The 56,480-nt window shown below is 60.1% G+C and carries 52 protein-coding genes, 1 tRNA gene and 1 pseudogene (2 of these 54 running past the window's edge); 30 read left to right on the top strand and 24 right to left on the bottom strand.

From position 1 onward, the window contains the following. The 3 genes from mnmA to M5C01_RS14535 form a co-directional block, all read right to left on the bottom strand. Positions 1 to 917, bottom strand: partial view of a tRNA 2-thiouridine(34) synthase MnmA gene (gene mnmA / locus M5C01_RS14545; RefSeq protein ID WP_152739826.1) — the 5' portion only. Its footprint begins 217 nt before the window's first position; the window shows 917 of its 1,134 coding nt (coding positions 1–917); the start codon lies at positions 915 to 917; the stop codon falls past the left edge of the window. Positions 918 to 977: 60 nt separating this feature from the next. After that, a complete protein-coding gene (locus M5C01_RS14540; RefSeq protein ID WP_152739827.1) occupies positions 978 to 1,424 on the bottom strand; it encodes an NUDIX hydrolase in 447 nt (148 codons plus the stop codon). A gap of 210 nt (positions 1,425 to 1,634) precedes the next feature. Beyond that, the gene (locus M5C01_RS14535; RefSeq protein WP_152739828.1) at positions 1,635 to 3,860 is read right to left on the bottom strand and encodes an NADP-dependent isocitrate dehydrogenase; all 2,226 of its coding nucleotides are present in this window, start codon (positions 3,858 to 3,860) and stop codon (positions 1,635 to 1,637) included. 496 nt (positions 3,861 to 4,356) lie between these two features. Between M5C01_RS14535 and icd the strand changes: the two genes are divergently transcribed. Next, positions 4,357 to 5,613 (top strand): NADP-dependent isocitrate dehydrogenase, encoded by a 1,257-nt coding sequence (icd, locus tag M5C01_RS14530; protein WP_103494147.1) that lies wholly within the window; start codon positions 4,357 to 4,359, stop codon positions 5,611 to 5,613. Positions 5,614 to 5,689: 76 nt separating this feature from the next. Here the strand turns inward: icd and cspD are convergent, their stop codons facing one another. Continuing rightward, positions 5,690 to 5,971, bottom strand: a complete 282-nt coding sequence (gene cspD / locus M5C01_RS14525) for a cold shock domain-containing protein CspD (RefSeq protein WP_305123111.1) — start codon at positions 5,969 to 5,971, stop codon at positions 5,690 to 5,692. Between the two features lie 220 nt (positions 5,972 to 6,191). Here cspD and clpS point away from each other — a divergent pair, with 220 nt between their 5' ends. Both clpS and clpA read left to right on the top strand, forming a co-directional pair. After that, entirely contained in the window at positions 6,192 to 6,554 is a 363-nt protein-coding gene (gene clpS / locus M5C01_RS14520; protein WP_040069302.1) for an ATP-dependent Clp protease adapter ClpS, read from the top strand. Between the two features lie 28 nt (positions 6,555 to 6,582). After that, a complete protein-coding gene (clpA, locus tag M5C01_RS14515; protein WP_103494146.1) occupies positions 6,583 to 8,853 on the top strand; it encodes an ATP-dependent Clp protease ATP-binding subunit ClpA in 2,271 nt (756 codons plus the stop codon). Positions 8,854 to 9,034: 181 nt separating this feature from the next. Here clpA and infA read toward each other — a convergent pair whose 3' ends face one another. From infA to trxB, 4 genes are all read right to left on the bottom strand, one after another. Further along, positions 9,035 to 9,253 (bottom strand): translation initiation factor IF-1, encoded by a 219-nt coding sequence (gene infA / locus M5C01_RS14510; protein WP_002553999.1) that lies wholly within the window; start codon positions 9,251 to 9,253, stop codon positions 9,035 to 9,037. Between the two features lie 146 nt (positions 9,254 to 9,399). Further along, positions 9,400 to 10,107, bottom strand: coding sequence for an arginyltransferase (locus tag M5C01_RS14505; RefSeq protein ID WP_103498215.1), 708 nt, complete (start codon positions 10,105 to 10,107; stop codon positions 9,400 to 9,402). A 102-nt stretch (positions 10,108 to 10,209) separates the two neighbouring features. After that, on the bottom strand, positions 10,210 to 10,890 hold the full coding sequence (gene aat, locus M5C01_RS14500; protein ID WP_152739830.1) for a leucyl/phenylalanyl-tRNA--protein transferase: 681 nt from the start codon (positions 10,888 to 10,890) through the stop codon (positions 10,210 to 10,212). Then, positions 10,890 to 11,840 (bottom strand): thioredoxin-disulfide reductase, encoded by a 951-nt coding sequence (gene trxB / locus M5C01_RS14495; protein WP_103498217.1) that lies wholly within the window; start codon positions 11,838 to 11,840, stop codon positions 10,890 to 10,892. Before trxB ends, aat begins: the two co-directional genes overlap by 1 nt. Before the next feature lie 157 nt (positions 11,841 to 11,997). Here trxB and M5C01_RS14490 point away from each other — a divergent pair, with 157 nt between their 5' ends. From M5C01_RS14490 to cysG, 6 genes are read left to right on the top strand one after another with little or no spacing between them, the layout of a single operon-like run. Beyond that, positions 11,998 to 14,409, top strand: a complete 2,412-nt coding sequence (locus M5C01_RS14490) for a DNA translocase FtsK (RefSeq protein ID WP_152739831.1) — start codon at positions 11,998 to 12,000, stop codon at positions 14,407 to 14,409. A gap of 57 nt (positions 14,410 to 14,466) precedes the next feature. Continuing rightward, entirely contained in the window at positions 14,467 to 15,090 is a 624-nt protein-coding gene (gene lolA / locus M5C01_RS14485) for an outer membrane lipoprotein chaperone LolA (RefSeq protein WP_103498219.1), read from the top strand. 19 nt (positions 15,091 to 15,109) lie between these two features. After that, positions 15,110 to 16,435, top strand: a complete 1,326-nt coding sequence (locus M5C01_RS14480; protein WP_100940094.1) for a replication-associated recombination protein A — start codon at positions 15,110 to 15,112, stop codon at positions 16,433 to 16,435. After that, positions 16,432 to 16,806: a fluoride efflux transporter CrcB gene (gene crcB / locus M5C01_RS14475; RefSeq protein WP_100940095.1), complete on the top strand. Its 375-nt coding sequence runs from the start codon at positions 16,432 to 16,434 to the stop codon at positions 16,804 to 16,806. Before M5C01_RS14480 ends, crcB begins: the two co-directional genes overlap by 4 nt. 15 nt (positions 16,807 to 16,821) lie before the next feature. Further along, positions 16,822 to 18,102: a serine--tRNA ligase gene (serS, locus tag M5C01_RS14470; RefSeq protein ID WP_103498220.1), complete on the top strand. Its 1,281-nt coding sequence runs from the start codon at positions 16,822 to 16,824 to the stop codon at positions 18,100 to 18,102. After that, positions 18,103 to 19,497 (top strand): siroheme synthase CysG, encoded by a 1,395-nt coding sequence (gene cysG, locus M5C01_RS14465; protein ID WP_152739832.1) that lies wholly within the window; start codon positions 18,103 to 18,105, stop codon positions 19,495 to 19,497. A 182-nt stretch (positions 19,498 to 19,679) separates the two neighbouring features. Here the strand turns inward: cysG and M5C01_RS14460 are convergent, their stop codons facing one another. The 7 genes from M5C01_RS14460 to M5C01_RS14430 form a co-directional block, all read right to left on the bottom strand. Beyond that, positions 19,680 to 20,681, bottom strand: a complete 1,002-nt coding sequence (locus tag M5C01_RS14460; RefSeq protein ID WP_152739833.1) for a glutathione S-transferase family protein — start codon at positions 20,679 to 20,681, stop codon at positions 19,680 to 19,682. A gap of 88 nt (positions 20,682 to 20,769) precedes the next feature. Further along, positions 20,770 to 21,771 carry a glycosyl transferase family protein gene (locus M5C01_RS14455; protein ID WP_152739834.1) on the bottom strand — a complete coding sequence of 334 codons (1,002 nt, stop codon included), beginning with the start codon at positions 21,769 to 21,771 and terminating at the stop codon, positions 20,770 to 20,772. After that, complete coding sequence (locus tag M5C01_RS14450) at positions 21,768 to 22,103, bottom strand: TusE/DsrC/DsvC family sulfur relay protein (protein ID WP_103498224.1); 336 nt, start codon at positions 22,101 to 22,103, stop codon at positions 21,768 to 21,770. The genes M5C01_RS14455 and M5C01_RS14450 overlap by 4 nt, the downstream gene beginning before the upstream one ends. Continuing rightward, complete coding sequence (tusB, locus tag M5C01_RS14445; RefSeq protein ID WP_103498225.1) at positions 22,100 to 22,399, bottom strand: sulfurtransferase complex subunit TusB; 300 nt, start codon at positions 22,397 to 22,399, stop codon at positions 22,100 to 22,102. Before tusB ends, M5C01_RS14450 begins: the two co-directional genes overlap by 4 nt. Beyond that, positions 22,399 to 22,761 carry a sulfurtransferase complex subunit TusC gene (gene tusC / locus M5C01_RS14440; RefSeq protein ID WP_103498226.1) on the bottom strand — a complete coding sequence of 121 codons (363 nt, stop codon included), beginning with the start codon at positions 22,759 to 22,761 and terminating at the stop codon, positions 22,399 to 22,401. The genes tusB and tusC overlap by 1 nt, the downstream gene beginning before the upstream one ends. Before the next feature lies 1 nt (position 22,762). Further along, the gene (gene tusD, locus M5C01_RS14435) at positions 22,763 to 23,155 is read right to left on the bottom strand and encodes a sulfurtransferase complex subunit TusD (protein ID WP_103498227.1); all 393 of its coding nucleotides are present in this window, start codon (positions 23,153 to 23,155) and stop codon (positions 22,763 to 22,765) included. A 111-nt stretch (positions 23,156 to 23,266) separates the two neighbouring features. Next, positions 23,267 to 23,935 (bottom strand): Bax inhibitor-1/YccA family protein, encoded by a 669-nt coding sequence (locus tag M5C01_RS14430; protein ID WP_103498228.1) that lies wholly within the window; start codon positions 23,933 to 23,935, stop codon positions 23,267 to 23,269. 122 nt (positions 23,936 to 24,057) lie between these two features. Between M5C01_RS14430 and M5C01_RS14425 the strand changes: the two genes are divergently transcribed. The 3 genes from M5C01_RS14425 to M5C01_RS14415 all read left to right on the top strand — a co-directional run bounded on the left by M5C01_RS14425 (position 24,058) and on the right by M5C01_RS14415 (position 25,631). Further along, positions 24,058 to 24,145, top strand: a tRNA-Ser gene (locus tag M5C01_RS14425). A 300-nt stretch (positions 24,146 to 24,445) separates the two neighbouring features. Beyond that, on the top strand, positions 24,446 to 25,126 hold the full coding sequence (locus tag M5C01_RS14420) for a hypothetical protein (protein ID WP_152739835.1): 681 nt from the start codon (positions 24,446 to 24,448) through the stop codon (positions 25,124 to 25,126). A 220-nt stretch (positions 25,127 to 25,346) separates the two neighbouring features. After that, positions 25,347 to 25,631: an RES family NAD+ phosphorylase gene (locus M5C01_RS14415; protein ID WP_349292396.1), complete on the top strand. Its 285-nt coding sequence runs from the start codon at positions 25,347 to 25,349 to the stop codon at positions 25,629 to 25,631. A 351-nt stretch (positions 25,632 to 25,982) separates the two neighbouring features. On the opposite strand, the pseudogene M5C01_RS14410 reads toward M5C01_RS14415, so the two are convergent. Next, positions 25,983 to 26,243 (bottom strand): annotated as a pseudogene (locus M5C01_RS14410) (transposase); the annotation flags it as partial. A 426-nt stretch (positions 26,244 to 26,669) separates the two neighbouring features. On the opposite strand from M5C01_RS14410, the gene M5C01_RS14405 reads away from it, so the two are divergent. The 9 genes from M5C01_RS14405 to M5C01_RS14365 all read left to right on the top strand — a co-directional run bounded on the left by M5C01_RS14405 (position 26,670) and on the right by M5C01_RS14365 (position 35,966). After that, the gene (locus M5C01_RS14405) at positions 26,670 to 27,383 is read left to right on the top strand and encodes a GntR family transcriptional regulator (RefSeq protein WP_177103715.1); all 714 of its coding nucleotides are present in this window, start codon (positions 26,670 to 26,672) and stop codon (positions 27,381 to 27,383) included. Continuing rightward, complete coding sequence (locus M5C01_RS14400; RefSeq protein WP_152739837.1) at positions 27,380 to 28,291, top strand: dihydrodipicolinate synthase family protein; 912 nt, start codon at positions 27,380 to 27,382, stop codon at positions 28,289 to 28,291. Before M5C01_RS14405 ends, M5C01_RS14400 begins: the two co-directional genes overlap by 4 nt. After that, positions 28,284 to 29,801 (top strand): aldehyde dehydrogenase, encoded by a 1,518-nt coding sequence (locus tag M5C01_RS14395; protein ID WP_152739838.1) that lies wholly within the window; start codon positions 28,284 to 28,286, stop codon positions 29,799 to 29,801. The genes M5C01_RS14400 and M5C01_RS14395 overlap by 8 nt, the downstream gene beginning before the upstream one ends. Then, positions 29,798 to 31,144, top strand: a complete 1,347-nt coding sequence (locus M5C01_RS14390) for an FAD-binding oxidoreductase (protein WP_152739839.1) — start codon at positions 29,798 to 29,800, stop codon at positions 31,142 to 31,144. Before M5C01_RS14395 ends, M5C01_RS14390 begins: the two co-directional genes overlap by 4 nt. Positions 31,145 to 31,216: 72 nt before the next feature. Further along, entirely contained in the window at positions 31,217 to 32,065 is an 849-nt protein-coding gene (locus M5C01_RS14385) for a glycine betaine ABC transporter substrate-binding protein (protein WP_152739840.1), read from the top strand. Between the two features lie 78 nt (positions 32,066 to 32,143). Then, entirely contained in the window at positions 32,144 to 33,262 is a 1,119-nt protein-coding gene (locus M5C01_RS14380; protein WP_152739841.1) for a glycine betaine/L-proline ABC transporter ATP-binding protein, read from the top strand. Continuing rightward, complete coding sequence (locus M5C01_RS14375; protein ID WP_152739842.1) at positions 33,259 to 34,107, top strand: ABC transporter permease subunit; 849 nt, start codon at positions 33,259 to 33,261, stop codon at positions 34,105 to 34,107. Before M5C01_RS14380 ends, M5C01_RS14375 begins: the two co-directional genes overlap by 4 nt. After that, positions 34,104 to 34,955, top strand: coding sequence for an ABC transporter permease subunit (locus tag M5C01_RS14370; RefSeq protein ID WP_152739843.1), 852 nt, complete (start codon positions 34,104 to 34,106; stop codon positions 34,953 to 34,955). The genes M5C01_RS14375 and M5C01_RS14370 overlap by 4 nt, the downstream gene beginning before the upstream one ends. A gap of 12 nt (positions 34,956 to 34,967) precedes the next feature. Next, complete coding sequence (locus tag M5C01_RS14365; protein WP_152739844.1) at positions 34,968 to 35,966, top strand: 4-hydroxyproline epimerase; 999 nt, start codon at positions 34,968 to 34,970, stop codon at positions 35,964 to 35,966. A 72-nt stretch (positions 35,967 to 36,038) separates the two neighbouring features. On the opposite strand, the gene M5C01_RS14360 is transcribed toward M5C01_RS14365, so the two are convergent. Together M5C01_RS14360 and M5C01_RS14355 are read right to left on the bottom strand one after the other, a co-directional pair. Next, positions 36,039 to 36,998, bottom strand: coding sequence for a sugar phosphate isomerase/epimerase (locus tag M5C01_RS14360; protein ID WP_152739845.1), 960 nt, complete (start codon positions 36,996 to 36,998; stop codon positions 36,039 to 36,041). After that, complete coding sequence (locus M5C01_RS14355) at positions 36,995 to 38,023, bottom strand: Gfo/Idh/MocA family oxidoreductase (RefSeq protein WP_152739846.1); 1,029 nt, start codon at positions 38,021 to 38,023, stop codon at positions 36,995 to 36,997. Before M5C01_RS14355 ends, M5C01_RS14360 begins: the two co-directional genes overlap by 4 nt. 197 nt (positions 38,024 to 38,220) lie before the next feature. On the opposite strand from M5C01_RS14355, the gene M5C01_RS14350 reads away from it, so the two are divergent. Beyond that, on the top strand, positions 38,221 to 39,246 hold the full coding sequence (locus M5C01_RS14350; RefSeq protein ID WP_152739847.1) for a LacI family DNA-binding transcriptional regulator: 1,026 nt from the start codon (positions 38,221 to 38,223) through the stop codon (positions 39,244 to 39,246). 73 nt (positions 39,247 to 39,319) lie between these two features. On the opposite strand, the gene M5C01_RS14345 is transcribed toward M5C01_RS14350, so the two are convergent. Next, entirely contained in the window at positions 39,320 to 40,138 is an 819-nt protein-coding gene (locus M5C01_RS14345) for an SDR family oxidoreductase (RefSeq protein WP_152739848.1), read from the bottom strand. Between the two features lie 140 nt (positions 40,139 to 40,278). On the opposite strand from M5C01_RS14345, the gene iolG reads away from it, so the two are divergent. From iolG to M5C01_RS14325, 4 genes are all read left to right on the top strand, one after another. Beyond that, on the top strand, positions 40,279 to 41,289 hold the full coding sequence (gene iolG / locus M5C01_RS14340; protein WP_152739849.1) for an inositol 2-dehydrogenase: 1,011 nt from the start codon (positions 40,279 to 40,281) through the stop codon (positions 41,287 to 41,289). A gap of 110 nt (positions 41,290 to 41,399) precedes the next feature. Then, positions 41,400 to 42,452, top strand: a complete 1,053-nt coding sequence (locus tag M5C01_RS14335; protein ID WP_177103708.1) for a sugar ABC transporter substrate-binding protein — start codon at positions 41,400 to 41,402, stop codon at positions 42,450 to 42,452. Between the two features lie 21 nt (positions 42,453 to 42,473). Continuing rightward, the gene (locus tag M5C01_RS14330) at positions 42,474 to 43,973 is read left to right on the top strand and encodes a sugar ABC transporter ATP-binding protein (protein WP_152739851.1); all 1,500 of its coding nucleotides are present in this window, start codon (positions 42,474 to 42,476) and stop codon (positions 43,971 to 43,973) included. Positions 43,974 to 43,981: 8 nt separating this feature from the next. Further along, a complete protein-coding gene (locus tag M5C01_RS14325; protein WP_178129872.1) occupies positions 43,982 to 45,016 on the top strand; it encodes an ABC transporter permease in 1,035 nt (344 codons plus the stop codon). 99 nt (positions 45,017 to 45,115) lie between these two features. On the opposite strand, the gene M5C01_RS14320 is transcribed toward M5C01_RS14325, so the two are convergent. From M5C01_RS14320 to M5C01_RS14305, 4 genes are all read right to left on the bottom strand, one after another. Further along, on the bottom strand, positions 45,116 to 45,985 hold the full coding sequence (locus M5C01_RS14320) for a MurR/RpiR family transcriptional regulator (RefSeq protein WP_177103706.1): 870 nt from the start codon (positions 45,983 to 45,985) through the stop codon (positions 45,116 to 45,118). Between the two features lie 159 nt (positions 45,986 to 46,144). Further along, complete coding sequence (locus M5C01_RS14315; protein ID WP_152739853.1) at positions 46,145 to 47,134, bottom strand: hydroxyacid dehydrogenase; 990 nt, start codon at positions 47,132 to 47,134, stop codon at positions 46,145 to 46,147. Beyond that, positions 47,134 to 47,946: an aldolase/citrate lyase family protein gene (locus tag M5C01_RS14310; RefSeq protein ID WP_152739854.1), complete on the bottom strand. Its 813-nt coding sequence runs from the start codon at positions 47,944 to 47,946 to the stop codon at positions 47,134 to 47,136. Before M5C01_RS14310 ends, M5C01_RS14315 begins: the two co-directional genes overlap by 1 nt. A gap of 12 nt (positions 47,947 to 47,958) precedes the next feature. After that, positions 47,959 to 49,389, bottom strand: coding sequence for an NAD-dependent succinate-semialdehyde dehydrogenase (locus M5C01_RS14305; protein ID WP_152739855.1), 1,431 nt, complete (start codon positions 49,387 to 49,389; stop codon positions 47,959 to 47,961). Positions 49,390 to 49,650: 261 nt separating this feature from the next. On the opposite strand from M5C01_RS14305, the gene iolD reads away from it, so the two are divergent. From iolD to M5C01_RS14290, 3 genes are all read left to right on the top strand, one after another. After that, positions 49,651 to 51,522 carry a 3D-(3,5/4)-trihydroxycyclohexane-1,2-dione acylhydrolase (decyclizing) gene (gene iolD / locus M5C01_RS14300; protein ID WP_152739856.1) on the top strand — a complete coding sequence of 624 codons (1,872 nt, stop codon included), beginning with the start codon at positions 49,651 to 49,653 and terminating at the stop codon, positions 51,520 to 51,522. 1 nt (position 51,523) lies between these two features. After that, the gene (gene iolE / locus M5C01_RS14295) at positions 51,524 to 52,417 is read left to right on the top strand and encodes a myo-inosose-2 dehydratase (RefSeq protein ID WP_152739857.1); all 894 of its coding nucleotides are present in this window, start codon (positions 51,524 to 51,526) and stop codon (positions 52,415 to 52,417) included. A gap of 170 nt (positions 52,418 to 52,587) precedes the next feature. Continuing rightward, positions 52,588 to 53,949 (top strand): carbohydrate porin, encoded by a 1,362-nt coding sequence (locus tag M5C01_RS14290; protein WP_152739983.1) that lies wholly within the window; start codon positions 52,588 to 52,590, stop codon positions 53,947 to 53,949. Positions 53,950 to 54,044: 95 nt separating this feature from the next. Here the strand turns inward: M5C01_RS14290 and M5C01_RS14285 are convergent, their stop codons facing one another. Next, positions 54,045 to 54,989, bottom strand: coding sequence for a LysR family transcriptional regulator (locus M5C01_RS14285; protein WP_178129873.1), 945 nt, complete (start codon positions 54,987 to 54,989; stop codon positions 54,045 to 54,047). A 133-nt stretch (positions 54,990 to 55,122) separates the two neighbouring features. Here M5C01_RS14285 and M5C01_RS14280 point away from each other — a divergent pair, with 133 nt between their 5' ends. Further along, positions 55,123 to 56,480, top strand: the 5' portion of a protein-coding gene (locus M5C01_RS14280) for a CoA-acylating methylmalonate-semialdehyde dehydrogenase (protein WP_152739859.1). 142 nt of this gene lie beyond the right edge of the window; the window shows 1,358 of its 1,500 coding nt (coding positions 1–1,358); it begins with the start codon at positions 55,123 to 55,125; its stop codon lies off the right edge, out of view.

Below are 56,480 nucleotides of genomic sequence, written 5' to 3'. Positions count from 1 at the left end.
CTCAGGTCCACCGGGTTGACCCAGTAGATCTCGGAAGCGAGCAGGGCGCGGGAAAACAGCCATGGGTGCTCGTTGCCCTGGCCGACGATCAGTTCGTTGTGCTCCAGGTCCTTGAGCAGCACGTACCACGGCTCGTCGCCGGCGTCCTTCAGGCCGCCGATGCCCAGGCCCTGGCGCTGGCCGATGGTGTGGTACATCAGGCCGTGGTGACGACCGATGACTTCGCCTTCGGTGGTCTTGATCTCACCCGGCTGGGCCGGCAGGTACTGCTTGAGGAAGTCGCTGAAGCGCCGTTCGCCGATAAAGCAGATACCGGTGGAGTCCTTCTTCTTCGCCGTGGTCAGTTCGTGTTTCTCGGCAATGGCGCGCACTGCGGGCTTTTCCAGTTCGCCGACCGGGAACAGGGTCTTGGCGATCTGTTCGCCGCCGACGGCGTGGAGGAAGTAGCTCTGGTCCTTGTTCGGGTCCAGGCCCTTGAGCAGTTCGGTGCGGCCGTCGATGTCGCGGCGACGTACGTAATGGCCGGTGGCAATCAGGTCGGCACCCAGCATCAGGGCGTAGTCGAGGAACGCCTTGAACTTGATTTCGCGGTTGCAGAGGATGTCCGGGTTCGGCGTGCGTCCGGCCTTGTATTCGGCCAGGAAGTGTTCGAACACGTTGTCCCAGTATTCGGCGGCGAAGTTGGCGGTGTGCAGCTTGATGCCGATCTTGTCGCACACGGCCTGGGCGTCCGCCAGGTCGTCCATGGCGGTGCAGTACTCCGTTCCGTCGTCTTCTTCCCAGTTCTTCATGAACAGGCCTTCCACCTGGTAACCCTGCTCCATCAGCAGTACGGCGGAAACGGAAGAGTCTACGCCGCCGGACATGCCGACGATGACGCGCAGGTTTTCTGGGGCGGTGGCAGCTGGATCACGCATAGGGATTCAATGAGTGTCTTCGAAAAAGGACGCGATTCTAACAGGCCCGGGCCCGCAAGGCTAAAGAGAAGGGCGGATCAGCTCGAGACTGTGCAGCGGACCGGCCAGATAATCGTCCAGGCAGCGGATGATCAGCTCGCTGCGCCATTGCGGGCGCAGGGCCAGCAATTCGTCGCGGGTCAGCCAGCGTGGGCCGATGATGCCGTGGTCCAGTTGATAGTCCGGGCGGTGCTTGAGCGCTTTGCCGGCAAAGCAGACGCGCTGGTAGGTCACGCCGTTGCTCGGGGCGGTATACAGGTAGATGCCGACGACGCCGGTCAGTTCCACCTCCCAGCCGGTTTCCTCGAGTGTTTCGCGGATGGCGGCCTCACTGAGGCTTTCATTCGGGTCCAGGTGACCGGCGGGCTGGTTGAGGACCGTTGCTGCTTCGTAGCACTCTTCGGTGAAGAGAAAGCGACCGTTGTCTTCGACGACAGTGGCGACGGTGATGTGGGGTTGCCATTCCATAGGGAGTGCTCCGTTCGGGGTGATGGTCATCATAAGGCGAGCGCGGTCCCTGTAGGCGCATGGCTTGCCAGCGAAGCTTTTAGCGATCTTGAGGGCCCCTTCGCTGGCAAGCCATGCTCCTACAGGGTGGTGGTGTGCTGGCGATGTTGTTTCATGTCCACAAACACAAACCCCGGCACTCGGCCGGGGTTTGTGATGTTTCCTGAACGCTTACACCAGTGCGGCAATCGCCGCGTTGAGGGTTGCGCTCGGACGCATGGCCTTGCTGATCAGCTCGGCGTCGGCGTGGTAGTAGCCGCCGATGTCCACTGGCTTGCCCTGTACGGCGTTGAGTTCGGCAACGATGGTCGCCTCGTTCTCGGCCAGGGTCTTGGCCAGCTGGGTGAACTGGCCTTGCAGCGCAGTGTCTTCGCTCTGGGCGGCCAGGGCCTGGGCCCAGTACAGCGCCAGGTAGAAGTGGCTGCCGCGGTTGTCGATGTTGCCGACTTTACGCGATGGCGACTTGTTGTTGTCGAGGAACTGGCCAGTAGCCTGGTCCAGGGTCTTCGACAGCACCAGGGCTTTCGGGTTGTTGTAGGTCACGCCCAGGTGTTCCAGGGACGCGGCCAGGGCCAGGAATTCACCCAGGGAGTCCCAGCGCAGGAAGTTCTCTTCCACCAGTTGCTGCACGTGTTTCGGTGCCGAACCGCCGGCGCCGGTTTCGAACAGGCCACCGCCGTTCATCAGCGGCACGATCGACAGCATCTTGGCGCTGGTGCCCAGTTCCATGATCGGGAACAGGTCGGTCAGGTAGTCGCGCAGCACGTTACCGGTCACCGAGATGGTGTCCTTGCCGGCGCGGGTGCGGTCCAGGGTGAACTTCATCGCGTCGACTGGCGACATGATCTGGATATCCAGGCCGGTGGTGTCGTGGTCCTTCAGGTAGGTCTGGACCTTCTCGATGACCACGCCGTCGTGGGCGCGCATTGGGTCCAGCCAGAAAATCGCTGGAGTGCTGCTGGCGCGGGCACGGTTGACGGCCAGTTTGACCCAGTCCTGGATCGGCGCGTCCTTGGTCTGGCACATACGGAAGATGTCGCCGGCTTCCACGGTCTGTTCCAGCAGGGTACGACCGGTGCTGTCGGAAACCCGAACCACGCCGTCGGTCTTGATCTGGAAGGTCTTGTCGTGGGAACCGTACTCTTCGGCTTTCTTCGCCATCAGGCCGACGTTCGGCACGCTGCCCATGGTGGTTGGGTCGAAGGCGCCGTGTTGCTTGCAGTCTTCGATCACCGCCTGGTAGATGGTGGCGTAGCAGCGATCCGGGATCACCGCCTTGGTGTCGTGCAGCTGGCCGTCGGTGCCCCACATCTTGCCGGAGTCACGGATCATCGCTGGCATCGAGGCGTCGACGATGACGTCGCTCGGCACGTGCAGGTTGGTGATGCCTTTGTCGGAGTTGACCATGGCCAACGACGGACGGGCAGCGTAGACCGCCTGGATGTCGGCTTCGATCTGCGCCTGCTGCTCGGCCGGCAGGGCCTTGATGCGGGCGTACAGGTCGCCGATGCCGTTGTTCAGGTTGAAGCCGATCTGCTCCAGCACGTCAGCGTGCTTGGCCAGGGCGTCTTTATAGAACTCGGCAACGATCTGGCCGAACATGATCGGGTCGGAGACCTTCATCATGGTGGCTTTCAGGTGAACCGACAGCAGCACGCCTTGTTGCTTGGCGTCTTCGATTTCAGCGGCGATGAAGCTGCGCAGGGCGTTCTTGCTCAGCACGGCGCAGTCGAGGATCTCACCGGCTTGTACGCTGGTTTTCTCTTTCAGGACGCTGGCAGTGCCGTCCTGGGCGATCAGCTCGATCTTGACGCTGCCGGCAGCGTCGATCAGTGCGGCTTTTTCGCTGCCGTAGAAGTCACCGGTGCTCATGTGAGCGACGTGGGACTTGGAGTCGGCAGCCCAGGCGCCCATCTTGTGCGGGTGCTTGCGGGCATAGTTCTTGACCGACAGCGGCGCGCGGCGGTCGGAGTTGCCTTCGCGCAGGACCGGGTTCACGGCGCTGCCCTTGATCTTGTCGTAACGGGCGCGAGCGTCTTTCTCGGCGTCGGTGCTGACGGTTTCCGGGTAGTCCGGGATGTTGAAACCCTGGGCTTGCAGTTCCTTGATCGCGGCCTGCAGTTGTGGGACCGAGGCGCTGATGTTCGGCAGCTTGATGATGTTGGCTTCGGGGGTGATGGCCAGCTCGCCCAGCTCGGCGAGGTGGTCCGGCACGGCCTTGGCGCCCAGTTGTTCAGGGAAGCTTGCGAGAATGCGGCCGGCCAGCGAGATATCGCGGGTTTCCACGGCGATATCAGCCGAAGCGGTAAAGGCCTCTACGATAGGCAGCAGTGAATAGGTGGCGAGGGCAGGGGCTTCGTCGGTGAAGGTGTAGATGATCTTCGAACGGTTGGGCATATTCGGATTAACTCTCTTCTTTGCTAAAGCATGCGCAGAAACTCGAGATGCGCCGGGTAAGCGCGTTCGTTCAAAAGTCATCCATGAGCCGAATGTCGAGGTTTCTTCGCGCGCGGTGATGTTGGGTGCATCAGTCGAGCGTCAAGCGGTCGGATTGCGATAACAACCCGGCTTTTTCAGGCGGAAAGTCTCGTTGTAGAGAGGTCGGCCGTCGTGACTCCATGGTCAGCGGCGCGATTATACATAGGTTGCTGGCAAAACGCCGATGCTTCATAAGCGACTACACTCGTCCATTGGTCTAAAGGTCGCAGGGCACCCTGCGGCGAGGTGTCGCAAGCAGTGCTCGACTTTGGCGCTTTTACCTTTGCTTTCAAGCTTGTAGGCCGCGAAATCGAGGTTTTTCGCGGCAGATGAGTCGGGTGTGAGGTTCCCACGGGCAAGCACCTGGGGTACGCTCGAACGCAGCCAGATGTTCAATCCATAGATGGAGTTCAACATGGGATACAAGAAGATTCAGGTTCCGGCCGTCGGCGAAAAAATCACCGTCAATCCAGACCATTCTCTCAATGTTCCTGACAACCCGATCATCCCCTTCATCGAAGGCGATGGTATTGGCGTCGATATCAGCCCGGTGATGATCAAGGTCGTCGATGCGGCGGTACACAAGGCCTACGGCGGCAAGCGCAAGATTTCCTGGATGGAAGTCTTTGCCGGCGAGAAGGCCACCCAGGTCTATGACCAGGACACCTGGCTGCCCCAGGAAACCCTGGACGCGGTCAAGGATTATGTTGTCTCCATCAAGGGCCCGCTGACCACGCCGGTGGGCGGCGGCATCCGTTCGCTGAACGTAGCCCTGCGTCAGCAGCTCGACCTGTATGTCTGCCTGCGTCCGGTGCGCTGGTTCGAAGGCGTGCCCAGTCCGGTGAAGAAGCCCGGCGACGTTGACATGACGATCTTCCGTGAGAACTCCGAAGACATCTATGCCGGTATCGAATGGAAGGCCGGTTCGCCGGAAGCGATCAAGGTCATCAAGTTCCTGAAGGAAGAAATGGGTGTCACCAAGATCCGTTTCGACCAGGACTGCGGGATCGGCATCAAGCCGGTGTCCAAAGAGGGCACCAAGCGACTGGCGCGCAAGGCCCTGCAATATGTCGTCGACAACGATCGCAAGTCGCTGACCATCGTGCATAAAGGCAACATCATGAAGTTCACCGAAGGTGCCTTCAAGGAGTGGGCCTATGAAGTGGCGGCCGAGGAGTTCGGCGCGACCCTGCTCGACGGCGGCCCGTGGATGCAGTTCAAGAACCCGAAAACCGGCCGCAACGTGGTGGTCAAGGACGCCATCGCCGATGCCATGCTCCAGCAGATCCTGCTGCGTCCGGCGGAGTATGACGTGATCGCGACCCTGAACCTGAACGGCGACTATCTGTCCGACGCCCTGGCCGCCGAAGTGGGCGGTATCGGTATCGCGCCGGGGGCCAACCTGTCCGACACCGTGGCAATGTTCGAAGCGACCCACGGTACCGCGCCCAAGTACGCGGGCAAGGACCAGGTCAATCCCGGATCGCTGATCCTGTCCGCGGAAATGATGCTGCGGCACATGGGCTGGATCGAAGCGGCCGACCTGATCATCAAGGGCACCAATGGCGCCATCGGCGCGAAAACCGTGACCTATGATTTCGAGCGTCTGATGGACGGTGCGACGCTGGTGTCGTCTTCCGGCTTTGGCGATGCGCTGATCAAGCACATGTAGGCTGACCGACGGTAAACGAAAACGCCCGGCCCAAGTGATTGGACCGGGCGTTTCTCTATCTGAAAGCGTGTGGCTTTCAGGCTCTGGCGGTTACGGCGGGGGCTTGTGTCGCAGCATTCTGCGGTTTGGCAACAGGTGCGGCAGCGGTGACCAGTTGCCGGATGTTGACCGCATGCAGCCCCTTGGGACCCTGGATGATCTCAAAGCTTACTGCCTGGCCAGCCTTAAGGGTTTTGTAGCCATCCATCTGGATGGCCGAGTAATGGGCGAACAGGTCTTCACTCTTGCCTTCTTCAATGATGAAGCCGTAGCCCTTGGCATTGTTGAACCACTTGACTTTACCACTCAGCATGCTCATATCCCTCTGCAAACGACCCCATCACTGGAGTATCATCCAGTTCATCCTTCACTGCGTGAACCAGAAAAACGGTTGACGGTATGGACCTTATTACCCAATGTGGGCTCTATTGGTTGTAACACCGTTTTGCCGATAGTCAAGGTGACGCGACGGCCAGTGTTGAAATCTGTCCGAAGTGCCCCCATCACTGCAATTGCTCAACTGACGAACCTTTCTTTCCATGCATGCAATCAGCCAGATTCGACTAACATTCAATCAGGATCGCCCGGATTCCCACGACGACGATTCCGCGGGTATTGCTGTACAGGAATCCAAGCCCGCGTTGCAGGCGCCACCGATGTACAAGGTGGTTTTGTTCAATGATGACTACACACCGATGGATTTCGTCGTCGAAGTGCTCGAGGTGTTTTTTAACCTGAATCGCGAGCTGGCGACCAAGGTCATGCTGGCCGTCCACACAGAAGGACGGGCAGTATGTGGAGTGTTTACCCGCGACATCGCCGAGACCAAGGCCATGCAGGTCAATCAGTACGCCAGGGAAAGCCAGCATCCGCTACTCTGTGAAATCGAGAAGGACGGTTAATGCCGACCACTTGGGTATGAGGTGAACTATGTTAAACCGCGAACTCGAAGTCACCCTCAATCTTGCCTTCAAGGAGGCTCGCTCGAAGCGTCATGAATTCATGACCGTCGAGCACCTGCTGCTGGCCCTTTTGGATAATGAGGCTGCCGCCACCGTCCTGCGTGCCTGTGGCGCCAATCTCGATAAACTCAAGCACGATCTGCAGGAGTTCATCGACTCCACCACGCCGCTGATCCCCGTCCATGATGAGGATCGCGAAACCCAGCCGACTCTGGGCTTTCAGCGTGTCCTGCAACGTGCTGTCTTCCATGTGCAGAGTTCCGGTAAACGTGAAGTGACGGGCGCCAACGTGCTGGTCGCGATCTTCAGCGAGCAGGAAAGCCAGGCGGTCTTCCTGCTCAAGCAGCAAAGCGTTGCACGTATCGATGTCGTCAACTACATCGCCCATGGCATCTCCAAGGTGCCCGGGCACGGCGATCACTCCGAAGGCGAGCAAGATATGCAGGACGAAGAGGGCGGTGAGTCTTCATCTTCAGGCAATCCACTGGACGCTTATGCCAGCAATCTGAACGAACTGGCGCGCCAGGGTCGTATCGATCCGCTGGTCGGGCGTGAGTTGGAAGTCGAGCGCGTGGCGCAGATCCTGGCGCGCCGGCGCAAGAACAACCCGCTGCTGGTGGGCGAGGCGGGCGTGGGCAAGACGGCCATCGCCGAAGGCCTGGCCAAGCGCATCGTCGACAACCAGGTGCCGGACCTGCTGGCCAACAGCGTGGTCTACTCCCTTGACCTCGGTGCACTGCTGGCCGGTACCAAATACCGCGGCGATTTCGAGAAGCGCTTCAAGGCGTTGCTCGGCGAGTTGAAAAAACGTCCGCAGGCGATCCTGTTCATCGACGAAATCCACACCATCATCGGTGCGGGTGCCGCTTCCGGCGGCGTCATGGATGCCTCGAACCTGCTCAAGCCGTTGCTCTCCTCGGGTGATATCCGCTGCATCGGTTCGACCACCTTCCAGGAATTTCGTGGCATCTTCGAGAAGGACCGGGCTTTGGCGCGGCGCTTCCAGAAGGTCGACGTGTCCGAGCCTTCGGTGGAAGACACCATCGGTATCCTGCGCGGCCTGAAAGGGCGTTTCGAGCAGCACCACAATATCGAGTACAGCGACGAGGCCTTGCGCGCCGCCGCCGAACTGGCGTCGCGTTATATCAATGATCGGCACATGCCGGACAAGGCCATCGACGTGATCGACGAGGCCGGTGCCTATCAGCGCCTGCAACCGATCGAGAAACGGGTCAAACGCATCGAGGTGCCTCAGGTCGAGGACATCGTGGCGAAGATCGCGCGGATTCCGCCAAAACACGTCACCAGCTCCGACAAGGAACTGCTGCGTAACCTGGAGCGCGACCTGAAACTGACCGTGTTCGGTCAGGATGCGGCCATCGATTCGCTGTCGACCGCCATCAAGCTGTCCCGTGCCGGCTTGAAGTCGCCGGACAAACCGGTCGGTTCGTTCCTGTTCGCCGGTCCCACCGGCGTCGGCAAGACCGAAGCGGCGCGGCAGTTGGCCAAGGCGATGGGGATCGAACTGGTGCGTTTCGACATGTCCGAGTACATGGAGCGCCACACCGTTTCGCGTCTGATCGGTGCGCCTCCGGGTTATGTCGGTTTCGACCAGGGCGGCCTGCTGACCGAGGCCATCACCAAACAACCGCATTGCGTGCTGCTGCTCGATGAAATCGAGAAGGCCCACCCGGAAGTCTTCAACCTGCTGCTGCAGGTGATGGACCACGGGACCCTGACCGACAACAACGGGCGCAAGGCGGACTTCCGCAATGTGATCGTGATCATGACCACCAACGCCGGTGCCGAAACCGCGGCACGTGCGTCGATTGGCTTCACGCATCAGGACCACTCGTCCGATGCGATGGAAGTGATCAAGAAGAGCTTCACGCCGGAGTTCCGCAACCGTCTGGACACCATTATCCAGTTTGGTCGCCTCAGCCATGAGGTGATCAAGAGCGTGGTGGACAAGTTCCTTACCGAGCTTCAGGCGCAGCTGGAAGACAAGCGTGTGCAACTGGAAGTCACCGATGCGGCGCGCAACTGGCTGGCGGAAGGTGGTTACGACGCGGCGATGGGCGCACGCCCGATGGCGCGTCTGATCCAGGACAAGATCAAGCGGCCGTTGGCCGAGGAGATCCTGTTCGGCGAGTTGTCCGACCATGGCGGTGTGGTGCACATCGATCTGAAGGATGGCGAGCTGACCTTCGAGTTCGAAACCACGGCTGAAATGGCTTGATGTAGGTCCTGTAAACACAACAAAGGCGCCTTCTGGCGCCTTTGTTGTATCTGTGATTTTGAAAACACTGCGTCTCCTGTGGGGGCGGCAAGCCGGCTCCCACAAAAGAGGGGCGTCACTCCCTGAAATGCACACAAACAAAAACGCCCGGCAAGTGCCGGGCGTTTTTGTATCGACTTGCTTAGCGGGCGCGGTAGGTGATGCGCCCTTTGCTCAAGTCGTAGGGCGTCAGCTCGACGCGCACTTTGTCACCGGTGAGAATACGAATGTAGTTCTTGCGCATCTTTCCGGAGATATGCGCGGTTACGACGTGCCCATTTTCCAATTCCACGCGAAACATGGTATTCGGCAGGGTGTCGACGACAGTGCCTTCCATTTCGAAGCTGTCTTCTTTCGACATGCAGTAAAGCCCTCGGTGTCCAGTGAATGGCCCGGTGCAACTGCGCCAGGCAAAAGCGGCGTGCATTGTGCCCGAAAAAGGGGGTTCACGCCAAGGGGTTAGTACCGGCCTGGAAAATACAGTTCGATTCCGGTGGGGGCGACGAGCTAACTGAGCGTCACCCAGCGCTGGTTGATCAGCAGTTCGATCGGTCGATATTGGGTCTTGTAGTTCATCTTCTTGCAGTTCTTGATCCAATAGCCGAGGTAGACCGCCTCCAGCCCCAGCCGCCGGGCTTCGCCGATCTGCCAGAGGATAGCGTAGCGCCCCAGGCTGCGACGCTCCTCAGCGGGCTCATAGAAGGTGTAGACCGCTGATAGTCCGTTGGGCAGCAGGTCGGTGACGGCCACGGCCAGCAGGCGCCCCTCCAGGCGGAATTCATAGAAACGTGAGAACGGCAGGTCGCGCACCAGAAAAGTGGAAAACTGGTCACGACTGGGTGGGAACATGTCGCCATCGGCGTGCCGTTGTTCGATGTAGCGTTGGTACAGGTCGAAGTATTCCTCGCTGAACCCCGGCTTGACGGCCCTGACCTTGAGCTCGGCGTTGCGTTTGAAGATACGTTTCTGCTGGCGATCGGGCAGGAACTGCGCCACGGGAATCCGCGCCGGCACGCAGGCGTTGCAGTTCTGGCAATGGGGCCGGTACAGGTGGTCGCCGCTACGACGGAAACCCATTTCCGACAGGTCTGCGTAGACATGCACGTCCATGGGCTGGCTAGGGTCGAGGAACAGCGTGGTCGCCTGCTCTTCGGGCAGATAGCTGCAAGAGTGGGGTTGAGTGGCATAGAACTTCAAGCGCGCCAGCTCGGTCATGATCGACCCTCGGAATAAGCTTTCAATTGCGTTGAATCAAGTGTAAGCCAGCCTGGGAAAAGACGCCTAGGTGCTGTGTGAAGGTTACCTGATCGTAGTGGGTCAGGGCAGCCAGGTCGCGCTGTTGGGCTGGTCCAGATGTTCGCCCAGGTAGCGGGCGAAGTCCTCCCGGGGAATGGCCCGGGCGCCAAGGCTGTGCAGGTGATCGGTGGGCATCTGGCAGTCGATCAGGACGAACCCCGAGGCCTTGAGGTGCCGGACCAGGGTGGCGAAACCGAATTTCGAGGCGTTGTCGGCACGACTGAACATGGACTCGCCGAAAAACAGCTGGCCCATTGCCAGGCCGTAGAGGCCGCCCACCAACTCATCGTTATCCCAGACCTCCACCGAGTGGGCAAAACCGCGCTCATGCAATTGCAGATAGGCGGTTTGCATGGCCTCAGTGATCCAGGTGCCGTCGGCATAGGCCCGTGGGGCGGCGCAGGCGCGGATCACGGCGGCGAAATCCCGGTCGAAGGTGACCTGGTAGCGTTGCTGGCGCAACAGCTTGTTCAGGCTGCGGGAGACATGCAATTCATCGGGAAACAGCACGGTGCGCGGGTCCGGCGACCACCAGAGGATCGGCTGGCCTTCGGAAAACCAGGGAAAACAGCCATGGCGATAGGCCTGGATCAGTCGATCGGCGGACAGGTCGCCGCCGGCGGCCAGCAGGCCATTGGGTTCGCGCATGGCCTTGGCCAGGGGCGGGAAGGTCAGGGAGTTGCGTTGTAACCAGGTCAGCATCAGTTATCGTCCAGGAATTTCTCGGCATCCAGCGCCGCCATGCAGCCGGCGCCGGCCGAGGTGACGGCCTGGCGATAGACATGGTCGGCGACATCGCCGGCGGCGAATACCCCGGGGATTTCCGTTGCCGTGGCATTGCCCTCGCTGCCGCCCTGTACCCGCAAATAGCCGTTGTGCATGCTCAACTGGCCCTCGAACAGATCGGTATTGGGCTTATGGCCGATGGCGATAAACACCCCGGTCAGCGCCAGTTCGCGGGTTTCGTCGGTGTCGCTGTGGCGCAGGCGGGCGCCGGTGACGCCGCTGGCATCGCCGAGCACTTCATCGAGGTTCTCGTTCCAGTGCAGGCGGATATTGCCGTTGGCGGCTTTCTCGAACAGCTTGTCCTGGAGGATCTTCTCCGCACGCAGCTTGTCCCGACGGTGCACCAGGTGCACTTCCTTGGCGATATTGGCCAGGTACAGGGCTTCCTCCACCGCGGTATTGCCGCCGCCGACCACCGCCACCACCTGGTTGCGGTAGAAGAACCCGTCGCAGGTCGCGCAGGCCGAGACGCCCTTGCCGGCAAAGGCCTCCTCGGATGGCAGGCCAAGGTACTGCGCCGAGGCGCCGGTGGCGATAATCAAGGCGTCGCAGGTATAGATACCGCTGTCGCCCTCGAGGATAAACGGGCGCTGCTGCAACTTGGCGGTGTGAATGTGGTCATAGACGATCTCGGTGTCGAAACGCTCGGCGTGTTTCTGCATGCGCTCCATCAGCACCGGGCCGGTCAGGCCTTCGACGTCGCCGGGCCAGTTGTCGACTTCGGTGGTGGTGGTCAATTGACCACCGGCTTGCAGGCCGGTAATGACCAAAGGCTTGAGGTTGGCGCGGGCGGCATAAACCGCCGCACTGTAACCGGCAGGGCCGGAACCCAGGATGATCAGGCGTGAATGCTTGGTTGCGCTCATAAAACACCTCATAAGCCTTTGTCACAAAAGAGAATGCGTGCTCAAATTGAACCGCGTGAAAAGTGCTGTCGGTTATGCTACACCCATGCGGTGACAGCGTGGCATCGGGCGGACAAATCCGTACAATGCCGGTTATGTAATGAAGCAGTGAATCATTTTGAAGAAATCCACCGCCACACCCTCTAAAGCAGTCGTTCCGCTCTGGCGGCAGCAGCTGCATTATCGCCTCAAGGAAGGTGCGCTGATTGCTATCGGCGCGTTGTGCCTGTTCCTGATGATGGCCTTGCTGACCTATGGCAAGGACGATCCCGGCTGGAGCCACAACAGCAAGATCGATAACGTGCAGAACTTCGGCGGTCCCGCCGGTTCCTACAGCGCCGACATCCTGTTCATGGTGCTGGGTTATTTCGCCTATGTATTCCCCTTGTTGCTGGCGATCAAGACCTACCAGATCTTCCGCCAGCGCCACGAACCCTGGCAATGGAGCGGCTGGCTGTTTTCCTGGCGGCTGATCGGCCTGGTGTTCCTGGTGCTGTCCGGGGCCGCGCTGGCCCATATCCATTTCCACCAGCCCTTCGGCCTGCCGGCAGGGGCGGGCGGCGCCCTGGGCGAAAGCCTCGGCAACCTGGCGAAAAACGCCCTGAATATCCAGGGCAGCACGCTGCTGTTCATCGCCTTGTTCCTGTTCGGCCTGACGGTGTTCACCGACCTGTCCTGGTTCAAGGTCATGGACGTCACCGGCAAGATCACCCTGGACCTGTTCGAACTGTTCCAGGGCGCGATGAATCGCTGGTGGTCGTCCCGGGTCGAACGCAAGCAGCTGGTGGCGCAACTGCGTGAGGTCGATGACCGCGTTCACGAAGTGGTGGCACCGAGCGTTCCCGACAAACGCGAGCAGGCCAAGGTCAAGGAGCGCCTGATCGAACGCGAGCAGGCCCTCAGTAAGCACATGTCCGAGCGCGAGAAGCAGATCCCGCCGGTGATTGCCCCGGCGCCGGTCAAACCGGTGCAGCAGAGCAAGCGCGTGGAGAAAGAGAAGCAGGCGCCGTTGTTTGTCGACAGCGCGGTGGAAGGCACCTTGCCGCCGATCTCGATCCTCGACCCGGCGGAAAAGAAGCAGCTCAACTACTCGCCGGAATCCCTGGCGGCCGTCGGCCATCTGCTGGAAATCAAGCTCAAGGAATTCGGCGTCGAAGTCTCGGTGGATTCCATCCATCCGGGGCCGGTGATTACCCGTTACGAAATCCAGCCGGCGGCGGGGGTCAAGGTCAGCCGGATCTCCAACCTGGCCAAGGACCTGGCGCGTTCGCTCGCGGTTACCAGCGTGCGGGTGGTGGAAGTCATCCCGGGCAAGACCACCGTGGGTATCGAGATCCCCAACGAGGACCGCCAGATCGTGCGTTTCTCCGAAGTGCTCTCGACCCCGGAATACGACGACGCGAAATCCCCGGTCACCCTGGCCCTGGGCCACGATATCGGCGGCAAGCCGGTCATCACCGACCTGGCGAAGATGCCGCATCTGCTGGTGGCCGGTACCACCGGTTCCGGTAAGTCGGTGGGTGTGAACGCGATGATTCTGTCGATCCTGTTCAAGTCCGGCCCGGAAGACGCCAAGCTGATCATGATCGACCCGAAAATGCTCGAGTTGTCGATCTACGAAGGCATTCCACACCTGCTTTGCCCAGTGGTCACCGACATGAAGGACGCCGCCAACGCCCTGCGCTGGAGCGTCGCCGAGATGGAGCGGCGCTACAAGCTGATGGCCAAGATGGGCGTGCGTAACCTGTCGGGCTTCAACCACAAGGTCAAGGAAGCCCAGGACGCCGGCACGCCGCTGAGCGACCCGCTGTACAACCGCGAAAGCATCCACGACGAAGCGCCGCTGCTGACCAAGCTGCCGACCATTGTCGTGGTGGTCGACGAATTCGCCGACATGATGATGATCGTCGGCAAGAAGGTCGAAGAACTGATCGCCCGTATCGCCCAGAAAGCACGGGCCGCCGGTATCCACCTGATCCTCGCGACCCAGCGGCCGTCGGTGGACGTGATCACCGGCCTGATCAAGGCCAACATCCCGACGCGCATGGCGTTCCAGGTGTCGAGCAAGATCGACTCGCGGACCATCATCGACCAGGGCGGCGCCGAGCAATTGCTCGGTCACGGTGACATGCTCTACATGCCGCCAGGCACCAGCCTGCCGATTCGTGTGCATGGCGCCTTTGTCTCCGACGATGAGGTTCACCGGGTGGTCGAGGCGTGGAAACTGCGCGGCGCACCGGAATACAACGACGACATCCTCAATGGCGTTGAAGAGGCCGGCAGCGGCTTCGACGGCGGCAGCGGTGGTGGCGACAGCGACGACGCTGAAACCGACGCGCTCTACGACGAAGCCGTACAGTTCGTGCTGGAAAGCCGCCGAGCCTCGATTTCCGCGGTCCAGCGCAAGCTGAAGATCGGCTACAACCGCGCCGCCCGCATGATCGAGTCCATGGAAATGGCCGGGGTCGTGACCGCCATGAACACCAACGGCTCGCGTGAAGTACTCGCCCCCGGGCCGTCGCGCGACTGATCCGTGCCGCGTGGAGTCACGCGGCGCGCCCTTTCAACGAGTTCAATGAGGATTCCCATGCGTTTTATCCGCATGCTGTTGCTGCCGGTTCTGGCCTTGACCACGCTGTCGGCCCACGCCGATCCGAAGGACGTGGCGCGTTTGACCCAATTGCTCGAAAAGTCCCAGACCCTGACCGCGCGTTTCTCGCAGTTGACCCTGGACGGCGGCGGTACCCAGTTGCAGGAAACCGCCGGCGAGATGACCCTCCAGCGCCCGGGCCTGTTCTACTGGCACACCGATGCGCCGCAGGAGCAGACCATGATCTCCGACGGCCAGAAGGTCACCCTCTGGGACCCGGACCTGGAACAGGTCACCATCAAGAAGCTCGACCTGCGCCTGACCCAGACCCCGGCCCTGCTGCTCTCCGGTGATGTCTCCAAGATCAGCGAAAGCTTCGATATCAGTGCCAAGGAAGCCGGCGGCGTGATCGACTTCGTCCTCAAGCCGAAAACCAAGGACACCCTGTTCGACAGTCTGCGCCTGTCGTTCCGCAACGGCCTGATCAATGACATGCAACTGGTCGACAGCGTCGGCCAGCGCACCAACCTGCTGTTCACCGGGGTCAAGGCCAATGAACCCATCGACGCCGCCAAGTTCAAGTTCGTCATCCCCAAGGGTGCGGACGTGATCCAGGAATAAGAGGTTTCAGACGCCCGCCATGGACCTGTTCAGCCGTGCCCCGATTGCCCAGCCCCTGGCCGCCCGTTTACGCGCGACCAACCTGGATGAGTACGTCGGCCAGGAGCACCTGCTGGCTCGTGGCAAGCCGTTGCGCGAAGCCCTGGAGCAGGGCGCGCTGCATTCGATGATCTTCTGGGGCCCGCCGGGGGTGGGCAAGACCACCCTGGCGCGGCTGCTGGCGGAAGTCTCGGACGCCCACTTCGAAACCGTTTCTGCGGTGCTGGCCGGGGTCAAGGAGATCCGCCAGGCGGTGGAAATCGCCAAGCAGCAGGCCGGGCAGTACGGCAAGCGCACCATCCTGTTCGTCGACGAAGTGCACCGCTTCAACAAGTCCCAGCAGGACGCTTTCCTGCCCTATGTGGAAGACGGCACCCTGATCTTTATCGGCGCCACCACCGAAAACCCCTCGTTTGAACTGAACAACGCCTTGCTCTCCCGGGCGCGGGTCTATGTGCTGAAAAGCCTCGACGAAGCGGCCCTGAACAAGCTGGTGCAGCGGGCCTTGAGCGAAGAGCGAGGCCTCGGCAAGCGCCAGCTGAGCCTGGGCGAGGAAGGCTTCAAGATGCTGCTGTCGGCGGCCGACGGCGATGGTCGGCGGTTGCTCAACCTGCTGGAAAACGCCTCGGACCTGGCTGAAGACGGCGAGGAAATCGGCGTCGAATTGCTGCAAAGCTTGCTGGGGGATACCCGCCGGCGTTTCGACAAGGGCGGCGAGGCGTTCTACGACCAGATTTCCGCCTTGCACAAGTCGGTGCGCGGCTCCAATCCCGATGGCGCCCTGTACTGGTTCGCGCGCATGCTCGACGGCGGCTGCGACCCGCTGTACCTGGCCCGCCGGGTGGTGCGCATGGCCAGCGAGGATATCGGCAACGCCGATCCACGGGCCCTGAGCCTGTGCCTGGCGGCCTGGGATGTGCAGGAGCGACTCGGCAGCCCCGAAGGCGAATTGGCGGTGGCCCAGGCCATTACCTACCTGGCTTGCGCGCCGAAAAGCAACGCCGTCTACATGGGCTTCAAGGCCGCCATGCGCAGCGCCGCCGAACATGGCTCGCTGGAAGTGCCGCTGCACCTGCGCAACGCACCGACCAAGCTGATGAAGCAGTTGGGCTACGGCGACGAATACCGCTACGCCCATGACGAACCCGACGCCTATGCGGCGGGCGAGGACTATTTCCCCGAGGAACTGGAGCCCCAGCCCTTCTACCAGCCAGTGCCACGGGGGCTGGAATTGAAGATCGGCGAAAAGCTCAACCACCTCGCGGCCCTTGACCGCAACAGCCCGAAACAACGGAGAAAGCCTTGATCCGCACCGTCCTTGCCGTCTCCTTCGCCGGGATTATCGGCACCCTGGTGCGCTTCGCCACCGGCAACCTGATCAACGCCAATTGGCCGCGGCACTTCTATACCGCGACATTGGCCGTTAATATCGTGGGCTGCCTGGTGATTGGCGTGCTCTACGGTCTGTTTTTGCTGCGTCCCGAGGTGCCGATTGAGATCCGCGCCGGCTTGATCGTGGGATTTGTCGGCGGCCTGACCACATTTTCATCCTTTTCACTGGATACGGTGCGCCTGCTGGAAAGCGGGCAGGTACTGATTGCCCTGGGCTATGCGGCCCTCAGCGTATTCGGCGGGCTGCTCGCGACCTGGGCCGGCCTGTCCTTGACCAAACTCTGATAACGAGAAACCGACATGCTCGATTCCAAACTGTTACGTAGCAACCTTCAGGACGTAGCGGATCGCCTGGCCTCCCGTGGCTTCAGCCTCGATGTCGCCCGCATCGAAGCGCTGGAAAACCAGCGCAAGGTGGTGCAGACCCGCACCGAACAATTGCAGGCCGAGCGCAATGCGGTTTCCAAGAGTATCGGTCAGGCCAAGCAGCGCGGCGAAGACATCGCGCCGTTGATGGCCAGTGTTGAAACCATGGGCTCCGAGCTGAGTGAAGGCAAGGTTGCGCTGGATGCGATCCAGGCGGATCTGGATGCGATCCTGCTGAGCCTGCCGAACCTGCCTCACGAGTCCGTGCCGGTCGGTGCGGACGAAGAAGGCAACGTCGAAGTGCGCCGTTGGGGCACGCCGACCGCTTTCGACTTCCCGATCCAGGACCACGTTGCCCTGGGCGAGAAGTTCGGCTGGCTGGATTTCGAAACCGCCGCCAAGCTGTCCGGTGCCCGTTTCGCCTTGCTGCGGGGCCCGATTGCCCGCCTGCACCGCGCCCTGGCGCAATTCATGATCAACCTGCACATCACCGAACACGGCTACGAAGAGGCCTACACGCCTTATCTGGTCCAGGCGCCGGCCCTGCAGGGTACCGGCCAGCTGCCGAAGTTCGAGGAAGACCTGTTCAAGATCAGCCGCGAAGGCGAAGCCGACCTGTACCTGATCCCGACCGCCGAAGTGTCGTTGACCAATATCGTTTCCGGCGAAATCGTCGATCCGAAACTGCTGCCGCTGAAGTTCGTCGCCCACACCCCGTGCTTCCGCAGTGAAGCCGGTGCGTCGGGCCGTGACACCCGCGGCATGATCCGCCAGCACCAGTTCGACAAGGTCGAGATGGTCCAGATCGTCGAGCCGTCGACTTCCATGCAAGCCCTGGAAGGCCTGACCGCCAACGCCGAGAAGGTCCTGCAACTGCTGGAGCTGCCGTACCGCGTTCTGGCGCTGTGCACCGGCGACATGGGTTTCAGCGCCGTGAAGACCTACGACCTGGAAGTCTGGGTGCCGAGCCAAGACAAATACCGTGAAATCTCGTCGTGCTCCAACTGCGGCGACTTCCAGGCCCGTCGCATGCAGGCGCGTTTCCGTAACCCGGAAACCGGCAAGCCCGAGCTGGTCCACACCCTGAACGGTTCCGGCCTGGCCGTGGGCCGTACGCTGGTGGCGGTGCTGGAAAATTACCAGCAGGCCGACGGTTCGATTCGTGTGCCGGAAGTGCTCAAGCCCTACATGGGCGGCATCGAGGTCATCGGCTAAATGGAATTTCTGCCGCTGTTCCACAACCTGCGTGGCCGCCTTGTGCTGGTGGTCGGCGGGGGGGAGATTGCCTTGCGCAAATCCCGCCTGCTGGCCGATGCCGGTGCGGTGCTGCGGGTTGTCGCGCCCGAGGTCGAGGGTCAACTGGGCGAGCTGGTCAGTGGCAGCGGCGGCGAGTTGCTGTTGCGCGGTTACCTTGAGTCCGACCTCGACGGTTGCGGGCTGATCATAGCCGCCACCGACGACGAGCCACTCAATGCCCAGGTCTCGGCGGATGCCCATCGGCGCTGCGTGCCGGTCAATGTGGTGGATGCGCCGGCGTTGTGCAGCGTGATCTTCCCGGCGATTGTCGACCGTTCGCCGTTGATTATCGCGGTGTCCAGCGGTGGCGATGCGCCGGTGCTGGCGCGCCTGATCCGGGCCAGGCTGGAAACCTGGATTCCTTCGACCTACGGCCAGTTGGCCGGTTTGGCGGCGCGTTTCCGCAGCCAGGTCAAAGGCCTGTTTCCGGCTGTGCAGCAGCGCCGGGCGTTCTGGGAAGAAGTGTTCCAGGGCCCGATTGCCGACCGGCAACTGGCCGGGCAGGGTGCTGAAGCCGAGCGCTTGCTGCTGGAGAAGATCAACGGTGCGCCGCCGAATGCGCCGGGTGAGGTGTATCTGGTGGGCGCGGGACCGGGTGATCCAGACCTGCTGACCTTCCGTGCCCTGCGTCTGATGCAACAGGCGGATGTGGTGCTGTATGACCGCCTGGTGGCGCCGGCGATTCTGGAACTGTGCCGCCGCGATGCGGACCGGATCTATGTCGGCAAGCGTCGCGCCGATCATGCCGTGCCCCAGGATCAGATCAACCAGCAACTGGTTGATCTGGCGAAGCAAGGCAAGCGTGTGCTGCGGTTGAAGGGCGGCGATCCGTTTATCTTCGGCCGTGGCGGCGAAGAGATCGAAGAGCTGGCGGCCCAGGGGATTCCGTTCCAGGTGGTGCCGGGGATCACGGCGGCCAGCGGCTGTTCGGCTTATGCCGGGATTCCGCTGACCCATCGCGATTACGCGCAGTCGGTGCGGTTTGTCACCGGGCACTTGAAGGATGGCTCCACGGACCTGCCCTGGGCGGATCTGGTGGCACCGGCGCAGACGTTGGTGTTCTACATGGGGTTGGTCGGGTTGCCGGTGATCTGTGAGCAGTTGATTGCCCATGGTCGTTCGGCGCAGACCCCGGCGGCGTTGATCCAGCAGGGCACTACATCGAATCAGCGGGTGTTTACCGGGACCTTGGCGAATCTGCCGCAGTTGGTGGCGGAGCATGAAGTGCATGCGCCGACGCTGGTGATTGTCGGGGAAGTGGTGCAGTTGCGTGAGAAACTGGCCTGGTTCGAAGGCGCGCAATCCCAGGTTTGATGCAAATCCCTACTGTGGGATCTGGGCCTGACGATATCTAAAGTGCGGTGTCGAGCACAATTTTGTGCACGACATCAACCTGTAGGAGCAGGGCTTGCCCGCGAAGAAGTCCTTGAGATCGCTAAAAGCTTCGCGGCGGTGCGGCGTCCGGACAAGCCACGCTCCTACAGTTTTGCGGTGTGTTAGAGGTCGCGCCAGACACCACGTCCAGCCAGTTTTTCCCGATCATGGCTTCCCATGAAATCCTGCTCCGGTCCCTTGGGCACAATCCCGGTCGGATTGATGGTCCGGTGACTGGCGTAGTAATGCCCCTTGATATGGGCAAAATCCACCGTCTCGGCGACGCCCGGCCATTGATATAGCTCTCGCAGCCAGTTCGACAGGCTCGGATAATCGGCAATCCGCCGCAGATTGCACTTGAAGTGTCCGTAGTACACCGCGTCAAAACGAATCAGCGTGGTGAACAGCCGTACATCCGCTTCCGTCAGGTACTCCCCCGCCATATAACGGTTTTCCGCCAGATGCCGTTCCAACTGCTCCAACTCACCGAACACATCATCAAAGGCTGCTTCATAAGCTCCCTGTGACGTGGCAAACCCGGCGCGATAGACACCGTTGTTCACCGCCGGATAGATGCGTTCGTTCCAGCTGTCGATCTGCGGGTGCAAGGCTTGGGGATAGAAATCCAGCTGATTGCCGGTCAGTTCATTGAACGCGCTGTTGAACATCCGGATGATTTCCGACGATTCATTGCTGACGATGCGCTGCAATTGCTTGTCCCATAGCACCGGCACGGTCACGCGGCCGGTGTAGTCGGCGGTATCGGCGGTGTAGCGCTGGTGCATGAAGGTGTGGTTATCCAGCGCATCGCCGCTGGAGCCGTAGGCCTTGTCGAAGGTCCAGCCGTTTTCCAGCATCAACCAGCTGACCACCGATACATCGATCAGGCTTTCCAGGCCCTTGAGCTTGCGCAGGATCAGGGTGCGGTGGGCCCAGGGACAGGCCAGGGAGACATAAAGGTGATAACGCCCGGCTTCGGCCTTGAACCCGCCTTCGCCGCTGGGACCGGGCCTGCCGTCGGCGGTCAGCCAGTTGCGGCGTTGCGCCTGTTCGCGCTGGAACGCGCCGTCTTTGCTGCTTTCGTACCACTGGTCATGCCAGCGGCCGTCGATCAAAAGGCCCATCGGAAACTCCTCGGCAAGTGTGCAATGGAGTTCAGTCTAAAGGCCTTTGTTCGAAAAAATAGCGCAAACCCTGGGGGTTAATCATCGATCAGATCGATCTATCCCGTGCATCCCAGTAGCGCCGGGCCTGTTCGAAGGCCTGTTCGCGGGGCGTGCCGAGGCCGCGCAGGGCCAGGGCCATGGTCGAGATCAGGGCCAGTTGCGGGTAGCTGTCCTCGACGTCGCCGCGCCAGAGCGCCTTGAGGTGTTCGGGTTCCAGGGTCGCCGGTTTCACATGGCGTTGCTCGGACAGCGCCGGCCATTCCTCGTCCCAGCTTTCGCCGCCGGTGGTGCCGTAGAGATGGCTGCTGCTGTCCGGGTTGACCTCGATTTCGCCGCCGTCGCCCTTGATCACGATCACCGTGTCGCCCAGCAAGCCGCTGGCGTCGCGGTGCACTGCCTGGTAGCCGGGATGGAAGATGCTTTGCAGGCCACAGCGCGCGCCCAGCGGGTTGAGCAATCGCGCCAGGGAATGGATCGGCGAACGCAGGCCGAGGATGTTGCGCAGGTCGATCATCCGCTGCAAAGGCGCGGCCCAGTCGCCCAGGGGCATAAAGGCGATATTGCCCTGGCCGATCGCCTGCTCGACGGCCGGCCAGTCGCGGCACAATGGAATCTGCAGCGTCTCGAGCAATTGTTCGGTGTAGAGACGGCCCGCAGTATGGGCGCCGCCGCCGTGCATGAATATCTTGATGCCGTTCTGTGCCAGACACTTGGCGGCCAGCAGGTACCAGGGCAGGTGACGCTTCTTGCCGGCGTAGCTCGGCCAGTCCAGGTCGATCGCCAGCTTGGGCGCTTGCAAACGCTCGCGCAGGGCTTCAGTGAAACCGGCCAGTTCCTCCGGGCTTTCTTCCTTGTGGCGCAACAGCATCAGGAAGGCACCGAGCTGGGTGTCCTCGACCTTGCCGTCCAGCAGCATGCCCATGGCCTCGCGGGCTTCTTCGCGGGTCAGGTTGCGGGCGCCGCGCTTGCCCTTGCCGAGGATGCGGACAAACTGGGCAAACGGGTGCTCGGCGGGCGTTTCGATGATCAACGGCGTGTACTCGGTCATAAGCAGTTCGTCGGTTTGGGCAGGCCCGCCAGCTTGGCGGCGAGTTTGGCGGGGGTGCCTTTGAACAAACGGTTGAGGTGCAGGCTGTTGCCTTTCTCGGCGCCCAGCTTCAAGGCGGTGTACTTGATCAGCGGGCGGGTCGCGGGGGAGAGCTCGAACTCGCGGTAGAAGCCGCGCAGCAATTCGAGGATTTCCCAGTGCTCGGGGCTCAGTTCGAGTTCTTCCCGCGTGGCCAGGGCGGCCGCGACTTCCGGCGACCAGTCGCCCAGTTCGACCAGGTAGCCGTCCTTGTCCAGGGCGATGGCCTGTCCGTTCACCGTCAACGTGTTCATAGCCAGGTATTGACCTTGTCGTAACGGATCGACAGTTCGACAAATGCCGGGTAGTCGACGCTGGTGGCCCAGGTCGGGCACTCCAGGCCGCGGGCTTGCAGGTCTTCGTCAAGGAGGAACAGGCGCAGGTCATCAGCGCGTTCTTCCAGGGCTTCAAGCGGCAGGCTGCGCGGTTGCACGGCATGCACCGCGTCGCCACAGAGCAGCAGCGCATCCTCGCTGCCCAGCAGGCGCAGGCAACTGCCCAGGCGACTGTCGGTAAAAGGGGAGTGGGACAACACATGCAAGGTCGACATCAGAGGGTGATCACCTGGTCATAACGGTTAACAAGTGCACTGAGCTGTTCAGCGGTGAGCACCTCAAGGTCTTCGCCGGCGACCTGGGTCGGAAAAATCCCGCGGTCGGCCAGGCTGTCGGCGCAGGCGTACAGCTCGTCGATGCCGAACAGCGACAGCGCCTGGAGGTTGGCGGTCAGGTCTTTCTGTTGCAGGGCCTTGGCGTTCTGCTCGGGCATCAACTGGAAGACACCGTCGTCCATGAACAGCAGGCCGATGGGCAGATCGAACGCACCGCCGGCCAGCACGATATCCAGTGCTTCACGGGCGGCCGGGCCGGACCAGGGCGCCTGGCGGCTGATAATCAACAGGGACTTGGGCATTTCAAGGCCCTCCAAAGCAGATCAAGCGGTCGGCGGTTTGCACCGCATCGTGCAACTGGCCCAGGCCGGACAAGGCCCAGGGCGCGCTCAGATTGACCGCCGAGCGTTGATAGCGCTGGGCTTCTTCGTCGTTCAGCACGCCACGGCGCAAGGCCGCGGCGATGCAGACCACGCCGTCAAGTTGGTGTTCGTTGACGAAATTCGCCCATTGCCGGGGCAGGTCCTGCTCGTCCTGGGGCGTGACCACACTGCTCGACGCGCTGTGCACGCCGTCCTGATAAAAGAACAGCCGCACAATCTCATGCCCACCGGCGAGAGCGGCCTGGGCGAACAGCAGGGCGCGGCGGGAGGAGGGCGCGTGGGGCGCGGAAAACAGCGCAATGGCAAACTTCATGGGGGACTCTGTCAGCAAACCTGCCGTCATGATAAAGCCAGAACCCCCAAGAAGCTAAATCGCGGGCAAGAAAAAGCCCGTCGAAGCGGGCTTTTTGCTTAACAGCAGCGATCAATCATCGCGGCCCATGATGCCGAAGATCTGCAACAGGCTGATAAACAGGTTGTAGATCGACACATACAGGTTGATGGTCGCCATGATGTAGTTACGTTCCCCGCCCTGGATGATGGCGCTGGTCTGGAACAGGATCATGGCCGAGGAGATCAGCACGAAACCGGCGCTGATCGCCAACTGCAGGCCACTGATGTGGAAGAAGATGCTGGCCAGCATCGCACCCAGCAGGACGAAAACGCCGACGGTGATGAAACCGCTGAGGAAGCTCATGTCCTTGCGGCTGATCAGCACGTAGGCCGACAGGCCGCCGAAGACCAGGGCGGTCATGGCGAAGGCCGAACTGACCACTTCGGAGCCGCCCTGCATACCCAGGTAGCGGTTGAGGATCGGGCCGAGCAGGTAGCCCATGAAGCCGGTCAGGGCGAAGGTGGAGACCAGGCCCCAGGCCGAGTCACGGAGTTTGTTGGTGAGGAAGAACAGCCCGTAGAAACCGATCAGCACCACGAACACGTTCGGGTAGCCGACGTGCATCTGCTGGGAGATATAGGCCGTCAGGCCACTGAAGGCGAGGGTGAGGGCCAGAAGGCTGTAGGTGTTGCGCAGGACGCGGCTAACTTCTAGCTGCTCAGCCTGCACGCTGTTAACGGCGTAATCCTGTTCGCGCATGGCGACACTCCTTCGGGTTTGAAATGTTCAGTCTCAAAGATCATACCAGAGGCTCTGTAACAAGCTATCACGAGAGTTTGACAGTGTGTTTCATTCCGGTATTATGGCGCCCGCAGTACATAGGAGGTGTGGCCGAGTGGTTTAAGGCAGCAGTCTTGAAAACTGCCGACTGTAACAGGTCCCAGAGTTCGAATCTCTGCGCCTCCGCCATACACAGACCTCAAAGCCCCGGAATCCGGGGCTTTGTCGTTTCTGGGGTTTGCCCTGCCCATACTCCAGCCCATACTTTGGCGCCTGGTTTGCTTTGGACCTCCCGGGATTCCAGTCAGTGCTAATTCAAAGGCGATAACGCAGATCACCGCATTTTCGTCCGAGGATTGCTGAAGGTGAGTTTCACTGAGCCGCCAAACGGTCAGCGCTGCCACCGGGAAAACGAGTAAGATTGCTCCAGATGGATTATTAGCATTACCATGGTTTTTTGATAATCATGCTAATTTGTGGAGTGCAGGTATGGGCCTCGTTCATGAGTCTTCTCGGGTTTCCCGGGTTTCCGCTGTGTCGGGGACTGCTCGGGAGATGCGCGGCCAACTTGAGAAAACCGTTGCCGAGCGACTGATCGTGGTCGAGGTTGATCATGCGAGTGAGCACGCGATGCGCGCCATGGCCGAAACCATGACCAGCATCGCCATGCTGGTCGATACCTCATTGAAAATGCATGACCGGCGCTTGCTCGAGTCCTTGGTCGATGCCTTGGTCTCCAAAACACCACCGACACCGAACCTGATCAAGGAGGCCGGCATGATTGCCAGGTCGCGCCAAGCCGTGCTTGAGGGCGCGGACTGGCTGACAGCGGTACAGGTGTCGAAGCTGGCTGATTTGAGCCTCAGCAACCCCAGCACCCAACCCAACAAATGGAAGCGCCTAAGGCAGATATTCGCGATCCATCACCACGGCGTGGACTACTTCCCGGGTTATGGTCTGGACCCCGATACGGGCTTCCGGCCACTCAAGGTGCTCAGCAAAGTGCTGGAGATATTTGACGGTCAGAAGGATGGCTGGGGCCTGGCTTACTGGTTTCTGTCGGCCAACAGTTTTCTGGGAGGGCTGCGTCCTCAGGATCTATTGGCCAGTCAGCCGGATCGTGTGATTGCGGCAGCGCAAGACGAGGTGCAGGAGGTCGCCCATGGCTAGGCCTCCGAAGAAGGTTTCGCCTGGGATTGATCACTCGCAAACGCATGCTTTGATGGAAACACCCGAGCCGCCGAAGGTGCTTCGAGTCACGGCCATGATCTTCCCCAAAAAGACTCTCATGCATCGGGTCCATCAGGATCAGTAGCAGGCGGAGCAGTTCAATCCGGGTGTCAGGAGGAATGCTCGTTTCAGCCCGATTCAAACCACCGACGGATAATCTATTCCGACGATCTACGGTGCCAGTACCTTCGCCGCGGCCGCTATGGAAACGGTGTTTCATGACGTTCCCCATGTGGTGGGCTACAAGAGCTTCGACAAGCAAAAGCTCAAAGGGCAGGTCCATTCTGAAGTCCACAGCACTCGTGATCTGGTGTTGGCGGATTTAGGCAGTGTGGCCCTTCGTAAACTGGGCGTGCCACGCCGGCACCTGATTGATATCGAGAAGGACCAGTATCCGGCAACACGGCAGTGGGCCGCCGCGATCCAGGCGTGGAGCGGGTATTGAAGTGTTCCTCGGCTATGCCGGTTCAACGTTGGCCCGGTAAGGCCAGATCATGTCCCGCACACATGCCAACTTCAATGCGCTACGCGAACGGCTCTCCGAAATTATGGGAAAGCAGAAGGACAGCTTCATAGGGATTGAAATCCCACCGTTGTTGGCGCAATTAGTGCTGGACGACTGTCCTAGGTGTTCGGTCACGAAACGCGCCACCACTAACGGGGCCGCAACTTCCCCTGGGTCAAGTTTTTTGACGGGGACTTAGCCTCCAAAAAGCCAGCGACCACAGTCCAGAGAGATCAGTGTAGCCCGTAGTGTTTCTAGTCCAATGGGCCGCGGAGCGCCGGGGAGGCGGTTTTTTAAAATGGATTTCTCCCGCTCAAGTCGGGCGATTCGAGCTTCCAGATCCTGGATTTTCTGCTGCTCGGGCGTCAGCGCTTTGCTCTGCGGCGTCACGCCGTTGCGCTCCTGCTGGAGTTGGTTAATCCAGCGACGTGATGCGGACTCGACCACCCCGAGCGAGCGGCTGGCTTCGATATGGCTATAGCCTTGATCGAGAACGAGGCCTGCAGCCTCGCGTTTGAATTCAGCGGAAAAGGAACGACGTTGCTTGGTCATCAGACACCTCTATCTGGCGAGCATTCTCGCCTAAATGGATGTCCGGTTTCATTAGACCACTACAGCAGTAAGGTGGGCGCGGTCCTTGCGCGTTCAAAGGCATGTCGCAAACGCTGCCTGGCGTGTCGTATGGGGCCAACCGCGGCTCCACGAAAGTGCGCTTGGCAATAAGCTCTATTATCGAATGGTCTAGGAAAAAGCGTTCCAAAAACGACTCGATCCTTTCCTGTAACCGACGCTGTCGTTTTTTGAGGTTTATTATAACTTAATGAATTTAAAGGATAAGTTTCTATAAAGTACAAATTTATTATGTGTTTTCTATGTATACAACAAAAATACAATCTATTGACCGCCTCTAAAACCCATGCGAGTCTCGACTCATCGGTCAGCCGCGCCTGACCCCAAAACTACCTCAGGAGGTCGTTTGTGAAAAACGGCAAAACTTGTCTCTACGAAGACCTGAAACGGCAAATTCTGACAATGGAACTGGATCCCGACGAAGCGCTGGATGAAGTCATTCTCAGCGAACGTTATGGCTTGTCCCGAACGCCCGTCCGCGAAGTCTTCCGCCGCTTGGCCGGTGAAGGTTATGTCGATATTCGGGAAAACCGCGGTGCTCGGGTGATTCCAATGAATCACTCGACCCTGCGTAATTTCTTCCTGGTTGCACCGATGATGTATGCGGCCATCGGCCGCCTGGCGGTGCAAAATTTCAAGCCGCGTCAACTGATTGATCTGAAGGACACCCAGCACCGGTTCCGCCTGGCCACCACGTCAAGGGAGGCATTGGCCATGGTCGTCGAGAACAATCGTTTTCACGCGATCATGGGCGAAATGGCCGGCAACCAATATCTCCAACCCAGTTTGGAACGATTGCTCATTGATCACTCGCGAATCGGCAATACATTTTTCCGACCTCAAAACGAGGACATGGAAGAACGTCTTGAGCTGTCTGCGGGGCACCATGATTTATTTATCGAGGCCCTTGAGCGTCGTGATGAAGGCGCCGTCGTTGATCTGGTGTTTGAACATTGGGAGCTATCCCGAGAAAACATGGAAATTTTTATCGCCCCGCAAGGCATCAAGGCGGACGCGCTCGTTGATCTTCCACGCAATTCATTTCCGGAGAAATCGTCTTGAAATTTGAAGGTATTTATACGCCAGCGATCACGCCTTACAAGCCGGATGGGGAAATAGACTGGAGTGTCTACTCGCAAGTCTTGGAGTCGCTGATCGAGGCGAAGGTCCACGGCATTATTATCGGCGGGTCGACTGGCGAATATTATGCGCAGACTTCAGAAGAGCGCACCGAGCTGGCCGCTTACGCAAAAGACCTCATCGGCACGCGGGTGCAACTGATCATTAGTACCGGGGCCATTCGCACTGAAGAGGCGGTTCAGTACGCGAAGGATGCCAAAGCCATCCAAGCAGACGCCATTCTCGTCACTTCTCCGCCGTACGCGCTGCCGACTTCTCAGGAAAACGCGATACACGCACTGACTGTCGATCGCGCCGCCGATTTGCCGATCATGCTTTACAACTACCCCGGTCGCATGTGCGTGTCGATGGACGAAGATTACCTCACCCGTGTGAGCCAATCGAAAAACGTGGTGGCGATCAAGGAAAGCTCCGGCGACATGGGCCGTGTTCATCTGCTGGCGCGCAAATTCCCGCAGATTGCCATGTCCTGTGGGTGGGACGATCAAGCACTGGAGTTTTTTGCATGGGGCGCCAGAAGCTGGGTGTGTGCCGGGTCTAACTTCCTGCCCAGGGAACATGTGGCACTTTATCAAGCCTGTGTGATCGAGAAAGACTTCGACAAAGGCCGCCAGATCATGTCGGCGATGATGCCGCTGATGAATGCATTGGATGCCGGCAAGTTCGTGCAGTCGATCAAGTATGGTTGCGAGCTTGACGGGCTGAACGTCGGTGACGTGCGTTTGCCGCTTCAGCCTCTCGATACAGAAGAAAAGCAAAAACTTAAATCGGTCATCGCCGAGTTGAAACGCAACGTAGCAAGCATCGCTTCAGGAGCCAGCCATGGGTGATCTTCTGAGCAAGGCCGAATATGCCGCCATCGCCAAGGCTATTTCGTTCCCTGCCAACGCCTTCATCAATGGCGCGTTCAAACCTGCGATTTCTGGCAAGACGTTCGCCACGACCAATCCGGCGACCGGTGAGTGCCTGACCAATGTCGCCGCCTGCGCGTCGGCAGATGTCGATGATGCGGTGAGTAACGCCAAAGAGGCATTTGCGGACGGGCGCTGGAGATCGATTTCTCCCCGGGAGCGAAAAGCCGTTCTCCTGAAATTCGCCAATCTGCTTGAACACCATCAACACGAACTCGCCGTGCTTGAGAGCCTCGACAGTGGCAAGCCGGTCAGTGAATGTCAGTTGGTCGATGTTCCGGACACGATTCACACCCTGCGCTGGCACGCGGAGTTGATCGACAAGATTTATGACAACACCGCTCCAGTGGGCAATGACGCACTGACCCTGGTTGTTCGCGAGCCGATTGGCGTGGTCGGCTGCGTGCTGCCCTGGAACTTCCCGCTGTTGATGCTGGCCTGGAAAATCGGCCCGGCGCTGGCCGCGGGTTGCTCGGTTATCGTCAAACCCGCGGAGCAGACCACGCTGACGACATTGCGGGTCGCGCAGCTCGCTTTTGAGGCCGGTGTTCCCGCCGGTGTGCTCAACATTGTCACGGGTACCGGCAAGGATGTCGGCGAGCCCATTGGCTTGCATCACGACGTCGACATGGTCAGCTTCACTGGCTCGACCGCCACCGGTCGGCGGTTCCTGCATTACGCGGCCGATTCGAATTTGAAACGTATCGTCCTCGAGTGCGGGGGGAAAAATCCGGCCGTGGTGATGGACGATGCGCAAGACCTGGATCTGGTTGCCCAGCATGTCGTCAACGGCGCGTTCTGGAACATGGGCGAGAACTGTTCCGCGACCTCGCGTCTGCTTGTCCACGTATCGGTGAAGGATGAGCTGCTGCAGCGCATGGGGGCCTACATCCGCGAATGGAAAATGGGCGATCCCCTTGATCCGCAGAACCGTGTCGGAGCACTGGTCAGTCCCGAGCATTTCGCCAAAGTGAAGTCGTACCTCGAGCATGCCATCGCTGGAAAACTAGAGGTTGTGTACGGCGGCGGCACTGAAGAGGGTGCCTTTGTCGAGCCGACAGTGATTGACGGTGTCGATCGCCAGAGCCGCTTGTTCCAGGAAGAGATCTTTGGCCCGATTCTTTCGGTCACCACGTTCAGCACGATCGCCGAAGCGATTGCCCTGGCCAATGACACGGTCTATGGCCTGGCCGCGTCGGTTTACACCGGCAGCCTGCGACGCGCAATCAAACTGTCGCGAGAGATTCGCGCCGGAATCGTCACCGTGAACTGCTTTGGCGAGGGCGATGCGTCCACGCCTTTTGGTGGCTACAAGGCGTCGGGGTTCGGCGGTCGGGACAAATCGATTTTTGCTCACGATCAATACACCGAAATCAAAACCATCTGGATCGATGTGTCTGATCGGTCGGATGAAGAGACCGAAAAATGAGCACCCACACCATCAAGCGCCTTCCGGTCGATACCGGGGTTTCAGGGTGGGAGGCGATCTCCACACGCACTGCGCCTGTCCGCATGCTTGATGGAACCGTGACGGCGGATTGGCTGATTATTGGTGCCGGTTTTGCCGGCCTCTCCGCCGCTCGTCGACTGTCACAACTGCATCCCGGCGATAGCATCGCGGTCGTGGATGCCCATGAAGTCGCGAAGGGCCCGGCAGGCAGAAACTCGGGGTTCATGATCGATGTGCCTCACAGTCTTTCATCCGGGGAGTATTCGGTGGCGGGTGAGTCTGCCAGCGCATTGGAAATCGCCCAGAACCGCTTTGCTATCGCTTTTGCAACTGACGCGGCACGTGAATACGGAATGTCCGCGCAGACTTTTGATCCGTCTGGAAAGATCAATGCGGCGGCCACGGAGCGGGGCGTGAAGCTCAATGATAACTATGCCCAGTCGCTTAAAAGCATTGGCGAGCAATACCAACTACTTGATGCCGAACAGATGCAGGCGATCACCGGCTCACGTTATTACCACAGTGGGCTTTACACGCCTGGCGCGGTAATGATTCAGCCCGCTCAATATATTAGGGATCTGGCCTTTGGCCTGGATAAGTACATCAGTCTTTATGAGCGTTCACCGATTATTGAGCTGTCCAGGTCGGGAAATAGTTGGCGGGCGAAATCTCACCGTGGGGTGATCAGCGCGCCCAAGGTCATTCTCGCCGTCAATGGCCATATCGAGGACTTTGGCCATTTTCAAGGTCGCCTGTTGCATGTGTTTACCTATGCATCGATGACCGCGGCTTATAGTCATGAAGAGTTTGGACGCCCCGTCAGCGGTAGGGACCAATGGGCGTTGTTGCCCGCCGACCCCATGGGCGCGACCGTTCGGAAAATAACTTCACAGGGTCTTTCACGCATTGTGATCCGGACAAAGTTCACCTATGACCCGAGCATTCAGGTGACATCCAAGCGTGTGGCGGCCGTCGCTGAAGAACAGCGGCACTCCCTGGATGCGCGGTTTCCCGAGTTGAAATCGACACCGCTGGAATTTAGTTGGGCTGGACGTCTCTGTTTGAGCCGCAATAGCGCCCCTGCCTTTGGCGAAATAGAAGAAAACCTGTATTCAGCCTGCTGCGAGAACGGCTTGGGAACGGTGAAGAGCACCCTGGCGGGTGTGCTGGCCGCCGACTTGGCCACCGGTACGAATTCCAGAATGTTAGAAAGTTTTAGTCAAGCGCCGGGGCCAAGTAGGCTGCCACCCAAGTTACTCACAAAGCTGGGTGTTAATTCAGTCATTCATTGGCAGGCGCTGAGAGCAGGGCGAGAGAGCTAAAGGGTTCCAAACAACCGGCTTTTATTTCATAAAAGCCTAATCTCTAGTTTTAACCGTAGATCGGAGTACGCCATGAAAAAGATTTGGAAGGCATTCTGCGCTGTCGCTGTGGCTGGCGTTATGTGTTTGCCCGTTCACGCCGAAGAAAAAAACATCACCATGGGGACGATGACTTGGGAGGATTTGACGCCGATTACGGGAATTACCAAGAAGGTACTGGAAGATTCTGGCTACACCGTGAAAGTTGTGGAGTTTGCCGAGTGGGGCATCGCCTACGCTGCGTTAAGTAAGGGCGATGTTCAGGTCCTGGCGTCGCAGACGGACTATGCAGCGAACGATTACTGGAACAAAAACAAGAACAAGATCGAAAAAATATCGCCCGTCTCCTTCGGTCTTTACCAAGGCCTGGCGGTACCCAGCTATGTGGACATTGATTCCATTGACCAGCTGAATGCCAATTCGGAAAAACTCGGCGGCAAGATTATCGGCATTGAGCCAGGCTCAGGGCTGATGAGCGATGCCAACAATGTGGTTAAGGCCTATGACCTCAAGCTCAAGTTGGTCGAGGGCAGTACCACCGCCATGACCGCGGCGTTGAAATCGGCCGTCGACCGTAAAGAGTGGGTGGCCGTAACGGTTTGGGATCCGTCCTGGATGACCAAGAAATTCAATCTTAAATTCCTGAAAGATCCCAAAGGCATTTTCCCGCCGTTGCAGGGCTACTACTGGATTGGCCACAAGGGCTTTGCCGAAGGCAACCCCCGTGTCCGCGAACTGATGGCCAGCGTGTATGTACCCATTGCGGATATCACCGCGATGAATGCTGAAGTCAAGGACGGCAAGACCATGGAGCAGGCGGTCAAGGATTGGACCGATAGCCACACCGAGTTGCTCAAACGTTGGGAAAACATCAAGAACTGATTGCAACCTTTGTTTTATTGCCACTGCCGCTCTTTGATTCATTAGAGAAGCCAGAAAACTGGTTCACGGGTTACGAAAATGACAACGGCCAAAATAGACACCAACGAAGTGCTGATAGATTGCCAGTCAGTCTGGAAAATCTTCGGTAAAGCCGCACCTGCCGCGATGAATGCTGTCGTTCAGCAGGGGCTCACCAAGACCCAGATCCTGCAAAACTACGGCTGCGTGGTCGGCGTCTCCGACGTCAGTCTTCAGGTTCGCCGCGGCGAAATCTTTTGCATCATGGGCTTGTCCGGCAGTGGCAAATCCACCCTGATCAGGCTACTCAACAAGCTGATCACTCCGAGCTCAGGGACGGTCCTGGTTAAAGGCAAGGATCTGTCAGCCCTTAGCGCGGCACAGCTTCGTGAGGTGAGGGCACGTCATATCGGCATGGTCTTTCAGAGCGTCGCGTTGTTGCCCAATCGAACCGTGTTGGAGAACACCGCTTTCGGCTTGGAAGTACAAGGCGTGGGCAAGGCAGAGCGTTACAAGGTGGCCGAACAGGCGTTGGCCAAGGTCGGGTTGAGCGATTGGTCCGCGCGTTATCCCAGCGAGCTGTCTGGCGGTATGCAGCAGCGTGTGGGGTTGGCACGAGCCATCACCGCCGATCCCGAAGTGATCTTGATGGATGAACCGTTCAGCGCGCTTGACCCGTTGATTCGCAGGCAGTTGCAGGATGAGTTTCGCCAACTGACCAAGGAGCTGGGCAAGTCCGCCGTGTTTATCACCCACGACCTGGACGAGGCGATCCGCATCGGTGATCGCATCGCGATCATGAAGGACGGCGTGATCATCCAGGTGGGTACTGCCGAGGAGATCGTTCTCAAACCGGCTGACGACTACGTTGCGGAGTTTGTGGCGGGCATTTCCAGGCTGCATCTGGTCAGGGCTCATTCGGTTATGACACCTGTAGAGGCGTACACGGTAGCGAACCCTGGTTGCGACATCTCCAGGCTCAGCAAAACCTCTCTCGGCGCCGATATCAACGAGCTCATCGGATTGACGATGAAGTCCGAGCGCGATGCGCTTGCGGTCGTTGATAACTGTGCAGTGGTCGGGATCATTACGCCGCGCGATCTGCTGCGTGGCGTTCAAGGCATTCCGAATGAGTTCGCGGCTTCGTCCACAGCGACTGTTCTGGAGGCATCGACATGAGCATCCCGGACTTTTCCAATCAGTTCGACGCGGTCGTCGACTCGAGTCTGGAATGGCTATCGGATCACGGCGAGTTTTTGTTCGACACCGTCAACGCACTGCTGGCGGGCATTTACAAAAGCGTGCTCTGGTGTATTGCCTATCCGCCGTATTACCTCATCGCGATTGCCATTGCGTTGATAGGCTGGCGGGTGGTCGGCGTTCGGTTCGCGCTGCTCGCGGGTTTGGCGCTGTTGTTTTGCAACGTGATCGGCTTGTGGCCGGAGACGGTCAGCACCCTCGCCCTGGTGCTGACGGCCACCGTGCTCGCGCTGTTGGTCGCGATTCCATTGGGCGTGCTGGCCGGCCTTGCACCGTCAGTGGATCGCGTTGTCGACCCGGTGCTGGATCTGATCCAGACCATGCCTCCCTACATCTATCTATTGCCGGCCATCGCCTTGCTCGGCTACGGCCCGGCCACGGCGCTGTTGGCCACCTTTATCGTGGCCGTTCCGCCGGCCATACGCCTGACCTCCCTGGGGATTCGCATGACACCACGGGAGTTTATCGAGTTGGGGGAGGCCAGTGGCGTCACCGCTTGGCAGATGTTCTTCAAGATCCGCTTGCCATTCGCCAAGCCAAGCATCATGGCCGGGGTGAATCAGAGCTTGATGATGGCATTCGGCATGGTGGTGATTGCCGGCATCGTCGGCTCCGGTGGCCTGGGTGAGTCGATTTACGCAGCGGTTCGCACCCTGGATATTGCCAAATCGATCAATGCGGCCATCGCCATTGTCATTCTGACCATGATTCTGGATCGGTTGGCGCAGCACGCTGCACGCTCGCGGATGGGAGAAAGCCAATGACTACGCCTGACATTCAATTTTCCCCGGGCGAGTTCCTGGCGCCTGCAGTTGACTGGTTGAACACCCATCTGCACGGTTTGTTCAAAGGTATAAGCCAGGTCATCGAGGCGGTGCTGGGGGCGGTAGAGGCCACGTTACTGGGTCCCCACCCGTATCTGTTCATCGGTATCGTCGTTGTCGGCGCGTTCTTTTTGGCCAGCAAACGCATCGCTGTATTCGCGGCGTTGATGTTGGCTTTTTGCTTGTTCTCCGGCCTCTGGGTCGCCTCCATGCAGACCATTGCCCTGGTCTCGGTTGCGGTTCTGATATCGGTGGCCATTGCCTTTCCACTCGGAGTGCTGGCCGCCCGGGCGAAGCGGGTGGATGAAGCGTTCCTGCCGATCCTCAACATCATGCAGACGGTACCGCCATGGGTTTACCTGATTCCCGCGGTGATGCTGTTCAGCTTGGGGCGGGTACCGGCCATTATCGCGACCATTGTTTATGGCATTCCGCCGATGCTCAGGCTGACAACCCTGGCGTTCAAGCAGTTGCCAAAAGATTTGCTTGAGTTGGGGCAGGCGTCCGGGGCTTCGCCCAGGGACATCCTGTTCAAGATTGAGCTGCCGACGGCCACGCCAACGCTGTTGGTCGGTCTCAACCAATGCATCCTCATGTCCTTGGCAATGGTGGTACTGGCAGGCCTGGTAGGGGCCGGCGGTCTCGGCGCGGAAGTGACGCGAGGTCTCTCGAGGATGGAGATGGGCCTGGGGCTGCGTGCCGGCCTGGCGATTGTCGCCGTTGCGCTGCTGCTGGATCGTCTGTCACGCGGCGCCTTGCAGCGTCACTCCCCAGGCAAGCTTCTTTGAAAGGGTTCCAGTATGAGACGCAGCTTTTTTTGCATTGACTCACATGCCTGCGGCAATCCGGTTCGAGTGGTGGCCGGCGGTGGCCCGCTGTTGCCGTTGGTCTCGATGGCCGAGCGCCGGGAGATTTTTGTTCGCGAGCATGACTGGGTGCGAACCGCGTTGATGTTTGAGCCCAGGGGGCACGACATCATGTCGGGCGTCATCATCTATCCGTCCGTGCGTGATGACTGTGACTTTGGCGCATTGTTTATCGAGGTCAGCGGCTGCCTGCCCATGTGCGGCGCGGGCACCATCGGTTTGTCTACCGTGGTGATCGAGGAAGGCCTGATCACACCGCGCGAACCTGGCAAGCTGGCCATCGAGACGCCGGCGGGGCGCGTCGATGTCGACTACAGCATGAACGGCGAATCTGTTGACTCCATTCGCTTGTTCAACGTTGCCAGTTATTTGCACAGTGCCGATGTGGTGGTGGAGGTGCTTGGGGTCGGTGAGCTCGTTGTCGACATCGCTTACGGTGGCAATTTCTATGCGGTCGTCGAGCCACAGGAAAACTGGGCCGGCTTGCGCGGATTGAGCACGGCGGAGATCGTCAACCTCAGTCAGAAACTGCGTGCGGCCCTGGCCGGCGTCAGTGCCCCGGTGCACCCTGAGAACAGCCGGATCAGTGGCGTCCATCATGTTATCTGGTGTGACGACGAGCACAGCACGGCAGCCGATGGGCGCGCTGCGGTGTTCTATGGTGACAAGGCCATTGATCGCTCACCCGGTGGCACGGGGACGTCCGCGCGGATGGCCCAGCTGTTTGGCAAAGGCCGGTTGAAAGTGGGCGATACATTCCGCAATGAAAGTTTGATCGGGACGGTCTTCGAAGGGAAGGTCGAAGCATCGGTCAAGGTCGGGACGTTCGATGGTATCCGACCGAGTATCGGTGGCTGGGCGCAGATTACCGGGCACAACACTATTTTTGTCGACGATAAAGACCCTCTACGTCATGGCTTTCAGCTTGCTTGATCGGTAAAGCGCTGGTGCCGGGAACAAGGGCTTTTTCGTGTCTGGTCGACGGTATTATTTTCTCGGCCAGGGTCAGATGGCCTGGGGTTTGAAGTCGCCGGCGGCAACCGGCATCACGCCCTTGAGCAGGGCCACGGATTTTTCCAGGCCCTCAAGGCTGTTGAGCAGCACGTCCTCGTGTTCAACCGACAGCCAGCCATCGTAGCCGGCCATTTTCAGGCGGTAGCAGAACTGCCGCCACCATTGCTCGCCGTGGCCGAAACCCAGGGTGATGTAGGACCAGCTGCGCGCCGGGATATCCATCAGCGAGCCGTTTTCCAGAAGTGAATCAACGGCCTGCAGTGGGGCGTTGAGCAAGGTGTCCTTGGCGTGCACGTGATAGATCGCCTCGCCCAGTGCCTCGGCAGCCACTAACGGGTCGGCGCCCATCCAGAACAAGTGCGAAGGGTCGAGGTTGGCGCCGATCACCGGGCCGATGGCCTCGCGCAATTTCAGCAGCGCCCGCACGTTGTACACACACTGGTTGCCATGCAACTCCAGGGCGATGCGCTCCACTCCATGTGCCTGGGCCAGGTCGGCGATTTCGCTCCAGAATGGCAGCAGCCGCTCTTCCCATTGGTAGCGCAGAATGGTCTGGGTCTCCGGCGGCCAGGACGCCACCACCCAGTTGGGCATGCGGTCGCCGGCCTGGCCTTCGGGCAAACCGGACATCGCGCAGACAGTCTTGATCCCCAGTTCACCTGCCACGCGAATGGTGTCCTTCAGGCACTGGCCCTGTTCCGGTTGGGTGGGATGCAGTGGGTTGCCGTTGGCGTTGAGGGAAATGATTTCCAGGTTGTGTTCTTCAAAAGCGCGCTTGAATTCGCGCCGATTCGCGGCACTGTCGAGCATCTGCGCCAGGTTGAAATGTGGTGCGGTGGACCAGCCGCCGGTGTTCACTTCAAGGCCAGAGACCCCCAGTCGTTCTGCGTGCCTGAGCACGTCCCGAAAGGGCAGCGCGCCCAGGCTGTCGGTGACAAATCCCAGTTTCATGACAAGGCTCCTTCGCGTGACAAGTACAGGGCGGGGGTGTCTAGGGCGCGCAAGCTGACGCGGCGGCCTTCACTCAAGGCCTGAATCCCTGCCTGGGCGACCAGGGCGGCGCAGTAGCCATCCCAGGTATTGGCGGCGTGGGCCGGGAACACACCGGTATTGACGAACGCCAGGAACGCCTTGTCTTGCAGGCGGTAGGCCTCGGCGAAGCGCGGGCGCCAGTCAGCGGCATAGCGCTCTGCGGCCTGCCTCTGGGTGTTGACCCGGGTGTGAACGGGGCCGGCCAGTTGCACCGAACCTTGCTCGCCCACCAACTCGCCGCGTACGTCGTAGCCGTAATGGGCGTTGTTGTTGATTTCGATGTTCACCAAGTGGCCGTCGCGAGTTTCCAGCACCATGAACACCGGGGCGCCCACGCCGAGAGTCGACCGCCGCGCGGGTTGGAACACCGAAATGGCGCTGTACTCGGTGTCGAGCACATGGCGCACCACGTCGAATTCATGGGGTGCGGAATTGCTGATTGCCATCTGCCCGCTGAAGTTGGCTGGCGCTTCGACGTTGCGATGGAAGTTGTGCATCATCACCGCGCGGCCGATAACACCGTCCTGCAAGGCGCTTTTCATTTCCCGGTAAGCCGGGTCAAAGCGGCGCATAAAGCCCAGTTGCACGAACTGGCGGCCCAGGGATGTCTCCTTGTCGATCACGGCCAGGCATTCTTCCGGACTTTGCGACAGTGGCTTTTCACACAGGGCGGGCTTGCCGGCATTGATCGCGGCCATCGACAGTACGGCATGGGTCTCGTCGGGGCTGGCAATGATGATCGCATCCACATCGGCCCGCGCCAGGGTCTGCATCGGGTCGCTGGAAACGTCTGCGGCGCCGTAACGCTCGGCGATTTCCCGGGCGCGTTCCGGGGACGCGTCACAGATCACCTGCAAGGTGGCGCCCGGCAGGTCCTGGGCGATGATACGGGCGTGATCCGCCCCCATGATGCCGGCGCCGATGACGGCAATTCGTATGCTCATGATGTGGGGCGATCCTTGCAAAGTTTGTTTTGGTTGTTGTGGGGCGATTATCTGCAGCGCGAAATCATCCTTCAACGACTACCATCGCCTGTTTCTGATGTGATTCCAATCAAATGAGCCTGATGCTGGATCTGGATATAAACGGCGTATCTTGGTTATCTTTGATTGGAATTCCATCATTGTCAGGAGTGACTGGTATGGCTCGTGAAGCACTGGGACATGTATGGAAGGGGCCTACCGTCAACGAGATAGCCAGGATCGCAAGGGTGGGGCCAGCCACGGTCGACCGGGTGCTGAACAACCGTCCCGGGGTGCGCGACGGCACCCGCCTGAAAGTGCTGGCGGCGCTGGACAAGCTCAAGCGGGACCTGGCCGATGGCAAGGGGACGTTGCACATCAGCCTGTTCTGCGACTCGGGGGAAACCTTCAATGCCACCCTGGCCAGCGCCGAGGCGCAGGTGAACAGCTCTACGCCAGGGGTCGTGGTGCACGGTCATTATGTGCCGACCAATCAGGTCGACCCCGGCGCGTTTGCCGATCAGGTCCAGGCGCAGGGCGCGTCGGCCGATGGCGTGATTGTGGTGTCACGCGAACACCCGGCGATCAATCGGGCCATTCGCAAGCTTTGCAGTCTGGGCATTCCGGTGGTCTGTCTGACTACCGACCTTCCCAATTCGGGGCGCAGCGCCTATGTGGGAAACGACCAATACGCGGCAGGCAGTGTCGCCGGCCTGTTGATCGGCAATGCCCTGCCCAAGGAACCTGCCAAGATACTGCTGGTGACCAGTGTGCCGTTTCGCTGCCAGCAAGAGCGGGAGATGGGCTTCAGGCGGGTGCTTCGCGGCGAGTTTGCCTACCTCAAGATCGATGAGCGGGTGATGTCTGATGATCGCCCGCAAACCACCCGCGATCAGCTCACGCGCTATTTCAACAAGCATGGTTATCCGGCGGCCATCTACAACGTTGCGGGCGCCAACCGAGGGGTTGCCCAGGCCATCGATAGTCTTGCGGCGGAACAGCGGCCCATGTTCGTCGGCCACGAACTAACCGTTCACACGCGTGCGATGCTGGAGGCAGGTGTCATGAATTACGTGATTTCCCACGATTTCGTGGGCGAGACCGCAGCGGCGGTGCGCTGGATAAAAGGGTCGACCGAAGGCGTGGCGGCAGTGCCGGCCCCGACACCCATTCTGGTCCACACCAAGTTCAATTGCGCTGGTTGAGGCTACCCGTCACGGCGGCGGAACGATATGGGGTCGGCTTGGCCGGAACGGGTATTGACTCATCGCGCGTCGCTTAGAGAGCCAGCTTCGCTTCGGGCGTGGGCGGCCCGTACTGGTAAGCGCCCCACACCGACTGGTCGAAGTTGACCACCGATCCGGTCATCATCCCCGACTCTTCGCAGCCCAGGAACGCCACTGCTTTGGCCACTTCCTCAGGGGCGAGCAGACGTCCGAACGGTTGTTGCGCCGCGACTTCGGCCAGCCAATTATCTTCGGCACCGTGGAATTCACGCTGGATACGATCTTCGCCATCGGACGCCATCCAGCCGATGTTCAGCTGGTTCACGCGAATCCGGTTGCGCATGGCGGCGAACGCCGTATTGCGGGTCAGGGTGGCTAGCGCCGCCTTGGAACCGCAGTACGAGGCATTGAAGGGTTGGCCCGCGTGGGCAACGATCGAACCGATGTTAATGATTGAGCCTTCGATGTCGTCGCGGATCATGCGCTTGATCACTTCCTGCATCAGGAAGAACGGTGCTCGGGTGTTCACCGCGAACATGCGGTCGAACAAGTCTTCATCGGTGCTCAGGATGTCCCCGCGCTCGGTCAGGCCTGCTGCGTTGACCAGCACATCGATGCGCTGAAAGATCTCGTCTGCGGTTTTGATGACGTTGCGGCAATCGGCCACCTTTGCGAGGTCGGCCTGGACGAAATGCACCGCGCAACCTGTTTGCTCGCGAATGCTGCGGGCGACGGCCTCACCTTTAGTGGTGCTACGGCCGCAGGTCACGATACCGGCAGCGCCTTCGTTAGCCAGATGCTTGGCGACGGCAGCCCCCAGCCCCTGAGTCCCGCCGGTCACGACAACGATCTTGCCTTCAAATCGTTTCATCTGAAATTCTCCTCTGCAATGAAAATTGCGTTTTTTGTTGGTATGGAATTTATATTGACATCGATGTGAGGATGCAAGATATTTCGCTTCACTCAAGAACAAAAAACAGATGCAGAGATGCATCACGTCAGGAGAAACCTATGCTACGCATTGCCGTTTTGGGTTGTGGTCGTATCGGCCAGATGCACGCTGATAACGTTGCCAAACACCCCCGAGCTCAATTGGTCGCTGTCTATGACGTTCATCGCCCTTCGGCCGAAAAGGTCGCGCTGGCGCTTGGCGTTCCTGCTGCACAAACGGCCGAGGAAATCTTCTCCTCCTCGGAAGTGGACGCGGTACTGATTGCCACCGCCACCCCTACCCACGCGGATTACATCGAGAAAGCCATCGCCGCGGGCAAGGCTGTGCTGTGCGAAAAACCTATCGATTTGAGCCTTGAGCGGGTAAATGCCTGTGCCGCGAAAATCGGTAACACCCGGCTGCCGATCCAGATCGGTTTCAACCGCCGTTACGACCCAGGTCACAGTGCCGCTCGTACTGCCTTGCTCAACGGCGAAATCGGCGACCTGCACCAGGTCATCATTACCTCCCGTGACCCAGGCCTGCCACCGCGTGCCTATCTGGAAGCGGCGGGTGGCCTGTTCCGCGACATGACCATCCATGACTTCGACCTTGCCCGCTTCATGCTCGGCGAAGAGCCGACCGAAGTCTTTGCGCTGGCCAATGCGCTGGTCGATCCGGCGTTGGGTGCAGAGCTCAATGAAGTGGACAGCGCGATGTTCATCCTGCGCACCGACTCGGGCAAGCAATGCATCATCAACAATTCGCGCGCCGCGGTGTATGGCTACGACCAGCGCGTAGAGCTGTTGGGCAACAAGGGCATGCTGATTTCCGATAACCGCAAGCCCCATGAACTGCGCCGCTTCACCAGCACCACGGTGGAAACCAGCGAGCCTTACCAGTTCTTCTTCCTGGAGCGCTACCACGAGGCGTTCATGGCTGAGATCGACGGCTTTGTCGACTGCGTGGAGAAAGGCGCTGCACCGCTGGCCAGCTTCGAGGACGGTCGCAAGGCGTTGATCCTTGCTGAAGCGGCGTATCTCTCGTTGCACGAGCGTCGCTTGGTGCGAGTGGCCGAAATATCGGATTGATCAGGACGTCAGTCTGCGTTCACTTTCACGATAAAACGCTGGCGATGCCAACCGGGAAAACCGGGTGCGCGTCGCGGCGGCTTCCAATAACAATAAAGAGTAGGAAGAATATGAAATTGTCCACGAAGCATAAGCACGCGGTATCTACACTGGTCGCCAGTGCATTGGTACTGGCCATGGGGGTAGGCACGAGCCAAGCCCAAAGCAATCCTGAAGTCAGGGTAGGTTTTACCCCGAAATTCCTCAAAGACGACTTCCAGACGCTGATGCTGGACCTTTCCAAGAAGGCGTTCCAGGCCAAAGGGTTCACGCTGTTGGGCGCCCCTGATCCGAACGGCGATGTGACCGCCCAGGTGGATGCCTTGCAAAACCTGATTGCCAACGGCGCCAACGCCATTGTCTTTGCCCCGATCGACGCCGCTGGCATTGTGCCGGTGATCAAGCAGGCCAATGCCGCGAATGTGCTGGTGTTCTCCATCGACGATGTGCCATCGGGGGGCAAAGTCACCGCTTCGATCCGTGCCGATAACGTCGATGCCGGTGCCCAGGCGGCCAAGGAAATGGTCAACCGCCTGAGCAGCAAAAAGTGCTGGGCGGCCCACACCTGCACGGTTCTTGAGTTGCAAGGCGGGTTGACCACGCCCAATGGCCTGGATCGCTCCAAAGGCTTCGCGCAGACAATGCAAGGGCTGGCGCCCGCGGTGAAACTGATCCAGCGGCCCACCGACTGGACGGCCGACATGGCTGCCGATGCCACCCAGAACGTCTTGACCCAGGTTCCTTCCCTGAGCGGCATTTTCATGGCTTCCGAGTTGATGGCCACGGCGGTCAACGCGCAGGTCAATGCCGCCGGCAAAGGCGCGTCGGTGGGTAGCCCTGATTCGATTATTCGCATCGCCGTGGATGGCACCCCTCAGGGCCTGCAGTTGATCCGCGGCAAGGCACTGGATGCGACGATCTCGCAGCCGCTCAATGCCTATGCGACGAAAACCGCCGAGTTGATCGACCTGGTCTCCAAGGGTGGCAAGATCGAAATCGGGCCGCGTGACGATGGCCAAATCGTTGATACCCCCGTAGGGCCTCAGTATCAGCTCAAGGCCACGTTGGTGACGTTGGCCAACGTGGAGTCGCCCCAGTTGTGGGCCAACATGGTCAACAAGTAAGCCGCACACAGGGTTGAAACCATGAATCTGAATAGCAACGACGCCCCGCGCGCCATCGTCGAAATGCGCAATATCGCCAAGACCTTTGGCTCTACCCGCGCTTTGCGCGGGGTGGACTTCACTCTCATGCGCGGAGAAGTCCATGCGCTGCTGGGGCGTAATGGCGCAGGAAAAAGCACGCTGGTTTCCACGATGAGCGGGTTCACGCCCGCGGACTCGGGCACGATCAGAATCGCCGGTACCCAGGTCACGGCCAACGCCCAGAATTACGCGGCAAAAATCCGCGAGGGCATCGCCCATGTGCAGCAGACGCCGCAGCTGTTCAACCTGCTGACGGTGGCCGAAAACCTGTTTCTGGAAAACCCCAGGGTCCGCGGCAAGTTCGGCACGGTCAGCCGTGCCCGCACGCTGGCATTGGCCGAGGAACTGCTGAATAACTGGGCCATCGACATTCGTGCCGATGCGCTTGTAGGCGAGTTGGACGCAGGCACCCGGCAATTGCTGGAAATCATCAAGGCGCTCAGCCGTGGTGTGCCGGTGATGATTCTCGACGAGCCAACCGCGGCACTGAGCAACGCCGAGAAAAAGATCCTCTTCGAACAGGTGCGGGCACTCAAGGCCCAAGGGGTGTCGTTCATCTATATTTCCCATCACCTGGATGAGATTTTCGAGATCGCCGACGTCGTTACCATTCTTCGTGACGGCCAGGTCGTGCGCGAGCGTGAGCCTGTGGGCGGCCTCGATGTGGACACCATCGCTGATTTGATGATGGGCAAGAAGACGCTACGCAGCATTCGCGAAGACTACACCCGCGAGCGGCAGCCGAGCCTGATCCAGGCCAAGGGCATTCGTATCGGTCCTCGCTCGGAAAATGTCATCGATTTTGAAGTGCGCGCCGGTGAGATTGTCGCCCTGGCCGGGCCGGTTGGTGGCGGCAAGGAGGCGTTGGCGATGATTCTGGCAGGCCAGCGCAAACCCGAGCAGGGACACATCAGTAATCCACGCGGTCCATTGCCCAAGATCGGGCTGGTGCCCACCGACCGGCATGTGAGCGGGTACGTGGGGCTGCTGGGGGTGCGCGAAAACGTGGTGATCGGTGGGCTGGACATCTTGTCCAACCGCTTCGGCTTTATCAGCAAGCAGGGCGAAACCGAACACGTCGAGCGGTTGGCGCAACAGACCCACGTAGTTGCCTCGACCCTCGAGCAGCCTGTCAGCCAACTGAGCGGCGGCAACCAGCAGAAGGTCGTCTTTGCCCGAGCGCTGTGCCGCAGCCCTGACATCGTCGTGGCGCTGAGCCCCACGCGCGGTGTTGACGTCGGTGCCAAGGAGCAACTCTATGCGCTGCTCCGGAACCTGGCTCGCGAGGGGCTGGGTGTCGTGGTGGTGTCGGACGAAGAAGATGAAATCGCCCAGTTGGCGAATCGAGTCGTCATCGTCTTTGACGACGAGGTCAAAGACCAGCTCGTGGGCGACTACACAATAAAAGATCTGGTATTACGGATGGAAGGTGTCCTATGAGCACAGATATGGTTAGCAACTCCAAACTCACAAAGCCGGCCGAAGGCCGTTCCAGGTTGGCGGCATTCGGCACGTCTTTTGTTGCCGACGGTTATACGATGTACCCCGTCATCCTGCTGTTGGTGATCATCGGTGCGATCGTCGCGCCGCGCTTCGCGACCGCCACCAACCTGGTGAACATTCTCGAGCAGATCAGTGTGCTGGGGCTGACCACCATTGGCCTGACATTCGTGGTCCTCATCGGTCGTCTGGATCTGTCGCTGGAAGGCGTGGTCGGTTTCGCCCCGATGTTTGCCGCCGTGACGCTGGTGCCTGCCGCGGTCGGCGGATTGGGCCTGGAACTGCCGGCGTGGATGGGCCTGGTGGTGGCGCTCGGGGTCGCCGGTGCGATCGGCTGGTTCAACGGTTTCATGGTGGTCAAGGTCGGACTGAACCCGTTCATTTCGACTTTGGGTCTGCTGGTACTGCTGCGCGGCGGCGTATTGATCATCTCCAATGGTCGCTCGATCTATTCTCCAGGCAAGGCACTGACGTTCCTGGGCTCGGAAAAAGTCCTTGGCGTTCCGTTGTCGGTGCTGGTGTTTATTGCCATCGCGGCGGTGGTTGGGGTGATCTTCAAATACCATCGCTACGGCCGGGCGCTGTACGCCATTGGCGGTAATGAAGAAGCGGCCAGGGCAGCGGGTATCAATGTCGATAAAGTCATCTGGTCGGCGTTTATCTTTGCCGCACTGCTGGCCGGGCTGGCCGGGGTGATGATGACCGGACGCCTGGATTCGGCGGTCACCACCCAGGGGCAGGGCATCATCTTCTCGGCGTTCGCGGCGGCGGTGATCGGTGGGGTGAGCCTTGGGGGAGGGCGGGGGACCATCGTCGGTGTGGTTAGCGGCGTGTTGCTGATTGGCGTCATCAATAACTTGCTGACCCTGGCCCAGGTGCCTTCGTTTTATGTACAGGCTTCCACGGGGGCGGTGATCATCATTGCCGCCGTACTGACCACCATCGCCAGCCGGCGCTCCAACGGAGTCAAGACAAGGACTTGATGGTTTAACCTACGCAAAAGCCCCTGCCATGCAGCCTGCTTCATTCAGGTTTCAGGGCAGGGGCTCTCTTGCTAACGGCGAGACCAAACCGATGGCTGGTCACGCCTCTGTGACGGTGGGAATGCGCGGTGGGACGGATTTTTTCAGGCGTGATGCGACCGCCACGGTCAGCGCCTGGACCAGGCACATGGGCGCCGCCAGCGAGCGGGAGAAGGTGTAGTCCGGCTCGGGCACGGCGAACAGCACCGAGGCGCTCTTGGCGATGGGCGACAAGGTGCTGTCGGAGATGGCCACGATCGGCACACCCGCCGCTTTGGCTTCCTCGGCGACGTTGACCACCTCCGTCGCGTAGAAGCGGAAAGACACGGCAATCAGCAGATCCTGCGGGCGCATCGTGCGGGCAATGTGCGTGGCCAGCCCACCGCCAGCGTCCAGCAGCAGGCAGCGCTTGCCCAGCATGGTGAGGCCATAGCGCAATAGCTCAACCACCGGCGAGGAGCGCAGTTGGCCGATAAGATAGACGGTGTCGGCTTTTTCGATCAGGTCTACTGCGTCGGACAGATCCGCAGTGGGGGTGCGTTCCAGCATGTCCTGCAGTGAAGCGATATCGCGCAGCACCAGCTCGTGCAGGAAACCATATTCAGAGGTGTCCTGGCGGTTCTGCAATTCGCTGCTCAGCGCCCGCAGGCGTGCTTCGAACCCTGGGGCGGCCGTTTCCAGGCGGCGCTGAAACAGCACCTGGAGATCTTTGAAACCCGTGTAACCCAATGCCTGCGCGAAGCGTACGAAGCTGGATGCGTGAATATTGCAGCGCTCGGCAATGTTGTTGACCGAATGCACGGCCACTTCATTTGGATTCTGCGTCAGGTATACGGAAATGCGCTGATAGGTCTTGCTCATCTGATCATGACGTTCATGGATCAGGCGAATCAGATCTTCATAATCCCTGGGTGGATCGATGGGGTGCATGTGTTGCCTCATTCCTGGTTCGTACACGGCGCTCACATTATAGCGTGCGCCCTGAAATTCAAGTGCGGCAACCTGTTTGCCCACAACGACGAACGCCCGGCAGCAGCACCGGGCGAGTCGCAAGCAGGTCTCGTCGAGGAAGCCGGATTTCCCGTTGCGTCAGGCCGACGAGGGCGGCTGGAGCGGGTCGAGGTGAGCACTATTGATGACCAGTGTCGGGTCCACCGTGCCGGCGAGGAAGTTCATCGCGTTCTCGATGGACGAGATTGCCATGCGTTCGCTGCACTCAGCGGTCAGGCCGGCGATGTGAGGGGACAGGATCGCGGTATCTTGAGTGAGCAGGACCGATTGCCGTGTCGGTGGCTCATCGTCGAATACGTCCACGCCCGCGGCCCCCACGTGGCCGCTGGCCAGTCCCTCGGCCAGGGCCTGTTCACAGACCACCCCACCACGCGCGGTGTTGGCGATGATGACCCCTGGTTTCATGAGCGCAAACTCTTGTGGGCCAAGTGTCGGCCGCTCGCCCCGTGGCGTATGGACCGAGATGAAGTCAGCCCATGCCAAGCCTTCTTCCAGCGATATCGGGCGCACGGGCCCCTCAGGCCAGCCGGCGCGCTCCAGGAACGGATCGAAGGCACGTACTTGCATGTTGAATCCGCTGGACATGTTTGCCAGGTGACGGCCGATGCGCCCGTAACCGATGATCAACAGGTTCTTGCCGGAAATCTCCTGCTGTTCCAGGCCATTGCGCCACCCCCAATCGCCGATCTTGCGCACCGAGCGATCGGCTCGGACGGCGCGTTTGGCGCCCGCCAGCAATTGCATCATGGCGTGCTCGGCCACGGAGATGGAGTTCACGTCACCGACCACGGTCAGACCGATCCCCCGGGCGTTCAACGCCTGCAGGTCGACCGAGTCGTAGCCAACCCCGTGCCGTGACACCACCTTGAGCTTTTTGGCTTTGGCGATGGTAGCCGCCGACAACGGTTGAGTGCGGATCACCAGGGCGTCGGCCTCGCCAATCAGTTGCGCGCAGGATGCTTCGGAAACTTCCTCGACATAATCTACGATCACCCCGCGCCGCTCGTACTCTTTGAGTAATGCCACGCCGGTAGGATGGAGTTTTCCAGCGACCAGAAGACGAGCCATCAGTAGCCCTCCTTTTTAACGTTCTGTTCGGTTTGCCCGGCTGTCAGCTTGCGCCAGGAGGCCACGGATTGCGCACTGGCCGCGGCCAGCAACCGGGTGTCGCCCGAAACGGTGGTCATGTCAAAGCCCCATTCAACGGCCCGCGCGGCATATTCAGCCGTGCCGCAGTGCAACGCGGCTTTCTTGCCGTGACGCTTGCAGGTGGCGAGGATGGTTTTGATGGCCTCGATGACCTCGGGTTCTTCGCGATCAAACGCAGGTGTCAACTCGCCCCGCGAGAGCGAAAAGGCCAGGTCGGCCGGCCCCACGTAGATACCGTCGAGCCCTGGAGTGGAGACGATTTCCTCAAGGTTGCCCATGGCCTCGGCGGTCTCGATCATGGCGAAGGCGAGGATTTCACCGTTGGCCTCGGCGGCGTAGTTCGCACCGGCGGGGTAGGCGGCACGGGTAGGGCCGAAGCTGCGCTCGCCCAGCGGCGGATAACGCATGTAGCGTACGAACTGTTCGGCCTGGGCGCGGCTGTTGATCATCGGGCAGATGATGCCGTAGGCGCCGGCATCCAGGATTTTCATGATCCAGCTGGGATCCAGCCATGGCACTCGGGCCATGATCACCGCGTCGGAGGCGCGCATCGCCTGGAACATACCGAGCACGTCCTTGTAGTCCACCGCTCCGTGTTGGATGTCGATGGAGATGGCATCGTAATCCTGCGCCGCCATGATCTCGGCGCTGAAACTGCAAGGAAGCGACAACCAGCCATGCAGCACAGGTTTTCCTTGAGCCCAGATTTGGTGCAATTTATTTTTTTTCATTTAGGGCCTCTCTTAGAAAACCAGTTGAGCAAGCTTGGTATCGAGGTAGTCGGCGATGCCTTCGCTGCCGCCTTCGCGACCCATGCCGGAGTGGTTGGTGCCGCCAAAGGGGGCTTCCGCAGCGGCGAGGGCAAAGCTGTTGATGCCGACCATGCCGGCGTTCAAGGCCGCCACGGTGCGCCGTGCGCGGTCAGGTGAGCGGGTGAAGGCGTAAGCCGACAGGCCCATGTTTGAGGCATTGGCGCGGGCGAGTACTTCTTCCTCGGTGGAGAAGCGGCTGATGGCGGCAATGGGGCCGAAGTTTTCTTCGCTAAATACACGCATGTCATCACGCACATCCACCAGCACGGTGGGCTCGAAGAAAAAACCGCTCTGCAGATGGGTAGGGCGCTTGCCGCCGTGGACGACTTTGGCACCGTCGTTCACCGCCGCGGCGACGATGGATTCGATCTCGTCCAGGCGGCTGGCATTGATCAGCGGGCCCATACCGGTGTCGGCTTGCAGCCCGTCGCCGAGCTTGATCATGGCCGTGCGGCTGACGAAGCCCTGGACGAAGGCGTCGTACAGGCTGTCATGCACGAAAATCCGGTCGGGCGTGACGCAGACCTGACCGCAGTTGGCGAATTTGGTCCCGACCGTCAGGTCCAGGGCAGCTTCGATGTCGGCATCCTCGAAGATGATCAGCGGTGCGTTGCCGCCCAGCTCCATCGAGACCTTTTTCACCGTGTCAGCCGCATCGCGAATCATCTGCTGGCCGATGCGGGTGGAGCCGGTAAGGGAGACTTTGCGCACCCGCGAATCGGCCATGATGGGGGCGTAGGTATTGCCCGTCGAACCCATGACCAGGTTCACCGCGCCATCGGGCAGGCCGCCGGCCCGCAGGCAGTCGACCATCACCATGGCCACGCCCGGGGTCTGCGACGACGGGCGCAGCACCACCGGGCAGCCGGCCGCCAGTGCCGGGGCCAGTTTGCGGGCCGGCAACGCCGCCGGAAAATTCCAGGCTGAAAAAGCCCCGACAACCCCGACGGGCTCGTGGGTGATCTCAAAGCGTCCGCCCGGCACGCGACTGTCGACGATGCGCCCATAGATGCGTCGGGCTTCTTCCGCGCACCAACGAAACTGTTCACAGGCGAGCATCCATTCACGCCCGGCCTGCGCGATGGGTTTGCCCGTCTCCGCGCAGATCATGCGTGCCGCCTCGTCGCTGCGCCTGATCATTTCGTCGGCGGCTTTATGCAGCGCCTCAGCGCGACCAAAACCGCCCAGTTCACGCATTTTTGCCAGGGCGCCGTGGGCCGCGTCGAGTGCTTCGCGGGTTTCGGCCGCCGTCGCCATGGGTACACGTCCCAGAGGCCGCTCGGTGACCGGTGAGATGACCTCGGCGCTCGCGGAGCCGGGGATCCAGCGCCCATTGATGAAAAGTCCGTATTGTTCGTACATGGTTTTTATTCGACTTTGCTGGTTTCGTGGTACGCCCCTCAGTAAGGGACCCGTGTTGCCAAACAGGATGAACGAGGTTGAGCGCAGCGCTTGCAGCGTCCCCTCGTTCATTGACCCCGGCGGCGCCGATGCCAGCCCTGGAAAAGATTCCAGCATCGGTATTCCCTGTTGAATATCTGTTTGCAATAATCATTGCGAAATGATCATATTGTCAATATGTATTCCTAAAACAACAATGGCAGTGCTTCCGGAGGAAATAAAATGACCCGCAAAACTGTGCGCATGACCATGGCGCAAGCCCTGGTTCGCTATCTTTGCAATCAGTTCACCGAGATCGACGGGCAGCGCGTACCGCTGTTCGCTGGTGTATTCGGGATCTTTGGGCACGGCAACGTAACCTGTCTTTCGGAGGCACTGGAGACGGTCCAGGACGTGTTGCCCACATGGCGGGGGCAGAACGAGCAATCGATGGCGCTGGCGGCCATCGGCTTCGCCAAAGCCAAGCGCCGGCGCCAGATCATGGTGGCGGCGACGTCCATCGGCCCGGGCGCGCTGAACATGGTGACCGCCGCGGGTGTAGCGATGGCCAACCGGCTACCGGTCTTGCTGATTGCCGGCGATACCTTCGCCAGCCGTCTGCCCGACCCGGTCCTTCAGCAGGTCGAACACTTCAACGATCCGTCGCTGACCGCCAATGACTGCTTTAAAGCCGTGGTGCGTTACTGGGACCGCATCGTGTTGCCGGAGCAACTCTTGCAATCCCTGCCGCAGGCCGTCGCAGCCTTGCTCGACCCGGCCGATTGCGGGCCGGCCTTCATCGGCCTGGCGCAGGACACCCAGGAGATCGCCTACGATTACCCTGAGGTGTTCTTCGAACCCAAGGTGTGGAAGATCCCTCGCCCGCGCGCTGATCGCGACGCTATTGCTGCCGCGGCGGCCTTGCTGAAAACCGCCAAGCGTCCCTTGATCATCTCCGGTGGCGGCGTGCGTTACTCCGGTGCCGAGGAGGCGTTGGCGGAGTTCGCGGCCAAACGCGGTATTCCCGTGGTCGAAACCATCGCCGGCAAGGGCGCACTGACCCATGACCATCCGGTGCATGCCGGCCCGATCGGGATCGTGGGGTCGACCTCGGCCAACAGCCTGGCGAAAGAGGCGGATGTGATCCTGGCCATCGGCACGCGGTTGCAGGATTTCACCACCGGCTCGTGGACCGCCTTTGCCCATGACGCGCAGTTCATCTCGATCAACGCCGCGCGCTACGACGCGATCAAGCATCGTGCGCTCTCGGTCGTCGGTGATGCGCTGGAAAGCGTTGGCGAGCTGGATGCCGCCTTGGGAGGCTACAAGGCTGATGCCCAATTGATGGCGCGTGCCCGTGCGCTGTTCGTTGAATGGAATGCGCTGCTCGACCACTACCAGCAGGCCAGTGACGCACCGGTGCCGTCCTATGCCCAGGTGGTTGGGGTGTTGAACAAGGTCGCGGCTCCGGGCGATACCTTGATTGCCGCGGCTGGCGGTACGCCGGGCGAAGTCACCAAGGGCTGGCGGGTGAAGAACCCGCACACCTTCGATTGCGAGTTTGGTTTCTCCTGCATGGGCTACGAGATCGCCGCCGGCTGGGGCTGTGCCATGGCGCAGGACGGTCCGGGCGCCGCCGGTGGCACGCCGATCGTGATGCTCGGCGACGGCACCTACATGATGATGAACTCAGATATCTACTCCGCGGCTCTTACCGGTCACAAGATGATCGTGGTGGTCTGCGACAACGGCGGTTATGCCGTTATCAATCGCCTGCAACAGGCCAAGGGCGTACCGGGCTTCAATAACCTACTTACCGATTGTCGAATCCAGAATCGCCATGATCCGTTGCACGTCGACTTCGTCAAACATGCCGAATCCATGGGCGCCAAGGCGCGTCACGTGGCTGATCTTGCGGAGCTCGAGCAAGCCATGATCTGGGCCCGGGGCAACGAGGGCGTGACCTTGATTTCCATCGTCTCCGACGCCTGGAAGTGGGTGCCTGGTGATGCTGATTGGGATGTGGGTGTCCCCGAGGTCTCGACCTTTGAAAGTGTCCGCGCTGCTCGTGCCGCGCAGGAAAAAATTCGTGAAGCTCAACGGTTGGGTGTGTGAGATGAAAGCAAAACTTGGTATTGCGCCAATTGCCTGGTGGAACGACGACCTCGAAGAACTTTCCGATGACGTCAGCCTCGAAGAGTGCCTGCGTCAGGCCTCCGTGGCCGGTTTCACCGGCATGGAAACCGGGCGTCGTTTTCCGATGAACATGACGGAGCTGGGTCCGATCCTGTCGCGCTATGGCATGTCGGTGTGTGGCGGCTGGTTCTCGGGACTGCTGCTGGACGGCGACCTCGAGGCGGAAAAAGATCGTATCTCGCAGCAGTTGGACTTCTTTGTTGCGGCGCAGGCGCCGTGCCTGGTGTATGGCGAGACCGCCAGTTCGATCCAGGGCATGCGCAGCGCGCCGCTGGTGACAAAACCGAAAATTTCCGAGGTCGAGATGGCCGCCTATGGCCGCAAGGTTTCCGACTTTGCCGACTGGTGCGCCAGGCAGGGCATGCCGCTGGCGTACCACCACCACATGGGCGCCGTGGTCGAAACAGAGGCGGAATTGGACCTGCTGATGAAGCATTCCACGGTTGCGTTGCTGTTCGACGCGGGACATATGTCTTTCGCCGGCGGTGACTTGCTGCGCGTGATCGAAAACCACCATGCGCGGATTATCCACGTGCACAGCAAGGATGTTCGTAGTCCGGTGGTGAACGGCCTCAATCGCACTCGGGAGAGCTTCCTCGATGCGGTGATCCAGGGCGCGTTCACTGTGCCAGGTGACGGCAGTCTGGACTTCGAAGCCCTCGTCAAGGCCCTGGCCAGCAAGGGTTACGAAGGCTGGTTCGTGGTGGAGGCCGAACAGGATCCTCGCCTCAACCCGCCACTGGAAATGGCCCGCAAAGGCCACGCCGAATTGCTCAGGGTCATGACGGCGGCGGGTTATCAAGTCGTGAAGTAAGCGTTGCCAATCCGCCACTTGCAGCGGGTGGCGGATCGCTTGCGAACAAACACCTCATTTTTCAACAGGGACATTTCAATGTCTCCAGGAGCGTGCATCTCTAAAAAGACCGATCCGACAGTCATTCAATAAATCAGGCATGAAAATAACAATAATCTGGAGTGCAGTTGATGTTGAAATCCCTAGTCAAGCGGGACCCCTTCGTTCGTCCAAAAATCAGCCTTGCGCTTTGTCTGGTCAGCGGCTTCGGTGTGCAAGTAGCATCGGCTGCCGATACCTTCGACCCGTCGCAATACGCATTGGGCGACTGGGGCGGAGTGCGTTCCGGGCTATACCAGAAAGGCTATGACTTTTCCGTCGAATATGTGGGCGAAGCCGCCGCCAACCTGCGTGGTGGATACGATAAAGACCATACGGCACGTTATGCCGATCAACTGGCGCTGGGGACCAAGCTCGACCTGCAGAAAATTGCCGGTTGGGACGACGCTTTATTCCAGCTGACTGTCACCGAACGCAGTGGCCGCAACCTGGCCAATGATCGCATCAGCGATCCCCGCGCCGGGATGCTCAGTACGCCTCAGGAAGTCTATGGCCGTGGCCAGACCTGGCGGTTGACGCAGATGTGGTTGAGCAAAGGGCTGCTGGATGGTGCGCTGAACGTCAAGGCGGGTCGGTTTGGTGAAGGGGAGGACTTCAATACCTTCCCTTGTGACTTCCAGAACAACGCTTTCTGTGGTCCACAGGCCGCTAACTGGGCGGGATCGGTCTGGTACAACTGGCCGGTCTCGCAATGGGGGTTGCGCGTGAAGTACGCGCTGTCGTCTGAAGTCTACGCGCAGATTGGCGCCTTCGAAGTCAATCCATCGAACCTTGAGGTCGGCAACGGCTTCAAGCTCAGCGGCAGTGGCAGCAAAGGCGCACTCATACCGGCGGAAGTGGTCTGGTCGCCTAAGGTCAATGGGCTGCCGGGCGAATACCGGTTGGGTGGTTACTACAGCTCGGCCAAGGCCGATGATGTCTACGAGGGCGCGGATGGGCAGCCGCAGCCGGTGTCAGGTGGCGCTTTCCGCCGCCGTAGCAACAAACACGGGGCCTGGGTGGTGGCCCAGCAACAACTCACCAGCCGTGGTGGGGACCCGGCGCGGGGGCTGAGTGTGTTCTTCAACGCCACGGTGCACGATAAGGCGACCAACCTGGTGGACAATTTCCTCCAAGCGGGCTTCGTCTATAAGGGGTTTTTCGACACTCGGCCAAACGATGACTTTGGTGTTGGCGTAGCCAGGATCCACGTCAACGAAAATGTGACCAAAGAGGCACAGCTGACCAATGAATTGGCAGGCATCAATGATTATGACAACCCCGCCTACATGCCCGTGCGCCACAGCGAATGGGACGCCGAGATTCACTATGGGTTTGCCTTGGCGCCGTGGTTTACCATCCGTCCCAACCTTCAGTATGTCGTTCACCCAGGCGGCGTGGATGAAGTGGACAACGCCCTGATTGCGGGGGTGAAGTTCATCACCAAGTTCTGACATCTGCCATTTGCGTCGAAGTGACAATATGTGCGCGTTTGGCCCTGTGGAGCCGGGCTTGGTCCGGTTCCACAGGTGCCCAATCGCCGACGCGATCACGCGGTTTGAAATCCGCCTGACAGCTTCTGCTTCAAATAACTGACCAATGCCGTCACCGATTTAGGGACATGGGGCGAGTAGGGGCGAATGAGATAAATCTCGTCGGCGAAGGCCCCCGTCAACGTCCAGTCCTTGAGCACCTGCACCAGCTTGCCGCTGGCAAGCGCGTCATGGGCGCTGAAGTCAGGTAGCAGGGCAATGCCCAGATGGCTGAGCGCCGAGTCGCGCAACGCTTCGCTGTTGTTGGTGGCAAAGCTGCCGGCGATGGGCACCGTGATGCGTTCTACATTTTTTGCGCCTCGTTTGGTTCGTTCGAAGGTCCAGGCGGGTTGATCAGTGCCGCGCGGGTAATAAAGACAATTGTGGGTGGGGAGCTCTCCAGGCTCTCGGGGTTCACCCTCGCGCTGCAGGTATTGCCGGGTGGCGACGAGTACGGAAGCGGTGTCGCAGAGTTTCCAGGCCACGTGTGTTTCCGGCACCTGGAAACCATGCCTGACTGCCAGGTCATATCCCTCGGCGGCCAGTGAACTCAGGGCATCGGAAACATCCAGTTGAATGCGCACCTGCGGATACTGCTGGAGGAATTCAGCGAGGTGAGGCACCAGTTGCTGCCGGGCGAAGGCAACGGGCGCGGTCAGGCGCACCAGGCCGCGGATTTCCCCGGCCGAGTCCCGCACCGAGGAAAAACTGCGGGCAATGTGCTCATAGGCGCTGCGCACTTCGCGGGTCAATGACAGCCCGGCATCGGTAAGCCGCACGCTGCGTGTGGTGCGGGTCACCAGACGCGTGCCGGTGGCCTTTTCAAGATCGCTGATGCGTTGGCTGACTGCGGATTTACTGACACCCAGGCGTGCCGCGGCCGCAGTATAGGTGCCTTGTTCCTCTAGCACCGATAGCCAGTGGATATGGCTCCAGAGTCCTTCGATTTCAGATTTTTCCACGAGTTTATTGTTCTCATAAATGCACAATCAGTTCTGGATTCTGCTCTGGTTTGGAACAAACTGAAAGCCTATCGTGAGTTTCACCGCTGGCTTGCAACGCTGCCAGCCCAACTCTCAACCTGGATCAACTGCCATGACCACCTCGATCGAGCATTTCATCAATGATCAACGCGTTTCCCGCGATGATCGCTATCAGGACGTCTACAACCCTGCCACGGGTGAGGTGACTGGGCGCGTTGCGCTGGCGAGCCGCCAGACCGTTTCCGAAGCTGTCGAGGCGGCCAAGACCGCGTTCCCCGCCTGGAGCGATACTCCACCCATCCGCCGTGCGCGGGTGCTATTTCAGTATCTGCACCTGCTGCGCATGCGCAAGGACGATCTGGCACGCATTATCGTCGCTGAGCACGGCAAGGTCTTCACTGACGCCCAGGGTGAAGTGGACCGTGGCATCGATATTCTGGAATTCGCCTGTGGTATTCCGAACCTGCTCAAAGGTGATCATTCCGACCAGGTATCCCGAGGCATGGATAACTGGACCATGCGCCAGCCTCTGGGTGTTGTCGCCGGCATCACGCCCTTCAACTTCCCGGTGATGGTGCCCATGTGGATGTACCCGGTCGCCATCGCTGCCGGTAATACCTTCATTCTCAAACCGAGCCCGACTGATCCGAGCGCGGCCCTGTTCATGGCTGAGCTGCTTCGCGAAGCCGGGCTGCCCAAAGGTGTATTCAACGTTGTTCAGGGCGACAAGGAATCGGTTGATGCACTGATCGAGCACCCCGACGTCAAGGCGATCAGCTTCGTGGGCTCCACGCCCATTGCCCAATACATCTATGAAACCGGTGCACGCCACGGTAAACGTGTGCAAGGCCTGGGCGGCGCGAAAAACCATATGGTCGTCATGCCCGATGCGGATATCGAGCGTACTGTCGATGCGCTGATCGGTGCCGCGTTTGGCAGCGCCGGCGAACGTTGCATGGCCATCTCGGTGGCGGTCCTGGTCGGTGACGTGGCGGACCAGGTGGTCGCGGCACTGACCCGGCGCGGTCGTGAGTTGAACATCACCGACGGCCGCGACCTGAAGGCGGAGATGGGACCGATCGTTTCGCGGGCCGCCCGTGAGCGAATCAGCGGTTACATCGCTCAAGGCGTGGAGGCGGGTGCGCAGTTGCTGCTCGATGGTCGTGACTTTGTACCGGCCGAGCCAGGCCTGGAGAACGGGTTCTGGTTGGGGGCGACACTGTTCGACCATGTCACCGCCGAGATGAGCATCTACCGCGAAGAGATCTTTGGCCCGGTCCTGGCCTGCGTGCGCGTACCTGACTTCGCCGCAGCGTTGAAACTGGTCAACGAGCATGAGTTTGGCAATGGCGTCAGTTGTTTCACCCGCGATGGTAATGTCGCCCGCGAATTTGCCCGTCGTATCGACGTGGGCATGGTCGGCATCAACGTGCCAATTCCGGTGCCGATGGCCTGGCATGGTTTCGGCGG

The organism is Pseudomonas sp. MWU12-2319 (assembly GCF_023242525.1).
In the GTDB taxonomy this organism is placed as follows: domain Bacteria; phylum Pseudomonadota; class Gammaproteobacteria; order Pseudomonadales; family Pseudomonadaceae; genus Aquipseudomonas; species Aquipseudomonas gingeri_D.
Note: the sequence above shows the minus strand (reverse complement) of the source record. Positions and strands in the feature narration are given on the sequence as shown.

Coding starts and splice junctions, on each gene's coding strand:
- M5C01_RS14395 (WP_152739838.1), top strand. CDS start 28,284: ATGGGTGATCTTCTGAGCAAGGCCGAATATGCCGCCATCGCCAAGGCT.
- M5C01_RS14330 (WP_152739851.1), top strand. CDS start 42,474: ATGAATCTGAATAGCAACGACGCCCCGCGCGCCATCGTCGAAATGCGC.
- M5C01_RS14480 (WP_100940094.1), top strand. CDS start 15,110: ATGGACCTGTTCAGCCGTGCCCCGATTGCCCAGCCCCTGGCCGCCCGT.
- M5C01_RS14420 (WP_152739835.1), top strand. CDS start 24,446: ATGGGCCTCGTTCATGAGTCTTCTCGGGTTTCCCGGGTTTCCGCTGTG.
- M5C01_RS14535 (WP_152739828.1), bottom strand. CDS start 3,860: ATGCCCAACCGTTCGAAGATCATCTACACCTTCACCGACGAAGCCCCT.
- icd (WP_103494147.1), top strand. CDS start 4,357: ATGGGATACAAGAAGATTCAGGTTCCGGCCGTCGGCGAAAAAATCACC.
- iolD (WP_152739856.1), top strand. CDS start 49,651: ATGACCCGCAAAACTGTGCGCATGACCATGGCGCAAGCCCTGGTTCGC.
- M5C01_RS14505 (WP_103498215.1), bottom strand. CDS start 10,107: ATGACCGAGCTGGCGCGCTTGAAGTTCTATGCCACTCAACCCCACTCT.
- cysG (WP_152739832.1), top strand. CDS start 18,103: ATGGAATTTCTGCCGCTGTTCCACAACCTGCGTGGCCGCCTTGTGCTG.
- infA (WP_002553999.1), bottom strand. CDS start 9,253: ATGTCGAAAGAAGACAGCTTCGAAATGGAAGGCACTGTCGTCGACACC.
- M5C01_RS14350 (WP_152739847.1), top strand. CDS start 38,221: ATGGCTCGTGAAGCACTGGGACATGTATGGAAGGGGCCTACCGTCAAC.
- M5C01_RS14315 (WP_152739853.1), bottom strand. CDS start 47,134: ATGGCTCGTCTTCTGGTCGCTGGAAAACTCCATCCTACCGGCGTGGCA.
- M5C01_RS14365 (WP_152739844.1), top strand. CDS start 34,968: ATGAGACGCAGCTTTTTTTGCATTGACTCACATGCCTGCGGCAATCCG.
- M5C01_RS14310 (WP_152739854.1), bottom strand. CDS start 47,946: ATGAAAAAAAATAAATTGCACCAAATCTGGGCTCAAGGAAAACCTGTG.
- aat (WP_152739830.1), bottom strand. CDS start 10,890: ATGCTGACCTGGTTACAACGCAACTCCCTGACCTTCCCGCCCCTGGCC.
- M5C01_RS14335 (WP_177103708.1), top strand. CDS start 41,400: ATGAAATTGTCCACGAAGCATAAGCACGCGGTATCTACACTGGTCGCC.
- tusD (WP_103498227.1), bottom strand. CDS start 23,155: ATGAAGTTTGCCATTGCGCTGTTTTCCGCGCCCCACGCGCCCTCCTCC.
- M5C01_RS14325 (WP_178129872.1), top strand. CDS start 43,982: ATGGTTAGCAACTCCAAACTCACAAAGCCGGCCGAAGGCCGTTCCAGG.
- M5C01_RS14380 (WP_152739841.1), top strand. CDS start 32,144: ATGACAACGGCCAAAATAGACACCAACGAAGTGCTGATAGATTGCCAG.
- M5C01_RS14305 (WP_152739855.1), bottom strand. CDS start 49,389: ATGTACGAACAATACGGACTTTTCATCAATGGGCGCTGGATCCCCGGC.
- M5C01_RS14455 (WP_152739834.1), bottom strand. CDS start 21,771: ATGACCGAGTACACGCCGTTGATCATCGAAACGCCCGCCGAGCACCCG.
- M5C01_RS14360 (WP_152739845.1), bottom strand. CDS start 36,998: ATGAAACTGGGATTTGTCACCGACAGCCTGGGCGCGCTGCCCTTTCGG.
- M5C01_RS14450 (WP_103498224.1), bottom strand. CDS start 22,103: ATGAACACGTTGACGGTGAACGGACAGGCCATCGCCCTGGACAAGGAC.
- serS (WP_103498220.1), top strand. CDS start 16,822: ATGCTCGATTCCAAACTGTTACGTAGCAACCTTCAGGACGTAGCGGAT.
- M5C01_RS14460 (WP_152739833.1), bottom strand. CDS start 20,681: ATGGGCCTTTTGATCGACGGCCGCTGGCATGACCAGTGGTACGAAAGC.
- M5C01_RS14385 (WP_152739840.1), top strand. CDS start 31,217: ATGAAAAAGATTTGGAAGGCATTCTGCGCTGTCGCTGTGGCTGGCGTT.
- M5C01_RS14430 (WP_103498228.1), bottom strand. CDS start 23,935: ATGCGCGAACAGGATTACGCCGTTAACAGCGTGCAGGCTGAGCAGCTA.
- iolG (WP_152739849.1), top strand. CDS start 40,279: ATGCTACGCATTGCCGTTTTGGGTTGTGGTCGTATCGGCCAGATGCAC.
- M5C01_RS14375 (WP_152739842.1), top strand. CDS start 33,259: ATGAGCATCCCGGACTTTTCCAATCAGTTCGACGCGGTCGTCGACTCG.
- tusB (WP_103498225.1), bottom strand. CDS start 22,399: ATGTCGACCTTGCATGTGTTGTCCCACTCCCCTTTTACCGACAGTCGC.
- M5C01_RS14540 (WP_152739827.1), bottom strand. CDS start 1,424: ATGGAATGGCAACCCCACATCACCGTCGCCACTGTCGTCGAAGACAAC.
- M5C01_RS14290 (WP_152739983.1), top strand. CDS start 52,588: ATGTTGAAATCCCTAGTCAAGCGGGACCCCTTCGTTCGTCCAAAAATC.
- M5C01_RS14370 (WP_152739843.1), top strand. CDS start 34,104: ATGACTACGCCTGACATTCAATTTTCCCCGGGCGAGTTCCTGGCGCCT.
- trxB (WP_103498217.1), bottom strand. CDS start 11,840: ATGAGCGCAACCAAGCATTCACGCCTGATCATCCTGGGTTCCGGCCCT.
- lolA (WP_103498219.1), top strand. CDS start 14,467: ATGCGTTTTATCCGCATGCTGTTGCTGCCGGTTCTGGCCTTGACCACG.
- M5C01_RS14355 (WP_152739846.1), bottom strand. CDS start 38,023: ATGAGCATACGAATTGCCGTCATCGGCGCCGGCATCATGGGGGCGGAT.
- M5C01_RS14345 (WP_152739848.1), bottom strand. CDS start 40,138: ATGAAACGATTTGAAGGCAAGATCGTTGTCGTGACCGGCGGGACTCAG.
- clpA (WP_103494146.1), top strand. CDS start 6,583: ATGTTAAACCGCGAACTCGAAGTCACCCTCAATCTTGCCTTCAAGGAG.
- M5C01_RS14320 (WP_177103706.1), bottom strand. CDS start 45,985: ATGCACCCCATCGATCCACCCAGGGATTATGAAGATCTGATTCGCCTG.
- iolE (WP_152739857.1), top strand. CDS start 51,524: ATGAAAGCAAAACTTGGTATTGCGCCAATTGCCTGGTGGAACGACGAC.
- cspD (WP_305123111.1), bottom strand. CDS start 5,971: ATGAGCATGCTGAGTGGTAAAGTCAAGTGGTTCAACAATGCCAAGGGC.
- M5C01_RS14390 (WP_152739839.1), top strand. CDS start 29,798: ATGAGCACCCACACCATCAAGCGCCTTCCGGTCGATACCGGGGTTTCA.
- tusC (WP_103498226.1), bottom strand. CDS start 22,761: ATGCCCAAGTCCCTGTTGATTATCAGCCGCCAGGCGCCCTGGTCCGGC.
- clpS (WP_040069302.1), top strand. CDS start 6,192: ATGCATGCAATCAGCCAGATTCGACTAACATTCAATCAGGATCGCCCG.